The organism is Exiguobacterium sp. s145 (assembly GCF_018618835.1).
In the GTDB taxonomy this organism is placed as follows: Bacteria; Bacillota; Bacilli; order Exiguobacteriales; family Exiguobacteriaceae; genus Exiguobacterium_A; species Exiguobacterium_A artemiae.
Genome location: NZ_JACSMV010000006.1, coordinates 1 through 57,671 on the forward strand (window position 1 = coordinate 1; position 57,671 = coordinate 57,671).

At 48.3% G+C, this 57,671-nt stretch carries 56 protein-coding genes, 1 tRNA gene and 1 other annotated feature (1 of these 58 running past the window's edge); of the genes, 11 read left to right on the forward strand and 46 right to left on the reverse strand.

What is annotated here, in order from left to right; all coding sequences use genetic code 11:
* Positions 1 to 827 precede the first annotated feature (827 nt).
* The 10 genes from KNQ07_RS07110 to KNQ07_RS07155 form a co-directional block, all read right to left on the reverse strand.
* Positions 828 to 1,076, reverse strand: a complete 249-nt coding sequence (locus KNQ07_RS07110; protein ID WP_214765746.1) for a hypothetical protein — start codon at positions 1,074 to 1,076, stop codon at positions 828 to 830.
* Between the two features lie 18 nt (positions 1,077 to 1,094).
* Positions 1,095 to 1,997 (reverse strand): acyl-ACP desaturase, encoded by a 903-nt coding sequence (locus tag KNQ07_RS07115; RefSeq protein ID WP_214765749.1) that lies wholly within the window; start codon positions 1,995 to 1,997, stop codon positions 1,095 to 1,097.
* Positions 1,998 to 2,320: 323 nt separating this feature from the next.
* Entirely contained in the window at positions 2,321 to 3,613 is a 1,293-nt protein-coding gene (gene eno / locus KNQ07_RS07120; protein WP_214765752.1) for a phosphopyruvate hydratase, read from the reverse strand.
* A gap of 73 nt (positions 3,614 to 3,686) precedes the next feature.
* The gene (gene gpmI / locus KNQ07_RS07125; protein ID WP_214765755.1) at positions 3,687 to 5,234 is read right to left on the reverse strand and encodes a 2,3-bisphosphoglycerate-independent phosphoglycerate mutase; all 1,548 of its coding nucleotides are present in this window, start codon (positions 5,232 to 5,234) and stop codon (positions 3,687 to 3,689) included.
* The gene (gene tpiA, locus KNQ07_RS07130) at positions 5,235 to 5,987 is read right to left on the reverse strand and encodes a triose-phosphate isomerase (RefSeq protein ID WP_026827585.1); all 753 of its coding nucleotides are present in this window, start codon (positions 5,985 to 5,987) and stop codon (positions 5,235 to 5,237) included.
* A 27-nt stretch (positions 5,988 to 6,014) separates the two neighbouring features.
* The gene (locus KNQ07_RS07135) at positions 6,015 to 7,199 is read right to left on the reverse strand and encodes a phosphoglycerate kinase (protein WP_214765758.1); all 1,185 of its coding nucleotides are present in this window, start codon (positions 7,197 to 7,199) and stop codon (positions 6,015 to 6,017) included.
* A gap of 124 nt (positions 7,200 to 7,323) precedes the next feature.
* Positions 7,324 to 8,331, reverse strand: a complete 1,008-nt coding sequence (gene gap / locus KNQ07_RS07140) for a type I glyceraldehyde-3-phosphate dehydrogenase (RefSeq protein ID WP_214765761.1) — start codon at positions 8,329 to 8,331, stop codon at positions 7,324 to 7,326.
* A gap of 53 nt (positions 8,332 to 8,384) precedes the next feature.
* Complete coding sequence (locus KNQ07_RS07145; RefSeq protein WP_041262016.1) at positions 8,385 to 9,410, reverse strand: sugar-binding transcriptional regulator; 1,026 nt, start codon at positions 9,408 to 9,410, stop codon at positions 8,385 to 8,387.
* 117 nt (positions 9,411 to 9,527) lie between these two features.
* Positions 9,528 to 9,791 (reverse strand): glutaredoxin family protein, encoded by a 264-nt coding sequence (locus KNQ07_RS07150; RefSeq protein ID WP_012371265.1) that lies wholly within the window; start codon positions 9,789 to 9,791, stop codon positions 9,528 to 9,530.
* Entirely contained in the window at positions 9,788 to 10,930 is a 1,143-nt protein-coding gene (locus KNQ07_RS07155; protein WP_214765764.1) for an RNA polymerase factor sigma-54, read from the reverse strand. The genes KNQ07_RS07150 and KNQ07_RS07155 overlap by 4 nt, the downstream gene beginning before the upstream one ends.
* A gap of 167 nt (positions 10,931 to 11,097) precedes the next feature.
* Here KNQ07_RS07155 and KNQ07_RS07160 point away from each other — a divergent pair.
* Together KNQ07_RS07160 and clpP are read left to right on the forward strand one after the other, a co-directional pair.
* Positions 11,098 to 11,173, forward strand: a tRNA-Arg gene (locus KNQ07_RS07160).
* Between the two features lie 153 nt (positions 11,174 to 11,326).
* Positions 11,327 to 11,938 (forward strand): ATP-dependent Clp endopeptidase proteolytic subunit ClpP, encoded by a 612-nt coding sequence (clpP, locus tag KNQ07_RS07165; protein WP_255412930.1) that lies wholly within the window; start codon positions 11,327 to 11,329, stop codon positions 11,936 to 11,938.
* 115 nt (positions 11,939 to 12,053) lie between these two features.
* On the opposite strand, the gene KNQ07_RS07170 is transcribed toward clpP, so the two are convergent.
* From KNQ07_RS07170 to hprK, 11 genes are all read right to left on the reverse strand, one after another.
* The gene (locus KNQ07_RS07170; protein WP_012371268.1) at positions 12,054 to 12,290 is read right to left on the reverse strand and encodes a hypothetical protein; all 237 of its coding nucleotides are present in this window, start codon (positions 12,288 to 12,290) and stop codon (positions 12,054 to 12,056) included.
* 81 nt (positions 12,291 to 12,371) lie between these two features.
* Positions 12,372 to 13,328: a DNA-binding protein WhiA gene (gene whiA, locus KNQ07_RS07175; protein WP_012371269.1), complete on the reverse strand. Its 957-nt coding sequence runs from the start codon at positions 13,326 to 13,328 to the stop codon at positions 12,372 to 12,374.
* Entirely contained in the window at positions 13,325 to 14,323 is a 999-nt protein-coding gene (locus KNQ07_RS07180; RefSeq protein WP_214765768.1) for a gluconeogenesis factor YvcK family protein, read from the reverse strand. The genes whiA and KNQ07_RS07180 overlap by 4 nt, the downstream gene beginning before the upstream one ends.
* On the reverse strand, positions 14,323 to 15,192 hold the full coding sequence (gene rapZ / locus KNQ07_RS07185; protein ID WP_012371271.1) for an RNase adapter RapZ: 870 nt from the start codon (positions 15,190 to 15,192) through the stop codon (positions 14,323 to 14,325). The genes KNQ07_RS07180 and rapZ overlap by 1 nt, the downstream gene beginning before the upstream one ends.
* Before the next feature lie 111 nt (positions 15,193 to 15,303).
* On the reverse strand, positions 15,304 to 16,266 hold the full coding sequence (gene trxB, locus KNQ07_RS07190; RefSeq protein WP_214765771.1) for a thioredoxin-disulfide reductase: 963 nt from the start codon (positions 16,264 to 16,266) through the stop codon (positions 15,304 to 15,306).
* Positions 16,267 to 16,326: 60 nt separating this feature from the next.
* The gene (locus KNQ07_RS07195; protein WP_214765774.1) at positions 16,327 to 17,811 is read right to left on the reverse strand and encodes a tetratricopeptide repeat protein; all 1,485 of its coding nucleotides are present in this window, start codon (positions 17,809 to 17,811) and stop codon (positions 16,327 to 16,329) included.
* 96 nt (positions 17,812 to 17,907) lie between these two features.
* Entirely contained in the window at positions 17,908 to 18,288 is a 381-nt protein-coding gene (kapB, locus tag KNQ07_RS07200) for a sporulation phosphorelay system protein KapB (RefSeq protein WP_214765776.1), read from the reverse strand.
* A gap of 29 nt (positions 18,289 to 18,317) precedes the next feature.
* Positions 18,318 to 18,800, reverse strand: a complete 483-nt coding sequence (locus tag KNQ07_RS07205; protein WP_012371275.1) for an acyltransferase — start codon at positions 18,798 to 18,800, stop codon at positions 18,318 to 18,320.
* Entirely contained in the window at positions 18,784 to 19,440 is a 657-nt protein-coding gene (gene ppaX, locus KNQ07_RS07210) for a pyrophosphatase PpaX (protein ID WP_214765779.1), read from the reverse strand. The genes KNQ07_RS07205 and ppaX overlap by 17 nt, the downstream gene beginning before the upstream one ends.
* Before the next feature lie 4 nt (positions 19,441 to 19,444).
* Positions 19,445 to 20,278 carry a prolipoprotein diacylglyceryl transferase gene (lgt, locus tag KNQ07_RS07215; RefSeq protein WP_214765782.1) on the reverse strand — a complete coding sequence of 278 codons (834 nt, stop codon included), beginning with the start codon at positions 20,276 to 20,278 and terminating at the stop codon, positions 19,445 to 19,447.
* Positions 20,278 to 21,213, reverse strand: a complete 936-nt coding sequence (hprK, locus tag KNQ07_RS07220) for an HPr(Ser) kinase/phosphatase (protein WP_012371278.1) — start codon at positions 21,211 to 21,213, stop codon at positions 20,278 to 20,280. The genes lgt and hprK overlap by 1 nt, the downstream gene beginning before the upstream one ends.
* Positions 21,214 to 21,333: 120 nt before the next feature.
* Here hprK and KNQ07_RS07225 point away from each other — a divergent pair, with 120 nt between their 5' ends.
* Complete coding sequence (locus KNQ07_RS07225; RefSeq protein ID WP_214765785.1) at positions 21,334 to 21,726, forward strand: hypothetical protein; 393 nt, start codon at positions 21,334 to 21,336, stop codon at positions 21,724 to 21,726.
* A gap of 105 nt (positions 21,727 to 21,831) precedes the next feature.
* Here KNQ07_RS07225 and KNQ07_RS07230 read toward each other — a convergent pair whose 3' ends face one another.
* The 15 genes from KNQ07_RS07230 to KNQ07_RS07300 form a co-directional block, all read right to left on the reverse strand.
* Positions 21,832 to 22,935: a DUF4097 family beta strand repeat-containing protein gene (locus KNQ07_RS07230; RefSeq protein ID WP_012371280.1), complete on the reverse strand. Its 1,104-nt coding sequence runs from the start codon at positions 22,933 to 22,935 to the stop codon at positions 21,832 to 21,834.
* Positions 22,936 to 23,043: 108 nt separating this feature from the next.
* Positions 23,044 to 25,899: an excinuclease ABC subunit UvrA gene (gene uvrA / locus KNQ07_RS07235; protein ID WP_214765788.1), complete on the reverse strand. Its 2,856-nt coding sequence runs from the start codon at positions 25,897 to 25,899 to the stop codon at positions 23,044 to 23,046.
* Between the two features lies 1 nt (position 25,900).
* Positions 25,901 to 27,868 carry an excinuclease ABC subunit UvrB gene (uvrB, locus tag KNQ07_RS07240; protein WP_012371282.1) on the reverse strand — a complete coding sequence of 656 codons (1,968 nt, stop codon included), beginning with the start codon at positions 27,866 to 27,868 and terminating at the stop codon, positions 25,901 to 25,903.
* 167 nt (positions 27,869 to 28,035) lie between these two features.
* Complete coding sequence (locus KNQ07_RS07245; protein ID WP_214765791.1) at positions 28,036 to 29,199, reverse strand: PDZ domain-containing protein; 1,164 nt, start codon at positions 29,197 to 29,199, stop codon at positions 28,036 to 28,038.
* A 19-nt stretch (positions 29,200 to 29,218) separates the two neighbouring features.
* Entirely contained in the window at positions 29,219 to 30,640 is a 1,422-nt protein-coding gene (locus tag KNQ07_RS07250; RefSeq protein ID WP_214765794.1) for a S41 family peptidase, read from the reverse strand.
* Between the two features lie 95 nt (positions 30,641 to 30,735).
* Positions 30,736 to 32,142, reverse strand: a complete 1,407-nt coding sequence (locus tag KNQ07_RS07255) for a M23 family metallopeptidase (protein WP_214765797.1) — start codon at positions 32,140 to 32,142, stop codon at positions 30,736 to 30,738.
* 41 nt (positions 32,143 to 32,183) lie between these two features.
* Positions 32,184 to 33,083 (reverse strand): permease-like cell division protein FtsX, encoded by a 900-nt coding sequence (gene ftsX, locus KNQ07_RS07260; protein ID WP_214765800.1) that lies wholly within the window; start codon positions 33,081 to 33,083, stop codon positions 32,184 to 32,186.
* Positions 33,073 to 33,759, reverse strand: a complete 687-nt coding sequence (gene ftsE, locus KNQ07_RS07265) for a cell division ATP-binding protein FtsE (protein WP_014971187.1) — start codon at positions 33,757 to 33,759, stop codon at positions 33,073 to 33,075. Before ftsE ends, ftsX begins: the two co-directional genes overlap by 11 nt.
* Before the next feature lie 196 nt (positions 33,760 to 33,955).
* On the reverse strand, positions 33,956 to 34,318 hold the full coding sequence (gene cccB, locus KNQ07_RS07270; RefSeq protein WP_214765803.1) for a cytochrome c551: 363 nt from the start codon (positions 34,316 to 34,318) through the stop codon (positions 33,956 to 33,958).
* 110 nt (positions 34,319 to 34,428) lie between these two features.
* Entirely contained in the window at positions 34,429 to 35,298 is an 870-nt protein-coding gene (locus tag KNQ07_RS07275; RefSeq protein ID WP_012371289.1) for a YitT family protein, read from the reverse strand.
* 101 nt (positions 35,299 to 35,399) lie between these two features.
* Positions 35,400 to 35,903 (reverse strand): GNAT family N-acetyltransferase, encoded by a 504-nt coding sequence (locus KNQ07_RS07280; protein WP_214765807.1) that lies wholly within the window; start codon positions 35,901 to 35,903, stop codon positions 35,400 to 35,402.
* 67 nt (positions 35,904 to 35,970) lie between these two features.
* On the reverse strand, positions 35,971 to 37,071 hold the full coding sequence (prfB, locus tag KNQ07_RS07285) for a peptide chain release factor 2 (protein ID WP_012371291.1): 1,101 nt from the start codon (positions 37,069 to 37,071) through the stop codon (positions 35,971 to 35,973).
* 67 nt (positions 37,072 to 37,138) lie between these two features.
* Positions 37,139 to 39,658: a preprotein translocase subunit SecA gene (secA, locus tag KNQ07_RS07290; RefSeq protein WP_214765809.1), complete on the reverse strand. Its 2,520-nt coding sequence runs from the start codon at positions 39,656 to 39,658 to the stop codon at positions 37,139 to 37,141.
* Between the two features lie 217 nt (positions 39,659 to 39,875).
* Positions 39,876 to 40,439, reverse strand: coding sequence for a ribosome hibernation-promoting factor, HPF/YfiA family (gene hpf, locus KNQ07_RS07295; RefSeq protein ID WP_012371293.1), 564 nt, complete (start codon positions 40,437 to 40,439; stop codon positions 39,876 to 39,878).
* Between the two features lie 283 nt (positions 40,440 to 40,722).
* Positions 40,723 to 40,923, reverse strand: coding sequence for a cold shock domain-containing protein (locus KNQ07_RS07300; protein WP_053454190.1), 201 nt, complete (start codon positions 40,921 to 40,923; stop codon positions 40,723 to 40,725).
* Positions 40,924 to 41,173: 250 nt separating this feature from the next.
* Between KNQ07_RS07300 and KNQ07_RS07305 the strand changes: the two genes are divergently transcribed.
* The 8 genes from KNQ07_RS07305 (at position 41,174) to KNQ07_RS07340 (ending at position 48,301) form a co-directional block, all read left to right on the forward strand.
* Complete coding sequence (locus tag KNQ07_RS07305; protein WP_214765811.1) at positions 41,174 to 41,680, forward strand: competence protein ComK; 507 nt, start codon at positions 41,174 to 41,176, stop codon at positions 41,678 to 41,680.
* A gap of 94 nt (positions 41,681 to 41,774) precedes the next feature.
* A complete protein-coding gene (locus tag KNQ07_RS07310; RefSeq protein WP_214765813.1) occupies positions 41,775 to 43,715 on the forward strand; it encodes a hypothetical protein in 1,941 nt (646 codons plus the stop codon).
* A gap of 9 nt (positions 43,716 to 43,724) precedes the next feature.
* On the forward strand, positions 43,725 to 44,015 hold the full coding sequence (locus KNQ07_RS07315; protein WP_012371297.1) for an EscU/YscU/HrcU family type III secretion system export apparatus switch protein: 291 nt from the start codon (positions 43,725 to 43,727) through the stop codon (positions 44,013 to 44,015).
* On the forward strand, positions 44,012 to 44,404 hold the full coding sequence (locus tag KNQ07_RS07320; RefSeq protein WP_214765815.1) for a flagellar export chaperone FliS: 393 nt from the start codon (positions 44,012 to 44,014) through the stop codon (positions 44,402 to 44,404). The genes KNQ07_RS07315 and KNQ07_RS07320 overlap by 4 nt, the downstream gene beginning before the upstream one ends.
* A complete protein-coding gene (locus KNQ07_RS07325; RefSeq protein ID WP_214765817.1) occupies positions 44,404 to 45,297 on the forward strand; it encodes a flagellin N-terminal helical domain-containing protein in 894 nt (297 codons plus the stop codon). Before KNQ07_RS07320 ends, KNQ07_RS07325 begins: the two co-directional genes overlap by 1 nt.
* 18 nt (positions 45,298 to 45,315) lie before the next feature.
* A complete protein-coding gene (locus KNQ07_RS07330; protein ID WP_014971201.1) occupies positions 45,316 to 45,756 on the forward strand; it encodes a YaaR family protein in 441 nt (146 codons plus the stop codon).
* A gap of 23 nt (positions 45,757 to 45,779) precedes the next feature.
* The gene (locus KNQ07_RS07335; RefSeq protein WP_214765819.1) at positions 45,780 to 46,445 is read left to right on the forward strand and encodes a DUF2225 domain-containing protein; all 666 of its coding nucleotides are present in this window, start codon (positions 45,780 to 45,782) and stop codon (positions 46,443 to 46,445) included.
* A 101-nt stretch (positions 46,446 to 46,546) separates the two neighbouring features.
* Positions 46,547 to 48,301: a GGDEF domain-containing protein gene (locus tag KNQ07_RS07340; RefSeq protein WP_214765821.1), complete on the forward strand. Its 1,755-nt coding sequence runs from the start codon at positions 46,547 to 46,549 to the stop codon at positions 48,299 to 48,301.
* A gap of 33 nt (positions 48,302 to 48,334) precedes the next feature.
* On the opposite strand, the gene KNQ07_RS07345 is transcribed toward KNQ07_RS07340, so the two are convergent.
* The 10 genes from KNQ07_RS07345 to KNQ07_RS07390 form a co-directional block, all read right to left on the reverse strand.
* Positions 48,335 to 48,514 carry a hypothetical protein gene (locus tag KNQ07_RS07345; RefSeq protein WP_214765823.1) on the reverse strand — a complete coding sequence of 60 codons (180 nt, stop codon included), beginning with the start codon at positions 48,512 to 48,514 and terminating at the stop codon, positions 48,335 to 48,337.
* A 27-nt stretch (positions 48,515 to 48,541) separates the two neighbouring features.
* Positions 48,542 to 48,928: a hypothetical protein gene (locus KNQ07_RS07350; protein WP_251139497.1), complete on the reverse strand. Its 387-nt coding sequence runs from the start codon at positions 48,926 to 48,928 to the stop codon at positions 48,542 to 48,544.
* Entirely contained in the window at positions 48,892 to 49,260 is a 369-nt protein-coding gene (gene fliS, locus KNQ07_RS07355; RefSeq protein WP_214765825.1) for a flagellar export chaperone FliS, read from the reverse strand. Before fliS ends, KNQ07_RS07350 begins: the two co-directional genes overlap by 37 nt.
* Before the next feature lie 12 nt (positions 49,261 to 49,272).
* Positions 49,273 to 50,844, reverse strand: coding sequence for a flagellar filament capping protein FliD (gene fliD, locus KNQ07_RS07360; protein ID WP_214765827.1), 1,572 nt, complete (start codon positions 50,842 to 50,844; stop codon positions 49,273 to 49,275).
* A 17-nt stretch (positions 50,845 to 50,861) separates the two neighbouring features.
* Positions 50,862 to 51,218, reverse strand: a complete 357-nt coding sequence (locus KNQ07_RS07365; protein WP_214765829.1) for a flagellar protein FlaG — start codon at positions 51,216 to 51,218, stop codon at positions 50,862 to 50,864.
* Positions 51,219 to 51,726: 508 nt separating this feature from the next.
* Positions 51,727 to 53,250 carry a flagellin N-terminal helical domain-containing protein gene (locus KNQ07_RS07370; protein ID WP_214765831.1) on the reverse strand — a complete coding sequence of 508 codons (1,524 nt, stop codon included), beginning with the start codon at positions 53,248 to 53,250 and terminating at the stop codon, positions 51,727 to 51,729.
* Positions 53,251 to 53,473: 223 nt separating this feature from the next.
* A complete protein-coding gene (locus KNQ07_RS07375) occupies positions 53,474 to 54,757 on the reverse strand; it encodes a methyl-accepting chemotaxis protein (RefSeq protein WP_214765833.1) in 1,284 nt (427 codons plus the stop codon).
* A 194-nt stretch (positions 54,758 to 54,951) separates the two neighbouring features.
* Positions 54,952 to 56,466, reverse strand: coding sequence for a peptide ABC transporter substrate-binding protein (locus KNQ07_RS07380; RefSeq protein ID WP_214765835.1), 1,515 nt, complete (start codon positions 56,464 to 56,466; stop codon positions 54,952 to 54,954).
* Between the two features lie 94 nt (positions 56,467 to 56,560).
* Positions 56,561 to 56,796: a binding site (T-box leader), on the reverse strand.
* A 62-nt stretch (positions 56,797 to 56,858) separates the two neighbouring features.
* The gene (locus tag KNQ07_RS07385; RefSeq protein ID WP_214765837.1) at positions 56,859 to 57,251 is read right to left on the reverse strand and encodes a hypothetical protein; all 393 of its coding nucleotides are present in this window, start codon (positions 57,249 to 57,251) and stop codon (positions 56,859 to 56,861) included.
* A gap of 348 nt (positions 57,252 to 57,599) precedes the next feature.
* Positions 57,600 to 57,671, reverse strand: partial view of a GNAT family N-acetyltransferase gene (locus KNQ07_RS07390; RefSeq protein ID WP_214765838.1) — the final stretch only. The gene runs 759 nt beyond the window's last position; the window shows 72 of its 831 coding nt (coding positions 760-831); the start codon falls outside the window, past its right edge — the gene reads right to left on this strand; it ends in the stop codon at positions 57,600 to 57,602.

Consider the following 57,671-nt stretch of genomic DNA (forward strand, 5'->3'; position numbering starts at 1 on the left):
TTTTGTGTGGTAACTCTATTCTACACGAGGCCGTTATGGGTTTTTTTTGTGTTTTCAGCTAGGTGTTGCACTTAATATTACAATTCGTCGTGTCTATAAAAAACATGCATTCGCTCGCTTTTCTAGGGCGGAACGCGAACCGCGGATTTCTTTCAGATCTCCGGGTCTCGCCTGTTCCTGACGGAAGCGTTGCTTCCTTCTCTCTTAGAAGTCGAGCGATGAATTTTTTTCTAGCACCTGTTATCACGCGTTTCACGCGACTTCTGCAGGAAAAAGCGCAAGGCTGCGCTGTCAGATCTTGTTTGAGGAAACCACATGAGACGCTTCAACGTTGGATTAAGAAATCTCGTTATTAATGTGCAATAGGTTTTATCATATAGGAAATAATGTTAATGTTAAATTTGAAAAAAGAGGAAGTAATTTGGATAATAACAAATATCATAAAAAACTTGTTATCGTTCGATTAGTAGCGACGTCACTGATACTTCTGTCTTTAACATTACCGCACTTTGAATTAATGGAGCATAGCACAACTCCATTCGTTATCCTTATAACACTTTTTTTGTTTTACGTTATTGAAAATAAATATGAAGAAAAGCGTAAATGAATAAGTTTGTACAGAATTTTTTTGTTAAAAATAGTTCATTTATGAATGTTGAAAATATTTTGAGGTATCAAATTTATTTTCCCTCTTTATTTTATTTGGACTAAATATAAAATAATACTTCAAAGAGCGAGCAAAAAGTGGCTCTTCTCGATTAAGAGAAAAACCACTATTTTGTCTTCAGTCTGACGATTCCAACATATATCGGAATCTAATTGAGCACTTAATTTTCAACTTCAAGAATAGCTTCGATTTCTGCCTCGACTTCTTTATTCACCATCTGCGAACGTTTTTTTCTTAATTCAAGATCCATTTCCTGATCAATGAACTCGTTCGTATGCTTATCAAAGCAGCTGTAGCAGATCGGGTAAAAGTCTTTTTCTTCTGTCTTCAACGAATTAAATTCCCACGTGTTCAGTTCCAAATAACTGACTTGGTTCTTCGTTTCTTTTCCGCATATTTCACACGTCATTTTTTAGTGCTCCCTTCTTTATACATCAATCTTTGTTTTTGCTGCTTGACGGTCCTTGATCCGTTTTAAACGCCCGTGATATTTCATAATGTTTGCTTGTGACTGTTTCGCCTCTTCGGTCGTCGGTTGCAGGTTCTCAATATCCCAGTATTTCACGACGACATCTAATACTTGGTCAAAGTACTGGAGGGGTCCGTAATTTGTATCAATCGCAATCGTCTTCATACGCTCGGTAAAGTCCGGCATGATCGCACCCGGCATCGAGAAATTGATGATGACATCTTCAAAGAACACGATAAAGTTCGGATCGAGCTCAAGGTGCGCTTTTACCGTATCGCGATAGAACGCATAGTGAAGGGCTTCATCTTTTGCCAAGCGGCGGAGCAGTGTCGCCAGGTCTTTATCGTGTGCTCCGGCTACTCGCGCTACGTTGTTATAGAAAACGAGTGTCGCAAGCTCCTGGAGCGACGTATACGCCATCGTCGCCAATGGATTCGTAAAGTCCGGGAACCAGCCGCTTTCCACGACGCGTCTTCTTAACTGATGCAACCGTGTCGGATTGACGTTTCGTGTTACGAGTAAATACGTTTCCAGTAAGCTCGAGTGCTGGTCTTCTTCCGCCGTCCATGTGCGGACGAAATCATTGATGACTTCCATCGAGTTTTTAAACGTATAATCCAAGTGCGATGTATACCAAGGTAAGTTGACTTCTGTCAGCAAGGCCGTTTCCACGGCAACGATGACACCTTCCGGAAGCGTAACTTGGCTCTCTTCCCAAGGAACCCGTTTAAACGACATCGCCTTGTCCCATGGAATGAATTCGTGATAACTCCAGTCAATGTTGGCTGAGCGCTCCTTATGTAGTCGATACAACTCTTTAATGCGTGGTTCTAAACGTATATCTAAATCTGAATTTAACATGATCATTTCTCCTTTAGATGTTTTTTGAACCTTCATCCGTTCAAATGTAGTTAAGCCTTCTAATGATTGCGCTTAAACTTATTTATAACTATAACATTTTAATGACCAGGTAGTAAAAGAAAGGTCCTGTAAATTTGATTTTTTTAACGGTTAGAACTAAGTCGGCTCATTGTGATCGATCGAAACCGGCATTTTGCATTTTGGAATGAACTCATCTTTTATTACTGCATCCATCATGAATAAAAAAAACCTCCTATTCGTATGAATAGGAGGCGTCGGCTGTACAGTGAATGTACAACACACTTTAAATCATCAACCCGAAATTACTTCTTGAGGTTGTAGAATGATTTGATTCCGTCGTAGACAGCAACATCTGAAAGCATGTCTTCGATGCGGAGAAGTTGGTTGTATTTCGCGATACGGTCTGTACGTGAAAGTGAACCAGTTTTGATTTGACCAGCGTTTGTCGCAACAGCGATGTCAGCGATTGTTGAATCTTCTGTTTCACCAGAACGGTGAGAAACAACTGCTGTGTAACCAGCTTTTTTCGCCATTTCGATTGCGTCGAATGTTTCAGTCAACGTACCGATTTGGTTAACTTTGATGAGGATCGAGTTCGCGATGCCTTTTTCGATACCTTCAGCGAGTTTCTCTGTGTTTGTTACGAACAAGTCATCACCAACGAGTTGGACTTTGTGTCCGATACGATCTGTAAGAAGTTTGTGGCCATCCCAGTCGTTTTCGTCACAGCCATCTTCGATTGAGATGATTGGGTATTTGTCAACAAGTTGTGCATAGAATTCAACAAGCTCTTCTGTTGTAAGGACTTTGCCTTCGCCAGCGAGGTTGTATTTTCCAGCTGCTTTATCGTAGAACTCAGAAGAAGCGACGTCCATTGCAAGGTAAACATCTTCGCCTGCTTTGTAGCCAGCTTTTTCGATTGCTTCAAGGATAACTGTGATTGCTTCTTCGTTTGATTTCAAGTTTGGAGCGAATCCACCCTCGTCACCAACTGCTGTGTTAAGACCCATTCCGCTAAGAACTGATTTCAACGCGTGGAAGATTTCAGCACCCATACGAAGAGCTTCTTTGAATGTTGGAGCTCCAACAGGCATGATCATGAACTCTTGGAAATCAACGTTGTTGTCAGCGTGTGATCCACCGTTGATGATGTTCATCATTGGAGTTGGCAATGTTTTCGCGTTGAATCCACCGAGGTACGTGTAAAGTGGAAGACCAAGCTCATCTGCAGCAGCACGTGCAGCAGCCATTGAGATACCAAGAATTGCATTGGCGCCGAAGTTCCCTTTGTTTTTCGTACCGTCGAGGTCGATCATCTTTTTGTCGATTCCTGCTTGGTCGAAAACATCGTAACCGATGATTTCAGGTGCTAATTTTTCGTTGACGTTGTCAACTGCTTTTAAGACACCTTTACCGAGGTAACGTGATTTGTCGCCATCGCGAAGCTCAACTGCTTCGTGCTCACCAGTTGATGCGCCTGATGGGACGAGTGCGCGACCAAAGCCGCCGTCTTCTGTATATACTTCTACTTCTACTGTTGGGTTACCGCGTGAGTCAAGAATCTCGCGTGCATAAATCTCTGTAATCATTGACATTTAAATTCGCTCCTTTTTGTTTGAGAAAGATTAGTTTGTAGTAAGGCAGTAACAGGTCTGTCAATCGACGGGATTATTTCTTCAATACGATCGATTTCCCCGTCATTTCTGCCGGTTGATCTGCTCCGAGTAAATCGAGAACAGTTGGTGCCAAGTCTGCCAATACGCCAGTCAATGGCTCAAGGAGTTCGACGTCCTCGACCGTGACGATACATGGAACAGGTTCTGTCGTGTGCGCCGTCATCTTGCTACCATCGGCATTGAGGACTTTGTCCGCATTCCCGTGGTCGGCTGTGATGATGGCTGCGCCACCCTTGCTGAGAATCAAATCAACGACTTGTCCCAGACATTTATCTACCGCTTCGATCGCCTTCTTCGTCGGCTCGAGCATACCCGAGTGACCGACCATATCGGGATTGGCGAAGTTGAGGATGATCGCGTCATGTTTGTCCGAGTTGATTGCGTCAACGAGCGCTTCTGTGACTTCAAAAACACTCATTTCCGGTTTCAAGTCGTATGTCGCGACTTTTGGAGACGGGATCAGAATCCGATCTTCTCCTTCGTACGGCTCTTCACGTTGACCGTTAAAGAAAAACGTGACGTGCGGGTACTTTTCAGTTTCCGCAATCCGCAATTGTTTAAGGCCTTGTTTCGATAACGTTTCACCGAGCGTATTTTTGATGTCTTCCGGTGGGAAGACGATGTCCGTATCAATCGCATCCGAGTACTTCGTCATGGAGACGAGCAGCAGGTTCTTCGGTGCGTTGTCCGGCAATTCAAAACCATTGAAGCCTGTTTTTTCTTTATACGTCTTGGCGAGCTGAATCGCACGGTCCGGACGATAGTTGAAGAACATGATCGCATCATTATCGTGGATCGGTGCTACTGGAGTACCGTCTTCCTGCACGACTACCGTTGGTTCAATGAACTCATCTGTCACGTCTGTTTTGTACGAAGCTTCGACCATCGCGATTGGGTCTTTTGTTGTCGGACCGTCTGCGAACGTGATGACGTCATAAACTTTCTTGACGCGTTCCCAGCGGTTGTCGCGGTCCATCGCATAATAACGACCAGAGACACTTGCGAATTGACCGACGTTTAACTCGTCCATCTTCGCTTGTGCATCACGAAGGAAGCCGGCTCCTGATTGTGGATCACAATCGCGGCCATCCGTGAAGGCATGGAGATAGACTTTTTCGATTTCGTGAAGTTTGGCGAATTCAAGCACCGCATACAAGTGGTTGATGTGACTGTGGATTCCACCGTCAGAGACCAGACCGAAGATATGAAGGGCTGAACCGTATTTCTTCACGTGACCTGCCGCATCGTTCATCGCTTGACGCGAGAAGAACGAGCGATCCTTAATGGCATTGTTGATTCGGGATAGCGATTGGTAGACGACGCGACCTGCACCGATGTTCAAATGACCCACTTCTGAGTTCCCCATTTGACCTTCAGGCAAACCGACGTATTCTCCTTGCGCATTCAACAACGTATGCGGGTACTGTTCCCAGTACCGGTCGAAGTTCGGTTTGTTTGCTGCCGTGACAGCATTTCCGAACTCCTCGTCACGCATACCGAAACCATCAAGGATGATCAGTGCGACTGGACGTTTTTTCATTTAAATCGCCTCCAACAGTTTGAGGAACGATCCTGTCTCAAGACTTGCGCCACCAACTAAAGCACCGTCGATGTCAGGCTGAGCCATATATTCTTTGATGTTGTCCGGTTTAACACTGCCGCCGTACTGGATGCGGACTGCTTCTGCAGCTTCCGTACCGAATTCAGCTGCGATGACATCGCGAACGAATTTACAAGAATCTTGTGCATCTTGTTCTGTTGCTGATTTTCCTGTTCCGATTGCCCAGACAGGCTCATATGCGACAACAAGGTTTTTGACTTGATCGACTGTTAAGCCTTTCAAGCTGTTCGTTGTTTGTTCACGGATAACTGATTCGAATTTTCCGCCTTCGCGTTCTTCGAGTGTTTCACCGACACAAACGATTGGCACGATGCCATGCTCGAATGCTTTTTTCGTTTTGCTGTTGATGAACGCATCCGTTTCTCCGAAATACTCACGACGTTCTGAGTGACCGAGGACGACGTATGTTACGCCAAGTTCTTTGAGCATCACTGGGCTGATTTCACCTGTGAATGCGCCGCTCTCTTGGTCATACATGTTTTGAGCGCCGATTTTCAGGTCCGTTCCAGCTGTCGCTTCTGTCAAGTGTGCAAGGAATACAGACGGTGCACAGACAGCCGCGTCGACTTTCGAAGAAGCGGGTACAGTTCCTTTGACTTCCTCAGCGAATGCCACAGCATCCTTGAGGGTAAGATTCATTTTCCAGTTACCTGCGATAATTGGTTTACGCATTGAAAACACTCCCTTGTGAACTTTAGATTACTTGTCGTTAAGCGCTTCGACACCTGGAAGAGCTTTACCTTCCATGAACTCGAGGCTTGCGCCGCCACCTGTAGAAATGTGACTCATTTTATCTGCAAGACCGAATTTCTCAGCCGCTGCAGCAGAATCTCCACCACCGATGATCGAGTATGCATCACTGTCCGCTAATGCTTGAGCGACACCTTTTGTTCCGTTTGCATATTTATCAAGTTCGAACACACCCATTGGTCCGTTCCAGACAACGAGTTTCGAAGACTTGATTGCTTCTGCATACAGTTCGATTGTTTTCGGACCGATATCGAGTGACATGTGATCCGCTGGGATGCTGTCGATGTCGCGTGGTCCGACATATGTTTCTTCGCCGAATTCCTTCGTGATGACACAGTCAACCGGCATCAAGAACTTCACGCCTTTGTCTTCTGCTTTTTTCATGAATTCCTTCGCCTGTTCGATTTTGTCGACTTCAAGAAGTGACGTACCGACTTCATAACCTTGAGCTTTGAGGAATGTATAAGATAATCCTCCGCCGATGATCAACGTGTCGACGATATCAAGCAAGTGATCGATGACGCCGATTTTGTCCGCGACTTTCGAACCACCGATGATCGCTGTAAACGGACGATCCGGGTTTGAGAGAGCTTTACCGAGAACCTGAAGTTCTTTTTCGATCAACAATCCTGCTACAGCTGTCTCGACATGGTGTGCGATTCCTTCTGTAGAAGCGTGCGCACGGTGCGCTGCACCAAATGCGTCGTTGACGAAAACGTCTGCAAGTTTCGCAAAACCTTCTGCGAGTTCAGGATCGTTTTTCGTTTCGCCTGGGTAGAAACGAACATTTTCAAGAACGATGACATCGCCTTCTTCAAGCTTGCTGACCGCTTCTTCAGCGACCGGACCGTATGCTTCTTCAACGAGCTTGATGTCTTTACCAAGCAGTTCGCTGAGGCGTGCTACGACTGGTGCAAGTGAGAACTCAGGGTTTTTCTCGCCTTTTGGACGTCCCATATGGCTTGCGAGGATGACTTTCGCTCCACCGTCAACCAAGTGTTTGATTGTCGGAAGGGCAGCACGGATCCGTGTGTCATCTGTGATCTTGCCGTCTTCTAGCGGTACGTTGAAGTCCACACGTGTAAACACGCGTTTTCCTTTTACATCGATATCGCGAATTGATTTCTTATTCATACATTCGTCCTCCGTCTCATACGTATAGTGAGGGGCTCATGCGCCCCTCCAGACTTTTTTCCGCAATAAGAGCGGAGACTGGTATCGTTTCCGCTCTTATTCAATTGCTATTTAATTGCTCGAATTACTTAGCGATTTCTGCGAAGTGTTTGAGTGTACGAACGAGTTGGCTAGTGTAAGACATTTCGTTGTCATACCAAGCAACTGTTTTAACGAGTTGTTTGTCGCCGACTGTAACGACTTTCGTTTGTGTTGCATCGAAGAGTGATCCGTAAGAGATACCAACGATGTCAGAAGAAACGATTTCGTCTTCAGTGTAACCGTAAGATTCGTTAGCAGCTGCTTTCATTGCTGCGTTAACTTCTTCAACTGTTACTTTCTTCTCGAGAACTGTTGTGAGCTCAGTGAGTGAACCTGTAGCAACTGGTACACGTTGTGCTGCACCGTCAAGTTTACCTTGAAGTTCTGGAAGAACAAGACCGATTGCTTTAGCAGCACCAGTTGAGTTAGGAACGATGTTAGCTGCCGCTGCACGTGCACGACGGAAGTCACCTTTAGGGTGTGGAGCGTCGAGTGTGTTTTGGTCGCCAGTGTAAGCGTGGATCGTTGTCATGAGACCTTGAACGATTCCGTACTGATCTTGAAGAACTTTAGCCATAGGCGCGAGACAGTTCGTAGTACATGAAGCACCAGAGATAACTGTTTCAGTTCCGTCAAGAATTTCGTGGTTCGTGTTGAAGACAACTGTTTTCATGTCGCCAGTAGCAGGTGCTGAGATAACGACTTTCTTAGCTCCAGCTTTCAAGTGAAGCTCAGCTTTTTCTTTGTCTGTGAAGAAACCAGTACATTCGAGAACGATGTCAACACCGAGCTCGCCCCATGGGAGTTCTTCTGGGTTGCGGTTAGCAAGTGTTTTGATTTCTTTACCGTTGACGAGGAAGTAACCGTCGTGTACTTCAACTTCTCCGTCGAAACGACCTTGAGTCGTATCATATTTCAAGAGGTGTGCAAGCATTTTAGTGTCTGTAAGGTCATTGATTGCGACTACTTCGATTCCGTCAAACTGAAGAATTTGACGAAGTGCCAAACGTCCGATACGTCCAAATCCATTAATACCAACTTTTACTGCCATGATAATTTTCCTCCTTTTAATGTAAAGCGAGTTATCTATTATTCAAAAGGGGGCTACCCTTTCAAAATCGTTGTTGCTGCCCCTTCATCCGTAATCAGGATGATGTCCGGGGACTGTTTGACATACGCGTTGATGGCTTCCGCTTTGGAATGTCCTCCGGCGACGACGATGACGTGTTCGACTTGTTTTAAGTCGTCCAGTTGAAGACCAACCGTCTTCACCCGATGCACGATCTTTCCGTCCCGATCGAAGTAATACCCAAATGCTTCTGCTACCGCATGTTCTTGTTCAAGCTGTTCCAGTAACTCGGCTGAAGCGCGACGACGTTTTGCCATCGTTTTTGCCTCACCAATTCCATGTACCACGATTGAGGCATCTTTAATCATTTGTAACACATTTTTAATGCTTGGCTCTTCCACCATCTTCACAAACGTTTCCTTGCTGACCATGTCTGGAATGTGCAATAAGTGATAATCACTTTGTGCACGGGATGCCATCCGTGAACAGACCGTATTCGCTTGTAATTCAAGGGTTTCACCTAAGCCCCCACGTGCCGGCACGAATGTCATCGGACGGTTTTCCTTATCAGGCGACATCATCGCCGCGACGGAAGCCATCGTCGTACCTCCTGTGACTGCAATCGTGTTGTGTACAGATGAAGAAAGTTCTCGTTTCAAACGTGCGACCGTCGCACGTCCCATATCGCGTTGCACCCAGAAGGTTTGATCCGAATCTCCTGGTACGATGACGACATCCCGGACGCCCAGTTTTTCCTTTAAGGCTTTCGCCATATCAGAAATTCCGGCCAGTTCTGCCATCACGCTGTGCATACTTCGTAAGACGATCCGCCCTTCATCTGTCAAAGACATTCCTTGTGTCGCCACTTCGAGCAATCCTTGCTCTTTCAGGAAGTCCACTTCCCGACGTAACACCCGTTCCGTCAAGCCAAGGCTTGTCGCCAGTGTCCGTCGACCAATCGGCTGCATGAGCCGGACATAATGAAGTATGTCGTAACGTGTCTGCATTTCTTCGATCAGATCAGGCACGATTCGTTTTTGGATCTGTACTAACTGCCGAATCATGTATTCCCGCTCCTCTCAAGTTGCTGGACACTTTACGTCCCGCGTGTCATATCTTGTCCCACTTGGTACATCCTTATCATAACAGCCCTCGTACAAGGATTCAAGCCTCGCCCTTTAACTTTTTTCAAGTAAGCGGTTTCTTATCGTCTCTGTCTCAAATTTGCCATAACTCCAAATTTCAGACTGATGCATGACGACAGGAATTTCATATAAAAACCGGAGACTGAGCGCAGCATCTTCTTCAATGTTCACTTCTTCGAATGTCCAATCCGGAAATTCATCGAGCACGAAATCAAGTAAGAAGGCGGCTTCCTCACATAGCGTACATCCGGGACGTGAATACAGTGTTAAGGTCGTGTGTTCTTTTGATGGCATCATTCATTCGCCTCTCGTCGTTTCGTCATGTCGGACCGGGTCAAGTACAGACCCGCCCGATACTTCGCGACTGTCCGTCTTGCGACCCGGATGCCTTCCAGGTCGAGACGGTTGACGATCTGTTGATCCGACAGCGGCGAGGTCGCTTCCTGAATCAATTGTGCGATTCGGGCTTTGATTAAAAAGCTCGATGTGCCGCTTTGCGTCTTCGAGATGAAAAAATTTTCAAGCTCGAGCGTTCCATGGATCGTCCGAATCGTTTTGTGGACGATTGCCCGACCAACCGTCGACGGATGGTATCCCGTTTGTTCGGCGACCTCTTTTTTCGTCAACGGTTCTAAATGGAGTTCCCCTTTGAACCAACGGATTTGCCGTTCCACGATGACATCGAGGATTGCACGCAACGTGTTACGCCGTCGTTCATAAGCGCTGAGAAACGGTTTTGCTTCCGCGAGATCCGTCCAGGACGCATCAATCGGCAAGGAAGACCACTGGATTTGCACCTGATCGTCCGACCAACTGATATCGGCTTCCGGTATCGTCATGGTGGTGGATACTGGTAAGACCGGTGTCTTCGGCAACCGTTCCATCTTTTGCTTCATCTGTCGCCGCTCTGTTTCATCATCCAGTACGGCTTTTAACGGCTGTCCGTCCGACAGTGCAGTAAGCAAATCCATCAAACGGTCATCTTCGAGCTCGATGGCATGCAACAAGCGACACTCCGCTTCCGAGCGTGCCGCAATTCCGGTAGGTTCACATTGCTGGAGCAGTTGTCGTGCTTGCCTGATCATCGGCTCCTCACTATCAAGCAAGACCGCTAATCGTTCGTCTGTCGTTCTGAGTAATCCATCCGCGTCTAAGTACATGATGAGTTGTTCCGCCATATATCTTATTTCCTGTCTGACCGATTCTAAACGTATTTGCTGAAGAAGTTCCGCTTCAAACGAATCAATCCGGTCTGCAACCTGCTCTAAATCCGGCGGAATCATTTTTCTTCCATTATGTTCGCTGCGTCCGGCACGACGGATGATCCGGTACAGCCGCTCCTCGAGTTCCGCCTGCGTTTCTTCCAAAACCGTCAATTGATACAACTGGGCTGCCGACATCACAAGACGTTGCGCTTGTTCCTGTCTCTGTTCCATCCGCTCACCTCCCGTTTCCTCGTTTAATTTGATTCCACTTTCATTATATAGGAAGGATACGTCTTCCATCGTCTCTTACGTTTTGACAAAAAATCAACAAACTCGCAAATCTAGTATTGCTTTTCTGAAAAAATGTCGGTATACTATTAATTGTTCAGTACAAACATGCACCCGTAGCTCAGGGGATAGAGCACTGGTTTCCGGTACCAGGTGTCGGGAGTTCAAATCTCTCCGGGTGTACCATACTTGAATCTTCAGGCAATGCCGTTATCGGTGTTGCCTTTTTTCTATATTGATATGTTTAAGAGGAACTGTTTCAGGAAAAATACATTAAACCTACAGCGTATCTTTTGACCAATATTGACCAAAGGATTATGATAAGGACAAGTCGAATATGTGCTACATACCAACCATAAGGAGGCAAAGACTATGTTAATTCCAACAGTCATCGAACAAACCAACCGCGGGGAACGTGCTTACGATATCTATTCACGTTTGCTCAAAGACCGAATCATCCTTCTCGGGAGCGCGATTGACGACAACGTCGCCAACTCAGTCGTTGCCCAGTTACTTTTCCTAGCAGCAGAAGATCCAGATAAAGAAATCTCGCTTTACATCAACAGCCCGGGTGGCTCAATCACAGCAGGTATGGCGATTTACGATACAATGAACTTCATCAAACCACAAGTTTCAACGATTTGTATCGGAATGGCTGCTTCAATGGGTGCATTCTTGCTCCAAGCCGGCGCTAAAGGAAAACGTTTTGCTCTTCCTAACGCTGAAATCATGATTCACCAACCACTCGGTGGTACACAAGGTCAAGCATCGGACATCAAAATCCATGCGGAACGCATCATCAAAATGCGTGAGCACCTCAACAAAATCATGGCTGAAAACACAGGACAACCACTTGAAGTCATCGAGCGTGATACAGAGCGCGATAACTTCATGTCTGCTCAAGCAGCAGCTGACTACGGTTTAATCGACCGCGTCATGGAACGTGCTTAATCTTCACCTGACCGTCTTCGCAATTTGCGAGGACGGTTTTTTTGTGTGTACAAAAAAAGACCACTGTCCTTTGCGTCACTCTTCTCAGAACAGACGCGGACAGAGGTCCTATTTTTTAGTCGATCAAATCTGTGATATCAGACACGATATCGTGGTTTTCGCGAATCAATGTGTAGATTCCGTTCGCATGTGGTGAAAGTTCTTCTTCCGCCTGCAATTGCTTCAGGAACAACGATGTCGCAAAGGCGACGAGCGTACTTTTTGGTACACCGATCGTTTTCGCTTTTTTCGTAAGCACTTCATCAAACTTCGCATCAACTGTCAGCGAAATACGTTTTTTCTCATTAGCCATTTCAAAAACTCCTTAATTCGAACATTTAGTTGCATCGACTATATATTATAGTAGACTATGGTTCATCTCGCAAGTTACTCCCTAAAGAGCCCCGGTCATCGACTCCCCGTTTCGGATTTTATCCGCGATTTGATCAATCTTGCGCAATCGATGATTGATCCCGGATTTCGAGATGGAACCGCTCTCGACCATCTCACCGAGCTCCTGTAATGTCACGTCTTGATGTGTGACCCGCAAGATGGCGATTTCTTTTAATTTATCCGGCAAAACGTCGAGTCCGACCGTCCGTTCCAGAAACTTGATGTTCTCGACCTGGCGCAGTGCCGCCCCAACCGTCTTGTTGAGGTTTGCCGTCTCACAGTTGACGAGCCGGTTGACTGAATTCCGCATATCTTTTAAAATCCGGACATCCTCAAACCGTAACATCGAATACGTCGCTCCGACGAGCTTCAGAAAATCAGAAATCTTCTCACTTTCCTTGATGTAGAGAATATGTCCTTTTTTCCGTTCGATGGCTTTTGCATTCAAATCAAACTGATTTGTCAGGCTGCGCAAGGCGGCATTATGTTCTTCGTACAGACTGAAGATTTCCAGATGGTACGAAGACGTCGCCGGATTGTTTAACGATCCGCCGGCTAAAAAGGCGCCGCGCAGGTACGCCCGGGCACGGCGTTCATCCTTGAGAATCGAATCGCTGATTGAACGGATCATCGTAAATCCTTCCCCTAAAATCCCGAGGTCCTGTAAAATCTTATCCGCTTGTTGTTTAACGCGGACGATGTAGACATTATTTTTCTTCAAGCGCATTTTTTTCCGGACCAGTAAATCCAGATGGACGGCATACGCCCGTTTGAGCAAGGAATAAATACGGCGGGCAATCGATGCGTTTTCCGTCGAGATATCCAGTGTCAGACCACGTCCGAGTCCGAATGAGATGGCTCCGTTCATCCGGGCCAAAGCGGCGAGTTCCGCCTTCATTTCGTGATCGGTGATGGCGATTTGCGTTAATTCTTTTTTGACTTCTGATGCAAAACTCACGTCAATTCCTCCTCCCCTTCGAATTGACGCACACGTCGGATGGATAGGACTTTCCGCATGACCAGGCTTGCCACGGCGTCTGAGTCATGACGGATGAAGTGGTGGTTATAATCCACAATATCGTCCGCGAGTACTTCAATTCCAGCTTCTTCAAAACTCGATTCATCGTAGGTCACGATGTCGGCATGATCTTTTTGATACTTCCGCAGGTAACTGACATCAATCGATTCGTTGTTGACGATGATCGTATCGATGACCCCTTTGCCGAGGAACTTTTCCAGGACATTCAGGTGATCGTTTGCCGTAAAGGCTGTCGTCTCACCCGGCTGCGTCATGACGTTACAAATATAGACGACCGGTGCGAGTGACTGTTTGATCGCGTCCCGGATTTCTTCGATCAGGACGTTCGGAATGACACTCGTATAGAGACTGCCGGGACCGAGAACGATGACATCGGCATCGAGAATCGCCTGAATCGCTTCCGGAACCGGACGGACATTTTCTTCCTCGAGGAAAATTCGTTCGATGACTTTGCCAACTTTCGGAATCAAGGATTCGCCTTTGACGATCGTTCCGTCCTCGAACTCAGCACATAACGTAATCGTCCGCTCCGTTGCCGGATAGACTTTTCCTTCGGCATTCAAGAGTTGCCCCATGACACCGATCGCTTCGACGAATGACCCGTTACAGAGTTGCGTCGCTGCCGTCAGCATTAAATTCCCGAGCGAATGTCCGTGCAGCCCTTCCCCCGTCTCAAACCGGTATTGCATGATCCGGTCCATCAATGTCTCGGACTTCGAGAGCGAAACGATGACGTTTCGGATATCGCCCGGCGGCAACATATTAAATTCCGTCCGCAGACGGCCCGAGCTTCCGCCGTCGTCGGCGACGGTGACGATGGCCGTGATATCAAGCGGGTAATGTTTTAGTCCGCGCAAAAGAGTCGATAGGCCCGTTCCTCCGCCGACAGCGACGACTTTTCGTTCCCATTTCATTACTTCTCCTCCTTCGCGTGCACGTAATCCCGATGATTCGTCACGATATGGTATTGATTCTTGAACTCTTTGCTGATTGCTTCGGCAAACGTGATTGACCGGTGTTTGCCGCCGGTACAACCGAGTGCCACGACGAGCTGCGATTTCCCTTCCCGTTCGTACTGGGGAATCAGGAATTCGAGCATATCGACGAGCTTTTTATAAAACAGCTTCGCTTCCGGCCACTGCATGACGTACGACGAGACTTCGAGATCGAGACCCGTTTTCGGACGGAGTTCCGGAATATAAAACGGGTTCGGCAGGAACCGTAAATCGAAGACGAGATCGGCGTCGAGCGGCAGACCGTGCTTGAATCCGAACGACATGACATTGACGGTGAACGGAATCCGTTCCCCTTCCGTAAACTCTTTTAAGATCCGTTCCTTTAAGGCAAGCGGTTTGATGTCACTCGTATCCATCAGCAACTGGGCTTTATCACGGAATCCTTCGAGCAGCGTCCGTTCCCGCTCGATACCGATCAACGGCGACGCAGTCGGTGCGAGCGGATGCGACCGGCGTGATTCTTTATACCGGCGGACGAGTACGTCGTTGCGGGCATCGAGGTACAACATCCGGATTTGCAGATTCGTTTTTTTCAAATCTTCATAAACGACAAAGAAGCTGTCAATGAAATCACGAGCCCGTGTATCGATGGCAACGGCGATTTTCGGACGCACCTGCCCAATGACTTCGATCAATTGCGGCAGTAACGTCGGCGGTAAATTGTCGACACAAAAATAGCCCAAGTCTTCAAAGCTGTTCATTGCGACCGTTTTGCCGGCGCCGCTCATTCCTGTAATGATGACCAGTTGCGGTTGATTCTGTTCCATCTCTTCGCCCTCCAGACAACAGTTCCGTGTGTATTTTTACTCTCATGTCAGTATAACATAAAAAAAGAGCCAGCTTGATGGAAGAGCCTCCCAACCAAGCTGGATCTTGAATTAGACTTGTGATGATTCCTGTAATTCTTCAAGCAAGGCTTCGATATAGTGTTGCGCGTTTTGCGCGGCAATCGAACCGTCGTTTGTCGCTGTGACGACTTGGCGAAGTGTTTTTTCACGGACGTCGCCGGCTGCAAAAATACCTTTGATGTTCGTTTCCATTCCTTCGTTCGTCACGACATAGCCTTGGTCGTTTAAGATACCAAGATCCTGGACATAGCCTGTGATCGGGTTCATCCCAATGTAGATGAAGACGCCATCAATCGGATATGTCGTCGTTTCTGCCGTTTTCGTATTGATCAGTTCAATGCCGCCGACTTTTCCGTTATCTTCGTTGATCTGTTTGACCGTATGGTTCCAGATGAAATCGATTTTCGGATTGTCGAATGCCCGTTTTTGAAGAATTTTTTGAGCACGTAATTCTTCACGACGGTGAACGATCGTGACTTTTTTCGCGAAGCGCGTCAGGTAGACACCTTCTTCGACGGCAGAGTCACCGCCACCGATGACGAACAGTTCTTTTTCTTTAAAGAACGCGCCGTCACAGACTGCACAGTAAGATACACCGCGTCCGCCGAGTTCTTCCTCACCCGGAACACCGATTTTCTTATACTGTGCTCCTGAAGCGATGATGATCGCCCGGGCATGGTAATCCTTGTTGTGAGCATGGACGGTCTTGAATGCCGGACCGTCTTCGATGCTGCGGACATCGCCGTAAGCATATTCTGCGCCGAACGCTTTTGAGTGGTCGAACATTTTTTGCGAAAGATCCGGTCCTAAGATACTGTCATAACCGGGATAGTTTTCGATATCTTCCGTATTGGCCATCTGTCCGCCCGGAATACCGCGTTCGATCATCAGTGTTGAAAGGTTCGCACGTGATGCGTAAAGTGCTGCTGTCATTCCGGCAGGACCGGCACCAATAATGATGACGTCATAAATTTTCTGTTCAGTTTCTGTCATGATTCCACCCCATCTGTATTTTCGTTGTAACTTGAGTATAGGTGAGAATCGTACAAACGTCTAACACTTTGCACGGGCCGGGTTTAAAAGTCGTTGATAGGCACGGATCGCCGTTGCCGTATCCTCAAAGGAAACGTGGACGAGTGCCGCACAGTCTTCAATCAACATACCGTCGCGGACATCGTGGAATAAATAAATCAGAGCCGCAGCCGACTGTTCGACCGAATCAAACGTCTCACCGCTCAAGACGAGTCGCGCAAACCGTTCGTAAAAATCACCTTCAAGGCTCATCCGTTCTTCATCCGAGACAAATCGTTCCGCAAGGCGGATCGTCATCAAGGCACGGTGAATCCGGGCATCGCCGACGTCGTGCTCCCCGTTCATCTCATGAATGATTTGTTCCGTCAGCAAGAGGACGTCCGGATGATCCGTTACTTCCGGCATCATCGATAACGCGAGTTTCGCTTCTTCATCATTCAGCTTGCCGAGTAACAACGCTGTAAAAATCCGTGAGACATCATCTTCCGTCTTCAAGGCTTGAATCAAAGCCGAGCGGAACTGGAGGTTATGACGGATGTCGTAAGCTTCCTGTTCTTCCCGCATACTTTGCGCTTCTTCTGATTGAAGGAACGCAGCTGCTTCTTCGACGTGTCCCGTTTTGAAAGCTGAGATCGACAGCCAGTGTCCGAACAGCGGATCTCCACGGTAGCCGCGTCGTTCCAGTAACTTCAGTTCTTCGTAAGCCAAATCGTGACGACCGATGATCGCAAGCGTCGAAGCGACCTTGTAGCGTGTTTCAAGATTCACAGAGCGGACATGCTCGAGCTTGTTCGATAAACGATGCGCTTCTTCATCCTGTCCCATCTCGTGCAACAGCACAAGCGTGTTACAGAGAGCATGCAGGTTTCCCGGATTTCCATCGAGGACCTGTTCCAGTGAAGCAAACGCCCGGTCGTTTTCACCAAGGTAAAACTCGACGATGGCAAGATTGTTGTATGCCGGCCAGAAGGTCGGATACTGGACGATCAGGGATTCGAGTGTTTCCTGCGCCGCAAAGAGCATCCCTTTGTCGATTTGACGTTGTGCCTGAGCATGTAAACGAATCAATTCATCCTCATCGTCATCTTCCATCTCTTGTTCGAGATCGATTAATTCCACGAGCGCGGCCGATGCCTCTGCGTGTTTCCCGTTTGGTGCACTGGATAAATATTCAAGCGCGTAATTTTTCGCCTCTTCATATAAAGAGACATGCGCGTAGTTATTCGCTAAATAAAACAAAGATTCCGTATTTGACTGGTCGAGCGTCCGCACTTGTTTCAAGACATCATTGGCATGATTGATTTCGCCTGTCTCGAACAAAACACGAGCGTAACGTAAAAGATAACGGACATCACTCGGCTGAAGCGTCGTTGCTTCATCAAGGTGATAAACCGCCTCTTCCAGTCGCCCTTCCCGGTGCGCCTTCCGTCCGCGGAAATAAAAAAGTTCCGCTTGGCGCGTTGTAATCGCAAAGGGGTCTGCTTTGTATTCAGTTAATTCCATCATGATTCAAGCCCCCATAGATCTAAATCTGGTTTCGTAGTTGCAGAGACAAGAATAACCTATCTCGGAAACCGTTGCAACAGAAAAAAACGCCGGGGTTTATCCCCAACGTTTCGCATAAATCGATTCCAGTTCCTTGTAATTCTCTAAGCATTTTTGTACGAAAGCATCCGCTTGCGGGTTTTGTCCATTCAACCGTTCGACTTCTTTGTCGAACGCTTGGCGTAAGCTTTCGGCGTAGCTCGGAATCTCACCTTCATAGGCATAAACGACACCGGGAGCAACCGTTACTTTTTCGTGCGGGTGTAAGGCAGTACGGACATGGAAGAGGGGCACGTTGACCTGATTCGGATTGTGCAGATCACCTTGAATCGGGTGTTTCTCGACGGCCAGTACCTCGACGACCAACCCTTGCGGACGTTCGGCAAATAATCTTCCGAAATACTTTCCTGTTTTATACGTAAAGCGGATATGACTCATCTTGTCCTCTCCTTCCTCTCACATTTTCGTCACATTTCGTGCCGGCGGAGCGGCTGACTCGACACGCGTTCCCCGGGCAGAATATCCCGATGGACGACGGAACCGGCTCCGACCATCGCACCGTCCCCAATCGTCACGCCGGGTAAAATCGTCACGTTTGCGCCAATCAACACGTCATTTCCGATCGTCACGTTGCCGATCCGGTATTCCGTCGTCAAATATTCGTGGCAGAGAATCGTCGTATTGAAGCCGATGACCGTATTGGAGCCGATCGTAATCCGTTCCGGGAACATCGTATCCGGCATGACCATCAACGCCAGTGCCGTCCGGTCGCCGATCTTCATCCGCAAACACGTCCGGTAGAGACTGTTCTTGAAGCGGAGCGACGGCGAGAACCGGCCAATCGTAATGATGATGAAACACCACATGACTTTAAAGAACGATACCGTCCGATACATGTGCCAGAGCGGATTTGTCGCTCCGACGTGATACCGGTCAGTCCGCCGTGGCATTTTCGGCCTCGATCCAGTCACCCAACTGTTCCATCGAATCAATGATCAAATCCGGTTCGAGCGCTTCGAGATACGGAAGTCCTTTGATTGCCCAGCCGACGGCAACGGTTTTCAGACCGGCATTTTTCCCGCCGTGGATGTCCGTATCGTTGTCACCGACCATGATCGTTTCTTCCCGTGTTGAACCGAGCAAGGCCATCGCCTTCTCAAACGGTTCGACGGCCGGTTTTTCTTCCGTCACGTCGTCTGCCGCAATGACCGCGTCAAACAGATGCGAAAGTCCAAACAGTTCGATTCCTTTTAACGCCACGCGCCGGCTTTTTGAAGTGACGATTGCCATCTTGTAGCCTTGTTCCTTTAAGCGGCGTAATCCGTCGAGCACACCCGGATACTCAAGAACAAGTGCATCATGCATCGCGATGTTGTAACTCCGGTAAAACGCGACCATCTCTTTCCATTGGTCCGCATTTAATTCCGAGAATGACTTTTCAAGCGTCGGTCCGATGAACGGAAGCAGTTCTGCTTCCGTAAAGGTCCGGTCCGGATAATAATAATCGAGCGTATGAGCAAAACTTTTTAAAATGAGGGGATTCGTATCAATCAACGTCCCGTCGAGATCAAAGAGAATCGTTTGAATCATCGGTTCATTTCGCCTCCCGTTTTGTTCCGTCCAAATAACGGACAGCATTTTTTCGGATAAACAGCATGATGACGCCGAAGATGATCAGACAGATCGAGACGATTTGCGCCGTCCGAAGACCGCCGCCCATCATTAAACTGTCCGTCCGTAAGCCTTCGATGTAAAAACGTCCGATCGAGTACCAGATCAGGTAACCGAGGAAGACGTAACCGCGTCGCGGATTAAACTTCATCCGCCAGACAATCAACAGAATGACACCAATGATGTTCCAAATACTTTCATATAAGAACGTCGGAATGTAATAAACCCCGTCGATGTACATCTGGTTGACGATCCAGTCCGGTAAGTGCAACGTATCCTGTAGGAAAGTCCAGGTCGTTTCGCCGCCGTGCGCTTCCTGGTTAAAGAAGTTGCCCCAGCGTCCGACCGCTTGTCCGAACAAGAGTGACGGTGCCAGAATATCGGCAATTTGCCAAAACGAGATGTTTTTCTTGCGCGTATAAATCAGGACGGTCAAAATCGCACCGATGATGGCACCATGAATTGCAATGCCGCCCTGGCGGATGTTGATGATTTGATCAAGATTCTGACCATAATAATCCCATTCGAACGCCACGTAGTAAATCCGGGCACAGATGATACTGATCGGAATCGACCAGATGACGACATCGACGGCATATTCTTCGTTAAAGCCGATCCGTTTGGATTCAAAGATTGCAATCATCAGACCAACGACCGCGCCAAGCGCGATGACGATCCCGTACCAATAAATCGGAATCGGGCCCAGTTCGATGGCTACCCGGTCAAACGTCGGTTGGACACTCGCTAATGTTCCCATCAAAGACCACCGTTCCCATCTTCAATCGCTTGCGCGAGACGCCCTGCAAATTCTTCTGCTGTATTGATGCCCATGTTTTTCAGACGATAGTTCATGGCAGCCACCTCGATGATGACAGCCAGGTTTCGTCCGGGACGAACCGGAATCGTCAAGAACGGGATTTCCGTATCGATGATTTGTAAGGTTTCCTGGTCCAGTCCTACGCGGTCGTAGACTTTCGCCTGATCCCAGATTTCCAAATTACAGACGAGGCTGATTTTCTTGTGCGAACGAACGGCACCGGCACCGAATAACGTCATCACATCGATGATACCGATTCCGCGAATCTCAAGCAGATGCTGAATCAATTTCGGAGCGGTCCCGACAAGGATGCCGTCGCCGGTCTGACGAATCTCGACCGAATCATCGGCGACTAAACGGTGTCCCCGTTTGACGAGTTCAAGAGCTGTCTCGGATTTCCCGACGCCGCTTGCCCCTTTGATGAAAACACCGACGCCGTAGATATCGACGAGCACGCCGTGCATTGCCGTTGTCGGTGCGAGCTCCGCTTCGAGGAAGTTCGTAATTTGTGATTCGACCGATGTCGTATGTCCCTTCGTCGTCAAAAGAGGGACGTTCGTTTCGTCCGCCGCCTTGACGATTGCTTCCGGTACATCAAAACCACGTGTAATCAAAATTCCCGGTGTCTCATCCGTACAGAGAACGTTTGCCCGCTCGAGCTGTTCCTCATATGTCAGGTTGTTGAAAAACGTCAATTCCGTTTTCCCGAGAATCTGCAGACGTTCTGCCGGGTAATAGGCATAATAGCCGGCGAGGACAAGACCCGGTCGACAAAGATCAGCCGTCAGAATCGGACGATGCAGTCCTTCTTCTCCGGTGACGATTTTTAAATTGAATTGCTTTACGATTTCAGCTGTTCGCACTTTTGGTTGCACGCTCAATCAGCCCCTTTCACTTGAAGTATTGTACCATATTTTTCTCAAAATCAAGGATTTCGATTAGAAGTGGACAATCTTGGGAATGGAGTACAGATAGGAAAAAAAGGAGGTTTTATTATGATGGAATCAACAGGCAGCGGAATCGGCATTATTATCATCATGATTTTATTCGCAATTCTCGCCATCGTCGGCTTTGTTTACCTGATCATCGCCTTGATCGATATGTGGAAAGCCTATTCGCGCAATCAGGACCAAACGGCATTATTATTCTTCATTATCTCGATTATCGGAATCTTCATCAGCGGTTCGTTTATCTCGTACATTTTAGCTATCATTTTCTATTGGAACCGCTCACGCCGCAAGAGCTGGATGGGAATCGGCTTGATCATTCTCTCGATCGTTCTTGCCATTGTCGGTGTCATCACACTTTTATCGTTTGGATATGACATGAATAACTTCGAAAACATGAATTTTGACGATCCGATGATGGATCAAGACTACAATTATTAATTCTTACCGGCATTTCATCCGGCGACTCCCTATCTTCTGATAGCGGGTCGTCTTTTTTTCGGCAAAAAAATCCTGCCCCTTATGAATCAAGGGACAGGACTCGGATTATAAAGCTTGCGGACTTAAGTGAACACCGTGCGTGACGGAAATCGTGCCCGTCTTCGTATCAGCGGCGACTTCAATCTTCGGAGTCCGACCACGACCTGACAGGAAGTGGAGTTTCCGGTTGACGACTTCTTTTTGATCGCGAATCAATTCCATTTCGTCGAGGTTACAGTTCAGACCGCCGAAGTTCGTTTCCAGTTCACCGTAGACTTCTGCACCGTGCGGCAACATCAAGGCGATGCTTCCGGCAAGCGACGACGCTTGGATCTTCGCATCCTGGACTGTCTTCAGTTCACACCGGACGTTACCGTTCGCCGTCTTCAGATCAGACCGCTCAAACACGCCGGTCGCAATGACTTGACCGTTGGCCGTTTTCGCTCTTAACGACTTGATTTCCGATTCTTCGATTTCGATCGAACCGTTGGCGGTTGACGTCTTCACTTCTTCACTGAACAGGTCACGGACATGAATTCGTCCGTTCGCTGTCATCAGTTGCACTGACGTCGCATCAAGCGACGATAACGTGACTTCACCGTTTAACGTCTGCAAGACGAGTGATTCATAGTGACGGCGCGGAATCTTCAAGTGAACCGTCGCGCGAACGCGTTTATCTTTTAAACGAATCGATAACGTGTTCGCAGAAACAGAGTGCTGAAGTGCTGCCTGCAGTTGCTCCAGCGCTTGTTCTTCGTTCACTTGACGGAGCGGGCGACCGGTAACGGTCAACTCACACTCTTCCAAGTCACCCGGTTCGACGATGGCATTGGCATTAAATAAATCCAAATGAATCGTCTCACCGCTGAACGGGAATTGTTTGACGTACGTGACGTTCGGTCCGGACGTTTGATTGAGTGACAAGTCACTTTCTTTGATCCGGTTGACGAGGCCGTCAAAAGCTGACATGACTTTTGATGTCAAGGAGTCGACCGTATAATGGTCGACCCGGTCGTATTGTTCCGGTTCGTCCACGTATTTATGCTCACTTGACGACGACGGTTTCTGATCGATCGCTTCAAGGCGTTCGAGTTTATCAAGCGCTTCGTCAATCGTCAGCTTTCCTTCTTTCACTTGTTCAAGTATCAGTTGGCGCATATCCTGCTTCATCAATAGTTCCCTCCTCTGATCTGGTACACGTTAATCGATGGGACTTGCTTATTTACTTCGTTCTACTTTCCTTACTTCCCTTTTTACGATTCCTGAATCAAAAAAGTTTCATGATTTGATTCGGGCCGTGTCTCGTTCGAGAACAGGAGCCAGGTAATGACCGGTATAGGATTCCTTGACGGCTGCGATTTCTTCCGGTGTTCCGGTCGCGACAATCTTCCCGCCGCCGTCGCCGCCCTCCGGTCCGAGATCAATCAAATAGTCAGCTGTTTTGATGACATCAAGATTGTGTTCGATGACGAGCACCGTGTCCCCGTTGTCGACGAGTCGTTGCAAGACTTTCAGCAATCGGGCGATATCGTGGACGTGTAACCCGGTCGTCGGCTCATCGAGAATATAAATCGTTTTCCCGGTCGAACGTTTATGCAGCTCGGATGCCAACTTGACCCGTTGTGCTTCTCCGCCGGACAGTTCCGTCGCTGGTTGTCCGAGACGCATATAGGTCAGACCAACGTCGGCAATCGTCTGCAGTTTCCGACTGATTTTCGGAATCTTTTCAAAGAATTCCAACGCATCTTCAACCGTCATCTCGAGCACATCGGCAATCGTCTTGCCTTTATATTTTACTTCCAGCGTTTCGCGGTTGTAGCGTTTGCCGTGACAGATTTCACACGGCACATACACATCCGGCAGGAAGTGCATCTCAATCTTGATGATGCCGTCGCCGCGGCAGGCCTCGCAACGTCCGCCTTTGATGTTGAAGCTGAAGCGGCCTTTTTTATACCCGCGGAGTTTTGCTTCGTTCGTCGAGGCAAAGACGTCGCGGATATCGTCAAAGACGCCGGTATACGTCGCCGGGTTCGAACGTGGTGTCCGACCGATCGGCGACTGATCGATATCGATGACTTTATCGATTTGGTCGAGTCCTGAAATCCCTTTATGGGCCCCCGGTTTTTCCTTCGCCCGATTCATCTCATGGGCAATCGTCTTGTAGAGAATCTCATTGATCAATGTCGATTTCCCGGAACCGGATACACCGGTCACGGCGACGAACAAACCAAGCGGAATGTCGACATCGACGTTTTTCAAATTGTTTTCCGACGCTTTGTGAATCCGTAACGCCCGACCGTCCGGTTGTTTCCGTTCAGACGGGACGGGAATGAATTTCTTGCCGGACAAGTATTGTCCCGTCAAAGAATTCGGATCCTGCATCAGTTCTTCCGGACGTCCCGCTGCCGTGACGAATCCGCCGTGGTCACCGGCTCCCGGTCCGATATCAATCAGGTAGTCCGCTGCCATCATCGTATCCTCATCATGTTCGACGACAATCAACGTGTTTCCGAGATCGCGCATCGTCTTGAGGGTATTGATCAGCCGGTCGTTATCACGCTGGTGGAGTCCGATTGACGGTTCATCAAGGACGTACAAAACACCAGTCAGCCGTGACCCGATTTGCGTCGCGAGACGAATCCGTTGTGCTTCTCCGCCGGACAATGTACCGGCAGCCCGCGAGATCGTCAGATAATCGAGTCCGACGTTCTCGAGGAACGACGACCGTTCATGAATTTCGCGGACAATCATCCGCGAAATCGTCTGATCCTTCTCCGATAGTTTGCTTGGTAACTCTTCAAACCAGACGACAGCTTGTTTGACGGACATCTTCGTCACATCACCGATGTGGATTCCTGACACTTTGACTGCCAATGATTCGCGTTTCAAGCGGTGTCCTTTACACGTCGGACACGCTTTTTTCGCCATGTACCCTTCCATCTGTTCCCGGATGTAGTCGGACGATGTCTCTTTGAAGCGTCGTTGTAAATTGTTCAGAACACCTTCAAAGAACAATGACGTATTGCGGACCATCCCAAAGTCATTTTCATAACGGAACTGGATTTCTTCCTTCGTGCTACCGTTCAACAGAATATCGCGGTGTTCGTCCGACAGCTGTTCGAACGGTGTATCCATGTCGATGTTGAAGTGGCTGCAGACAGCCGCAAGCAACTGCGGATAATATTGTGAACTGGTTGGTTCCCAGGCGATGATCGCCCCTTCGTTCAACGATTTATCCGGATGCGGTACAACGAGATCAACGTCGACTTCGAGTTTCGTCCCGAGTCCGTCACACGATGTACAAGCTCCGAACGGCGAGTTAAACGAAAACATCCGTGGTTCGAGTTCTCCGATTGAAAAACCGCAGATCGGGCAGGCATGATGTTCGCTGAACAACAGTTCGTTTCCATCCATCGTATCGACGATGACACGACCGTCCGCAAGACGAAGCGCCGTCTCGAGCGAATCCGCGAGGCGGGCTTCCACATCCGGACGGACAACGACCCGGTCGACGACAACTTCGATCGAGTGTTTTTTATTTTTCTCGAGTTCGATGTCATCTGTCAAATCGATCGTTTCGCCATCAACGCGAACACGGACGAACCCTTCTTTTTTCAGGTCTTCGAAGACTTTGACATGGGCGCCTTTGCGGCCGGAAATGATCGGTGCGAGAATCTGCAGACGGCTGCGCTCCGGCAGTTCCATCACCTGGTCGACCATCTGACTGATCGTCTGGCTTGAGATTTCAATCCCGTGATTCGGACAAATCGGTTTTCCGATCCGGGCATAGAGCAGACGGAGATAGTCATAGATTTCCGTAACCGTCCCGACCGTCGAACGCGGGTTTTTACTGGTCGTCTTTTGGTCAATCGAAATGGCCGGACTGAGTCCTTCGATCGCATCGACGTCCGGTTTGTCCATCTGTCCTAAAAACTGGCGGGCATAGGCGGACAGACTTTCGACATACCGCCGTTGTCCTTCCGCATAAATCGTATCAAATGCGAGAGACGATTTCCCGGACCCGGATAAGCCTGTCAGGACGACAAGCTGATCGCGCGGGATTTCGACATCGATGTTTTGTAAGTTATTGACGCGAGCGCCCTTGATGATGATCTTGTTCTTTTTTTCTGCCAACTTAGGCACCTGCTTTCAATTCTAAGATAAGGTCACGCAATTCAGCTGCCCGTTCAAACTGCATGTCTTTCGCCGCTTGACGCATCTCTTGATCGAGTTGTTCGAGCAACGTTTCGCGTTCCGGTTTTTTCAGTTTGTTGAACTTTTCGAGTTTTTCGACTGTATCGTCGCTCTCGATCGTCGTACTGATGACACCACGGACATCCTTTTGAATCGTTTTCGGCGTGATACCGTGTTCTTTATTAAAGGCGAGCTGAATGTTGCGCCGCCGTTCCGTTTCATCAATCGCTCGCTGCATCGAGTCGGTCATCTTATCGGCAAACAGAATGACGTGCCCTTCCGAGTTTCGGGCTGCCCGACCGATCGTCTGAATCAGTGACCGTTCCGAACGCAGGAATCCTTCCTTGTCGGCATCAAGTATCGTCACGAGTGAGACTTCCGGAATATCCAGTCCTTCCCGCAACAGGTTGATCCCGACGAGGACATCGTATTTCCCGAGCCGTAAATCGCGGATGATTTCAATCCGCTCAAGCGTCTTGATTTCCGAGTGCATGTAGTTGACCTTAACGCCATGCTCCTTCAGATAATCCGTCAAATCCTCCGACATTTTTTTCGTCAATGTCGTCACGAGCACTCGTTCATTTTTCGCGACACGTTCGCGGATGTTATCCATCAAGTAGTCGATTTGACCGGTAATCGGATGAATCTCGATCGTCGGATCAACGAGTCCGGTCGGACGGATGATTTGTTCGACCATCTCTTTTGTATGTTCGATTTCGTAAGGACCGGGTGTCGCCGAGATATAAATCGCTTGGCTGACCTTTTCCTCAAATTCCTCGAACCGGAGCGGCCGGTTGTCCTTCGCTGACGGCAGACGGAAGCCGTGGTCGACGAGGACTTGTTTCCGGGCCTGGTCCCCGTTGTACATCCCGCGGATTTGCGGCAACGTCACGTGCGACTCATCGGCGACCAGTAAAAAGTCTTTCGGGAAGTAATCGATCAACGTGTACGGTGTCGAGCCCGGGGGCATTAAGTTCAAGTGACGGGAATAGTTTTCGATCCCCGAGCAGTAACCCATCTCGCGCATCATCTCAAGGTCATAATTCGTCCGCTGTTCGAGCCGCTGGGCTTCGAGCAGCATACCGTCTTCCCGCATCTTCGCGAGTTGCGTTTCGAGCTCAGCCTCAATGTTCGTAATCGCTTTTTGCAGACGGGTATCCCCCGTCACGAAGTGGGATGCCGGGAAAATCGATATGTGTTCCCGGTCGGCAATGATTTCCCCTGTCAATGGGTCCATATCACGAATTCGTTCAATCTCATCTCCGAAAAATTCGATCCGGACACACTGTTCATCGCGGGACGCCGGGAAGATTTCAACGACATCCCCCCGAACACGGAACCGCCCGCGCTGGAAATCGATATCATTTCGTTCATATTGAATGTCGATCAGACGACGCAACATCTCGTTTCGTCCCATCTCGTTTCCGACACGCAACGACAGCACGTGGTTGTTGTACTCTTCCGGATTACCGAGACCATAGATACACGACACCGACGCGACAATCAGGACGTCTTCCCGTTCGAACAGGGAAGCTGTCGCCGAGTGACGCAGCTTGTCAATCTCATCGTTGATTGATGAGTCTTTTTCGATGAACGTATCTGTCGACGGTACATAGGCTTCCGGTTGGTAATAATCATAAAAGCTGACGAAATATTCGACCGCGTTATTTGGGAAGAACTCTTTGAACTCCGAATACAGCTGACCGGCAAGCGTCTTATTGTGTGCCAAGACCAGCGTCGGCTTCTTAATCTCTTTGATGACGTTCGAGACGGTAAAGGTTTTCCCTGTCCCTGTCGCGCCGAGCAACGTCTGATGGCGTTCACCGTTCTTGACGCCTGCAATCAATTTTTTAATCGCTTCCGGCTGATCGCCACCCGGTTCAAATGGTGATACTAACTCAAAATCCATCGTATTCTTCCCCCTCATCCAGTTCACAAAATCTATTTTTATTGTACCACTTTACGAACAAATATTCGACTTTGAAGTGCTCCTCTTAGAAGTTACCCGTTTTTCGCCAAAAGAAAAAGTCCAGCCCGTAGGCTGAACTGTTTTTTGAGCTGGATTTTGATTTTGACTCACTGAAGCGTCCGGATTTTCGTCCGTTTGTTACCGGGCTCACTGACGAACAAAATCCCGAGATCGTGATGATCCTGTTCATAAAAGGCCCGCTGTGCGAACCGGACGTCTCCGTTATGATTCATGACTTCGAGACGCAGGTACGGTTTATGTTTTTGAATCGCTTCATAAAACGATTTCTCCGACTCGACGAACTCTCCGTTGACTTTATAGATTGCTTCACCCGGAACAAGCCCCATCTCGGAAGCCGGTTTCTCCGGTAACGTTCCGAGAATGACGACGCCACGTTTACCGTTCAGGAACAACGGGGTCTGGGACCGATTAAGTCGTTTCGTCCGCTGATGCAGAATCAGGTGAATCATGAGCAGGACCGGCAACCCGTACAACCAGATGTCCTGTCCGGTCAGGAAGGCGCCTGCCGCGAGCACGACAGACAACAGGAACGTGATCAGCCGCCCTTGGATCAGGGGACGGATCAGCTGGTCCGGCAACTGGCCGGTAAAGAGGAAACTGAAGCCGATCGGCAGGAACAAGACAATCGGAACGAATTCCGGAAACGACCATTGCGGAATCAAGACTTCGAGACTGCTTCCCGGCACGAAGACGATGAGTGGAATCAGCCACAGTTTGTTGGACGACAGCCCGCCGATGTAACGTCCCCGTTTCGATAAGACGAGCGACGGCGATAAATTCTTTTTCCCCCGCCAGATCAGCAACAGCAATTCGGCACTTAACGACAGGGTCGCAAGCAGCATCCAATCGCTGACGCTGACATCGCGGAGACCTTCAATCCGGTCACTCGTCATGAACCAGGTGAGACCTACCAGGATGACAAGCGGTCCGAGCGGTAAATTGAAGCGGATGATACCTGTCAACAAAATCAGGAACGTCAACACCATGAAGGCAATCAGAAACTCTGACGAGACCGTCAATGTCAGACTCACACTGATGACGGATAAGACAAGACCAACCACGAAGCCCGGAACAAGCGTTTCGAAGAGATCGGTCCGTTTGCTACGCGTGCGTGACCGGAACAGATTCCGTTCGCGTTTGACACGTCGCATACTGAGTAAAAAACTGACTAGAACTGCTAACCACAAGATTGGACTAGCGAAGAGACTAATCACTGTCCAACCGATTCCATCGAGTAATTCCACGCCCATTCAGACCTCTTTCTGTAAGTTATTGTGCAGCGACTTCCAACGCCTTGATGCGCTGGACATCATTTTTTTCGTCTTCCAGTTTCTTCAGGAGACGTGTTTCCATCTCGGACGCCGTCACCTGATCGATTTTTCCGGTCACCTCGAGCTTCGCGTCTTTCTGGAGACGCTCGACCGCCTGCTTCATCGTATCGCCGAAGTAACCGTCCTGTCCTTTCGGATCAAAACCGATCGCTTCAAGAACCAGGTGCGCGTTTTCGACAGGTTTGCCGTAATCGCCGCTCGCAAGCGTCTTGTTGTCCGTCAGAATCTTCGTGACGTTAAAGTAATCCGGCTGTTTGACTTCGACCGTCGGCTTGACACCTTTTTTATGAATCCAGTTGCCGTCCGGCGTCAGCCATTTATTTGTCGTCAGCTTCAAATCACTGCCGTCTTTTAAATCATAGGCGCTTTGGACAATTCCTTTTCCGAACGATTTCGTTCCGACCACTTCGGCACCGGCACCTTCTTTTAATCCGGCGGCCAGAATTTCCGAAGCCGAGGCCGATCCGCTGTCTTCGAGGACAACGAGCTTATAAGGTTTCTTCTCTTCCGCTTTCCCGAATTCCTGCGTCCGCTCCCCTTTGTTGTCTTCCACCTGGAAAATCGGTGTGTCTTTCGGGATGAACGGCGCAATCATTTGTGAAACGGCCGTCAGCAAGCCGCCCGGATTTCCACGGACATCGATGACAAGACCATCAATGTTTTTCTCCTCGAGGGCTGCGAGTTGTTTCTCGAACTCTTTTGCCGTCGGGTCCGAGAATTGCGTCACCTGAAGGACACCAATCGTCTTGCCGTTGACTTTTTCCGTCTTCGAATAGACGGTTTCAATCGGAATCGTATCGCGGACGATTGAAATCTTCATCGGATCCTGTCCGCCGCGTTGAATCGTCAAGACGACTTTCGTCCCTTTTTCGCCGCGGATTTTCTTGACCGCTTGATCCGTTTTCTGTCCTTTTGTTGATTTACCGTCAATTTCTAAAATAATATCCCCCGGTTTGATGCCGGCTTTTTCAGCGGGCGATCCCTTGATTGGTGAGACGATGACAATCGATTCGCCTTTTTGTTCGAGGGTCGCACCGATTCCTTCGAATGAAGACGACAAATTCGTGTTGAACGATGCCGTTTCCGATTCGTCCATGTAGACGGAATACGGATCGTCGAGGACTTCCGTCATTCCCGTCAGTGCCCCTTCGAGCAACTCCTGATCCGTCACGTCCTCGAGATAATTTTGGGAAATCATCTGTCTGACCTGATCAATTTTTTTCCAATCTCCCGTTGCGTTAGACGAAGAACTCGTCGCCACTGAATCCGTTCCACCTGCCGCTAACATCCCGACAGCCCCTGCTCCAAGACCCAAACCAAACGTACTGACCGCTATGACGGCCGTTGTCGATTTTTTCACGCGTAATTCCTCGTTTCTGGTGTAAACCTGCTATTTTTTTCAGTATAGCAAAAAAAGATAGGTTACCCTATCTTTTCGTCAGTCGCTCGTTGAAGTTATAAGATGTACGGTGCCGGATCGACCGCATTTGGTTGTCCGACGGCCCACTCACCGCGATGGATCTCAAAGTGGAGATGCGGCCCTGTCGACCAGCCGGTTGAACCGAGTTTGCCGACGATATCCCCCGGCATGACCGTTTGTCCCGCCTTGACCGAAACCGAATCGAGATGACCGTAAACCGTCGTCCAGACTCTCCCGTCAATCAGGTGTGTAATCATGACGACATTTCCATAGCCGGTCGCACTGCCGGCCCGGAGGACAATCCCGCCGGCCGCTGCTTTAATCGGGGTTCCTTTGGCATTAACGAGATCCAGTCCGGTATGCCGTTCCGACTTCCCGGTCAACGGGTTGTTGCGGGGACCGAAGGGTGACGAGACGTAGCCGGTCACAGGCAACAGGAACGGTTTGACCGACGTGCTGGGACTAGATGTCGCCGGTTGGGACGGGGCTTCCGTCACCGGTTCCGAAGCTGTCGGTGGACGGATCGTTGGCTGCTTTTGTTCTTGCTGTTCTTTGTCTGCTTTTTCTTTTGCTTCCTGCTCCGCCTGACGCTGTGCGGCTGCCTCTGCTTCCCGGGCAGCAGCTTCTGCAGCTCTCTGTGCCGCTTCCGCCCGTTCTTTCGCTTCCTGCTGGGCCTGGAGTTCGGCTGCCCGCAACTCTTCCAATTGACGGCTGATCAGACGTTTTTGATCTTCAAGAATCGAGGCTTCTTCTGCTTTCGTAAACTGTTCCTGTTGCAACTGTTCGACCTGACTGTTCAACCGGACGACCAACGTCCGTTTGACTTCTGATTCCGCGATGATCCGGGTCTGCAAAATCAACAGCTTCCGCTGCTCTTTTTTTAATTGTCCGAGTACGAGTTCCTGCTCGGACCGTTGTTCGGTTAACTGTTTGACGTTCGCCTGGTACGTCTGCAGGACACCGTCGTCCTGCTTGATGATTTCGCTGACAGTACTGAAACGCGAAATCAAATCTCCGAAATCCTTGGCATCGAGCAATACTTCGATGTATTTGACATCCCCATCCCGTTGGACGGACCGCAACCGGTCCCCGATCAATTTTTCCTGTGTCCGGAGTTTCGATTCCGTTTGACTGACGGCCCGGGTGACGATCGCCAGTTCTTCTTTGGCAACAGAAACAGCCGCCTGTTGATCCGCAATTTTACTCGCTAAATCTTCCAGACGGCTGTTGACTTCATCCAGGCGCGCTTTTGCTTCCTTGCGCTCCTGTTTCGTCAAGACTAACTTCTCCGATGTCTGATTCTGCGATTGTTCCGTCTCTTGCAGACGGGACTCGACCTCCTGTTGTTCCTTCAACAAATCTTCCTTGGACGTTGCCTGAACGGATACACTTGAACCAATTAATGCCAAGCTTAGGACGGTAGAACAGAATCGGACCTTCATGAGAAGCATCTCTCCTCTATCTTTTATTTGATTTTCAGAATTTAAATCTTCAAGAAACGGCCAAGTGACGTCGTTGATCCCCAGACACCGATGAAGGCACCGAGTGCGAGCAGAATGACAGACACTTGAATCGACAGTTCACCCGGTGGAATCAAGGTGAAAATTGAGGCATTCAATGATACGAGTTGTGGTTGCAATGCATTGTACGTCACTTCGTATCCGAAGTAGACGACAGCAATCGGAATCAGTGCCCCGAGTACCCCCATCAGCAGTCCTTCGATGAAGAACGGTGCACGGATGAAGCCGTTTTTTGCACCAACGAGTCGCATGATTTCAATCTCACGGCGACGTGAGAAAATCGTGACCTTGATCGTATTCGAAATGAGGAACATCGCCATGAATGTCAAACCGACAATCAGGATGATTCCGCCGATCCGAACCCCTTCAAGGAAGTTGAACATCTTCTCAACATAATCTTCGCCATATTCGACACTATCTATATTTTCCATTTTTTTGACGGTATTTGCAATAGTTTCTGTCTCATTTGGTGAAGTTGCCTTGACGATATACCGGTCGTGGAGCGGATTATCCTTCTCAACCGACTGGTAGGCCTGTGATCCTGCGCCAAGCTGTTCCTTGAAGCGGTCCAGTTCTTCTTCTTTTGAGCTGTAACGAACAGATTCAACACCCGGCATCTGTTCTAGTTTTTTTCCAACTGCATCGATTTTTGCCTGATCGGACTCTCGTTCGACGAACACTTGAATTTCGACGTCTTTTTCGACGTTATCGGAAATCTTGTTGACGTTGAACATGACCATCGCAAAAATCCCGACGAGTAATAAGGTCACGGTAACGGCACTGACGGAAGCGAATGTCATCCAGCCGTTTCGGACGAGACCTTTTGCCCCTTCCCGTAAATGACGGAATCCATTAAACTTCATAGCCGTACATTCCTTTCTCTTCGTCTCGGACGATTTTTCCACCGTCAATTGCGAGGACGCGATGACGCATCTTATTGACGATATCTCGGTTGTGGGTCGCCATTACGACCGTTGTCCCACGGCGATAAATCTCTTCAAATACTTCCATGATCTCCCATGCTGTATCCGGGTCAAGGTTTCCTGTCGGCTCATCGGCGATGACAAGTGACGGACGATTGACAATGGCTCTCGCAATCGAGATCCGTTGCTGTTCTCCACCGGATAATTCATCAGGATAGTTCCGTTCCTTGTGCTTCAACTTCACGAGATCGAGTACTTCAAGCACTTTCTTACGGATTTGCGAGCGGTCTTCCCCGACAACTTCAAGGGCGAACGCGACGTTTTCATAAACCGTCAAGGACGGGAGTAGTTTAAAGTCTTGGAAGATGACGCCGATTTGGCGACGAAGTTCGGGGATTTGGCGGTTTTTCAACTTACCTACTTCAATTCCTTTAAATAAAAACGAACCGCTTGTCGGACGTTCTTCGCGATACATCATTTTCATGAATGTCGATTTCCCGGCTCCGGATGGACCAACGATATAGACGAATTCGCCTTGGTTGATCGTCAAATTGACTTCACGAAGTGCCGTGACACCATTCGGATAGATTTTGCTGACTTGTTGCATCTTGATCACTTACTTCACATCCTTACTTGATTACTGGTTGGTGATCAGATAGGTCTTAACGCCTACCGAATCCCATTATAACAGGCAAAAAAAACGGTGCACATTACAATCAAATGTCATTTCCGGCGGTTTTAAAGGAAAAAAGGGACCAGAGATGACGAACACTTGTCATGTCCGTCATCTCTAGCCCCATATTATCACATAATTATTTTTTGTCAGCTAACCAATCCGCGACGGCAACGATTTCTTTGTCGTCTTTCAGGATACCGGCTGGCATTTGCCCTTTACCGTTTTTGATGATTTTTTGAATTTCTTCCGAAGAATAATTCGCTCCGACTTTCGTCAAATTCGGTCCGACATTTCCCTCGAGATTATTCCCGTGACACGAAGCACAGTTGTTGGCGAAGATTTTTTCAGCGTCAACTGCTGTTTCTGTTTTTGACGAATCATCGCTCATCGTCGATTCGTCCTTCGATGTATCCGATGAACTCGAATCATCATTGCCACATGCACCGAGTACAAGTGTCGCACCGAGTCCGGCTGCGAGTAAAAGGTTTTTCAATTTCATTCTTATTCCCCCTTAGTTAAGTACAAAACGACATCGTTATCTACTAGAGTATAACCGTTATCAGTACTTTCTAAGCGTGATTTCACAAAAATTTCACTCTTTCCAAACGTTTACGGCACATTCCGGTAACGTTTGTCGTCCGAGAAACCGAGCCCGAGCACTTCGTGGGCCTCGCTGACGACCAGAAAAGCGTTCGGATCGATATGTTTGACGATTTCTTTAAGCGTCGTGATTTCCCCCTGACGGACGACGACCATCAGCATCGGTTTGCGCGTCCGGGTAAACGCACCGGCGGCTTCAATTTCTGTCGCTCCCCGGTCGAGCGTCTGGAAAATCTCTTTGACGAGCGCTTCCCGTTGATCGGAGATGATGTAGGCCAGCTTATCGTTCGTGATACCAAGTTGCACGACATCAATCATCTTGATCGTAATGAACAAGGCGACGAGGGCATACAACCCAATCTCAAGCGAAAAGATGATGGCGGCACTGATGACGATCGTCCCGTCGAGCAAGGCGATACAGAAATGGAGCGGGATTTTCGTGAAGCGATGCAGAATCTGGGCAATCAGATCCATCCCGCCGGTCGAGGCACGGGCTTTAAAAATCAAACCGAGACCAATCCCGACGCCGGCTCCGCCGAAAATCGCAGCCAGCATCGGATTCATCGTCGCTGCCGGCACCTCGAACCGTTCATAGACTAAGATGACGACCGGTAAAAAGATCGAGCCGACAAGCGATTTGACACCGAAGCCCATCCCGAGAATCATCCAGCCGATGGCAAGCAGCACGATATTGGCAATCAGCTGAAACAGGCCCGGTGAAATTCCGAACAGATCGTTCAAGACGATCGACAGACCGCTGACGCCTCCGGAGGCCAACTGGTTCGGTGCCAAAAATAAACTGAAGGCACTGGCGACAAAGACGGAGCCGAGTAATAAATAAACATAGTCGCGGACGACTTCCTGACGTGTTGATGTCATAACGTTACATTTCCCCTTATATAAGTTCTACAACCCGTTTTTCATTTTAGCGGAAAAACAGAGGAGCGACTAGAAGGGCTGAGCAACTCGCAGTGGTTCTCTTATACCGCACTAAAGGGTTTCGAGTACCGGACTATCCCGGTGACTCCTTTTAACGCCTGCCGTTCAAGCGGCATGACCAAAAAGACATCTGTCGGGACCGGAAACGGGGCTTCGATGCCATAATCGACAGCCCGCTCGAATCCGAACTGCGGATAATAACTGTCATGCCCAAGGACGACGATATGTGACTCGCCGGCTTCCCGGGCATCTTCAATCACTTGGCGGATCAGTTCCGAGCCGATGCCTTTGCGTTGCCAGTGTGGTTTGACACCGACCGGCGCGAGTGCGAGCGACGGAATGTCTTCGATGTAAATCCGGCTGAGTAAGACATGCCCAACAATCTCGCCCTTGTCCGTTACAGCGACGCGGCTGTAATGCGGGAGCGACGCCTCATCTTCCCGTAACGCTTCGACCAGATCGGCTTCCGTCCGCTGTCCAAACGCGGCTTGATGGACGAGCCGAATTCCGGCCGCGTCTTTGAATATTTCTGTACGAATCTGCATCTGTTTCGCTCCTTCAATCGAATTGGTAGAAAAAAACCGCCGACACAAAGGCCGGCGGGATATCCACTTACATATTCATTAAACGCAGGTACGCATCGATGAAGCCCATGATATCACCATCCATTGCCCCTTGCGTATTCCCGACTTCGTAGTTCGTCCGGTGATCCTTAACCATGCTGTATGGGTGGAAGACGTATGAACGAATCTGACTGCCCCAGGCGATATCTGATTTTTCACCACGGATTTCGTCGAGTTTCTTTTGTTTTTCTTCGATTTCACGTTGATAAAGTTTTGCTTTCAACATCTTCATTGCCGCTTCACGGTTCTTGATTTGCGACCGTTCCTGCTGACATGAAACGACGACACCTGTCGGAACGTGCGTAATCCGAACAGCAGAGTCCGTCGTATTGATGTGCTGTCCACCGGCACCGGACGCCCGGTACGTATCGACACGCAAGTCTTCTGTCCGGATCTCGATATCGATATCATCGTTGAATTCCGGCATGACGTCACACGACACGAACGACGTATGGCGACGGCCTGACGAGTCGAACGGAGAAATCCGCACGAGACGGTGAATCCCTTTTTCCGCTTTCAAATACCCATAGGCGTTGTGCCCCTGGATCCGGAGCGTGACCGATTTCACACCGGCTTCGTCACCCGGCTGATAGTCCATCGTTTCAACTTTCCAGCCCTGCTTGTCGCAGAAACGTTGATACATCCGTAACAACATCGACGCCCAGTCCTGTGACTCGGTTCCGCCGGCGCCCGGGTGCAATTCGAGAATCGCGTTGTTGGCATCGTATTCGCCGTTCAATAAGATTTGAAGTTCGAACTCATCAAATTTCTTTTTGATGTCGCCGAGTTCCGACTCCAGTTCTTCCTGAAGTTCAACGTCCGGCTCTTCTTTAATCAATTCGTACGTTAAGACGATGTTTTCGTGACCGTCCGCGAGGTGCTGGTATTTATCGACCATCGCTTTCAGACCGTTTGATTCGTCGATGACTTTTTGAGCCGACTCCTGATTGTTCCAGAAGTCCGGGTACGTCATCTCGTTTTCAAGCTCCTCGATGCGTGAGATCTTCGTCTCGAGATCGAGTGATGCTTTGTATTCATCGAGTTTCTTTTCCATCCACTCGGCGGTATTGCGTATTTCTGCTAATTCCATTGTGTTCCACCTTCTCTTTCCGTCAAAAGAGGCAGGAATCTCCCGCCTCTTTCAGCCGCTTCGTCACTTATGCCTGACGGCCGTGACAGTTCTTATATTTTTTACCGGATCCGCACCAACATGGGTCGTTACGTCCGATTTGTTCATTTGGATTTTTTCGGACCGGTGCTTTCTTGACGACCTTGTCCTCTTTACCGGAAACGGCGACTTCGTCTTTAACGACTTTTTCGCGTTTCAGATTCGGATCAAGATCCGCCCGGAGAACGAACTGCGTCACTTCTTCCGCAATCGCTGCGTTCATCGTATCAAACATCATCGAACCTTCCGATTGATACTCACGAAGTGGATCGTTTTGACCGTAAGCGCGTAAGTGAATCCCTTCACGCAATTGATCCATCTGATCGATATGGTTCATCCAGTGCTGGTCGACGGCGCGGAGAACGATGACTTTCTCGAACTCGTCAAACGCTTCAGCCGGCACTTCCGAGCGTTTGTGCTCGTAATGGGCAAAAGTCCGTTCTTTTAACAGTTCGATGATTTCTTCGCGTTCCTTGCCGAACAGATCCTGCTCGGAGACTTTTTCTTCGAGCGCAAGTGTCTGGTTGGCCCACTCCGCTAATGCAGCGATGCTCCACTCTTCCGGAACGAACTCGATTGGCGTGTACTGATGGACACCCGCTTCAATCGTCTGTTCGACCATCGGACGGACGATGTCAGAAACCGACTGGGCATCAAGAATCGCAGCCCGGTCCGCGTACATGACTTTCCGTTGATCGGCCATGACGTTATCGTATCCGAGAACCTGTTTCCGCGCATCGAAGTTATTTCCTTCGACCCGCTTTTGAGCCGATTCAACGGCACGTGAAACCATCCGGCTTTCGATTGGTTGCGAATCATCCATTCCGAGACGATCCATCATCGATTGCAGCGAATCCGATCCGAAACGACGCATCAATTCATCTTCAAGTGACAGATAGAACTGGGATGCCCCCGGATCTCCCTGACGTCCGGCACGACCACGGAGCTGGTTATCGATCCGGCGGGATTCGTGACGTTCCGTCCCGAGGATGTAAAGACCACCTTTTTCGATGACACCTTGTCCGAGCTTGATGTCGGTACCACGACCGGCCATGTTCGTTGCGATCGTGACCGCGTTCGGTTGTCCCGCATTCTCGATAATTTCCGCTTCCCGCGCATGGTTTTTCGCGTTCAAGACTTCATGGCGGATACCACGTTTCTTGAGGATGCTGCTGAGCAACTCTGACGTCTCGACGGCAACCGTACCGACGAGGACCGGTTGTCCTTCGCGGTGGGCACGTTCGATTTCGTCTGCGACTGCAGCAAACTTCCCGTTCATCGTCTTGAAGATCAAGTCAGCCCGATCATCCCGGACGATCGGTTTGTTCGTCGGAACCGGTACGACGTGCATGTTATAAATGTTACGGAATTCCTCTTCCTCGGTTTTCGCTGTCCCGGTCATACCGGCAAGCTTCGTGTACATCCGGAAGAAGTTTTGGTACGTAATCGTCGCAAGTGTCATCGATTCGCGTTGAATCTCGACGCCTTCCTTCGCTTCAATCGCCTGGTGCAGCCCTTCCGAGTAACGGCGGCCTTCCATGACACGACCCGTGAACTGGTCAATGATCATGACTTCGTCTTCACGAATCATGTAATCGACGTCCCGGTGCATGACCGAGTTGGCACGGAGCGCCAGGCTCAAGTGATGGTTCAAGGCAATGTGATCGAGCGCAAACAGGTTATCGATGCCGAAGTATTTTTCAGCGCGGTCGATTCCTTGTTCCGTCAGCAATACACTTTTCGTCTTGATGTCGACCGTATAGTCTTCATCCGCTTTCATCATTTTCGCAAACATATCGGCTTGCGAATAAAGCGCTGTTGATTTTTCGGCAGAACCGGAGATGATCAACGGTGTCCGTGCTTCATCAACAAGAATCGAGTCGACTTCGTCGACGACAGCAAAGTAAAGCGGACGCTGGACACGGTCTTCTTTATAGAGGACCATGTTGTCACGCAAGTAATCAAAACCGAACTCATTGTTCGTTCCGTATGTGATGTCACAGCTGTACGCCGCTTGTTTTTCCTGGCGTGACATGCTCGACAAGTTCAGACCAACCGATAAGCCGAGTGCTGCGTAAAGAGGTTCCATGATGTCCCGGTCACGTTTCGCCAAGTATTCGTTGACGGTGATGACGTGAACGCCGTTGCCGGCGAGGGCATTCAAATAGACGGGAAGTGTCGCGACAAGCGTTTTCCCTTCCCCGGTTTTCATTTCGGCGATATCGCCGTTATGCAGGACGTATCCGCCGATCAATTGGACACGGTAATGACGCATCCCGAGGACACGTGTTGAAACTTCGCGACAGACCGCAAAAGCTTCCGGTAAAATATCATCGAGGTCTTCCCCGTTCTCAAGACGAGTCCGGAATTCGACCGCTTTTCCTTCTAATTCCTGATCCGATAAGGCAGCGACTTGTGCCTCAAATGATTCCACGGCATCCGCCGCTTTTTCTGCTTTTTTCAGAACACGTTTCGTCGGTGCGAATAACTCTTTTAGAAAATTAGCCATGCCTTACAGTCCCCTTACTTCGAACGATTCTTTAAACGAACAGAATTCCGAGATTTTTCCTTTATTCAGTGTACCGAATACGCCGTCAAATTTCAACAAGCGGAGCGACTGCGTCTTATGAAATCCAACTTTAGTCTGAGACATGTTCTATTCATAAATAGTTTTTTATCATACCAAAAGAGGACTTACTCCGGAGAGTAAGTCCTCTGTAGATTCATTATTCTGGTTCAATCAAGCCGTAACGGCCATCTTTCCGACGGTAGACGACGTTCGTGTTACCCGTTTCAGCATCTGAGAAGACGAAGAACGTGTGACCGAGCATATCCATTTGAAGAATCGCTTCTTCCGTGTCCATCGGTTTGAGTGTGAAACGTTTTGTCCGAACGAGTTCGAGTTCCGCTTCATCCTCTTCATAGACAGGTGCTTCTGCCTCCGGTCCTTCGAGCGTTTTGAAGTACTCTCCAATACCGCCGTCTTTGGCACGGCCTCTCCGGTTGATTTTCGTTTTATGTTTCCGGATTTGACGTTCGAGCTTATCGACGACGAGGTCGATTGCTGCGTACATGTCGCCATTGACATCCTCTGCCCGTAGCAAGAGGTTTGGCATTGGAATCGTCACTTCGACTTTCTGTTTCTCATTGTTGACTTTGAGATTGACATAAGCCGTTTGCGCTTCCGTAGGAGTTGTAAAATAACGAGTTAACTTTTCAAGCTTTTTCTCGACGTAGTCCTTGAGAGCATCTGTGACGTCCAAGTTTTCACCGCGAATGTTGTAGATCATGTAAACTCCTCCTTAAGTAACCGGTTGAACCTATGAATTCGTCATCGTTTCAGTCGTTTCCTTCTGAAGATTCAAAATTCTTTTGGTTCGTAATTATTATATCACGATAAGCCCTGCAAGGAAATGAAAACGGTGACATTCTGTTGAACATCTCCTGCTAAACCTAGCGTACTATAATAGTTGTTGCCTGTTGATATTAGCGTATATACCCTTAACAAATTGAGATGAAACAAAAAAACCGCTTTTAGGAGATTCCTAAAAACGGTGGTGGCTGCTAACGGAATTACAGTTTCGAGACGTTTGCCGCTTGCGGGCCGCGATCGCCTTCGACGATTTCGAATTCTACTTCTTCGCCTTCTTCAAGTGATTTGTAGCCATCTGCTTGAATTGCCGAGAAGTGCACGAAGACGTCTTTTGCATCCGATGTCTCGATGAAGCCGTAACCTTTTTCAGCATTAAACCATTTTACTTTACCTTGTTCCATTCGAATTCACGTTCCCTTCGCAAACTGGATTGCGAGAGCAAGCTCTCTACCGAGTATACTATCAAAAGAAGCAATTATTGACAATTAAAAATTCTGATTAATTTGAATTCATTATTAATATTATGATATTGATTCTACTCATTGCTATATATTTAAAAAAACCACATTGTCATTACAGGTGTAGTATTGTATTATATCGTTAGTAATTACCTGTTTTATCCATTGTCCTATTTAAGGAGGATGCAGTCGAATGCGACCATTCTATAATGACGAAAAGTATCGAATCACGAAACGGACCGTCGCGATTTTACCCTGCTATGACATGATGAAACAATCCATCATCGTCCTGGAAGACGGGTCAACGATCATGACACCGCTTCGTCCGTATCAACTTTTACAGTTATCGTGTAGACAGTACAACAGTTCCATCGAAGAACGGATTGTCACGGCAAAACGTGTCGCTTCCGTAAAAGGAAAAGTTCCAGTTGTCATTGAACCGACACTCGGCCTCGTCTTTTTCCCTACCAAATCACCAAAGCGTGATGATTGCGAGTGGTACGCCTGGAGCCACATGTCCGAAGTCATCGAGGAAGACGGACAGACCAAACTCAAAACTCGTAACGGCATGATCCTTCCCGTAAACGCCTCTCCTTACATCGTCCGCAACCAAATGAAAGCAACCGGCGAGCTGATGGCTCGTTACCAGCAATTGAACGCGATGACATTAGAGGACCGCTTTAATGCAATTAAATCGTAAAAAAAATGGGTTGGGCGATGATTTCGCTCAATCCTTTTTTGTTTGTGCCGATATATAATAAGATGAATAATTTTTCAAGAAAGGAGGTTCATCGATGAATATCCAGATGAATCTAACGAGTCCGACCCGTTCCGTCCCCACGACCACCTTATCGGAGACCAAAACATACAGCGGGACCGTCCTCGAAAAGACGGGTCCGAATACGGCCCTCGTCCAGGTCGGCCGCGAGAAGGTCGAGATGACCTTCACCGGTGATGTTCCGGAAGGCACGTTTCAATTCCAGGTCAAAGGTCAAACGACAGAAGGTTATCTGATCGAGCAGGTAACGGAACAGACCGAGCCTGATGTCCCGGTGACCGGACCGGCTAAAGCGGATTCGTCTGGTGTCGATGCCACCTTACTCGACAATCTCCCGCCGGAATTAAAACAGGCTGTCGCCCGGCTGCTTGCGACCGGTCAACTGCCGCAGACACCGGAAACGGTCGCCCGGCTCGTCGCCGCCCTGCAAGGGACTTACAAGGACCTGGTCCTCCAGCTTGTCACACGTCCGTCCGACAGTGCACTGCCGGCTGATGCCAACGTCCTGATCGGCCAGTTGCTCGGCTCAACCGATTCGTTGGTCGACGTCTTACCGGAACGGCAGGCGGTGATCGAGAAACCGACGCTCAGCAATGTCATCGCACTCGATGTCGCCCGCGCGACACTTCCGACACACCATGACATCGATCAGGCAACACCGGTCGCCCTCCGGCAAATCGCAACGCATATTCCGGCAGACGTCCGGCCGGACATCCTCGCTCAGATCGACCGCGGTGACCTGCCAGCAGTGCGGGAACAACTCCGGTCTTATTTCCCGAGCGAACGACCGGTACTTGCAGAACGTCCGGCACCAAGTAAACTCGAACAATTGACGGCTGTCATCGCTCAGGCACATGCAGTGCCAACAGAAAAAACCGCTCCGGCTCCGTTCGTCGCTCCCGTCCGGTCGAATTTAACGGTCATTGCTGAAGTAACACCACGGTTGGCCGAAGTGACGAATGATTTCCGCAGCCAACAGCGGACGATTGTTTCACAACTGCGGCAAATCGAACCGCTCGTCGAGGAACGACCGCTCCAGATGGCGCAAGTGATTGAAAGTACGGCGAACCGGCTGCGGCAAACGTTCCAGCAGACCGATGCGATGTTACATACGAGCATGCGTGACGAAAAACAATTGATTCAACTGTTGTCGAAACTCGAACGCGGAACGGAACTGGCCCTGCTCGGACGCGGGACGGAAGCGAAAGCCGTCGTCCAGGAAGTCCGGCTGGCGCTGGAAGCCTTCCGCTATGCTCCGGCAAACGTCCGCACCGCCTACTTACCGGAACTGAATCCGGGCTCACGTCCGGCTGTTGCTAATCCGCAGCAAACGTTGCTCCCACAGACAAGTCAGCCCGTTTCACCAAACCAACCGGCTCCGACGGCACAACGACCGATTCCGTACGAACCGGGACAAAACAGTCCGCGTGTCCTGCAGGAGACAGTCCAAAAAACGCTCCAGTTGCAGACGGCGGAATTAAAGCTCGCGACACCGGCCGCAAATCCGGAAGCAGCGAAACTGCAGACGTTCCTGAACACGCAGCAACAGGTCAATAAACCGGACAACAACCAGCAGTTGCAACAACTGTTGCTCGCCCTGCCCGTCCAGCTCGTCGAAGGGACCGCCGGACTCCACGTCCACTTACAAAATAAACGACCGGATGAAGTGATCGACTGGGAAAACAACACGTTATATGTCCAACTTGAGACACCACGGCTCGGCGACATCGGCGTTCGTGTCGAGACCGTCAATCGGAAGATGCAGATTACGATCGAAAATGATTTCCCACTGCTCGAGCGTCTGGCAACACCGTTCCTCGAACGGACGACGGAAGCTCTGCAAGCGACCGGTTACCAGGACGTCCGGATCCGCTTCGATGCCTTTACGAAAGATCAGACAACAGCGGAGACCGTCAAACCGGACGAGACACCAACCGGTTACGATTACCGGATTTAAGGAGGCCCTATGTATCAGAAAATTGATTTAAAACACCGTAAATCAGCGGCCGTCCTCCGGTACGATGAAGCGTCCGGCAATGCCCCGATCGTCGTCGCCCGGGCAACGGGTGCCGCAGCCGACCGGATTTTACAGGAAGCCCGTGCCAGCGGCGTCGCGATCGAACAGGATACGTCGTTGCTCGGTCATCTGCTCGACCTGGATCTTGGAACGGCGATCCCGCCGCAACTGTATGATGTAATGGCCGAATTGTTATTATTGATTGAAGAACTTGATCACGCGAAAGGACGGAACTCATGACCGAACAAGAACTGTATCAAATGACTCCGCAACAATTGACGGAGACGATGTTAAAAGGCTTGGTCTTTCAATATGATCAGGCGATCATCGGTCGCGACGAGCGCCGGTTCGATCGCGTCAACGTCCGTCTGCAAAAAGCTTACCAGTTGCTAGAAAAATTGCAGACCGGTCTGAACGACGAAGGCGGCATCATCACGGCCCAGCTGGATCAACTGTATTACTACTTGGCCGAACAGACGTTACAGGCGTATCTTAAGCCGACATGCCTCGAAGAACTGTTGCAACTGACGGAAGAACTGCTCGTTACCTGGCAGGCAGCCAGCCTGAAGAATGACCGCCCCCTCGTTCGGGCGGCACATCATGAGCGTTACGAAGGGATGAACTACTAATGCGGATTTCAAACAATGTACAGGCTCTAAAAGCCTACCGAAACTTAAGTGCCAATCAGATGAACGTCAAGACGACGATGGACAAACTGTCGAGCGGTCAAAAGATCAACCGTGGTGCCGACGATGCAGCCGGTCTCGCCATCTCGGAAAAAATGCGGAACCGCCTCAAAGCACTCGATAAAGCGGAACAAAACGTCCTCGACGGCATCTCGATGGTTCAAACGGTCGAAGGTGGACTCAGTGAAACGCATAACCTGTTACAACGAATGCGGGAACTGGCGGTGCAAGCCGGAAACGGGACACTTGCAACAGAAGACCGGACGGCGATTCAGGAAGAAATCAACCAGTTGACGAATGAAATCTCACGGATTGCCGAGACAACAGAATTTAATGGTAAAAAATTACTGACAGGCGGTTATGGAAAAGAAAGTAACGCTCTATTCATTCAAACAAATGCCGGTGCTAACGAAGGAATCGCTTTGACTATTAGTGACATGCGCGCACTAAACATTGGAATCAGTACAAACACTAAACCAAATACCACAGCTAAAGCACTTGATTATCCAACCGTCAAAACTAAACCGGAGTATGCGCTCAGTGTCATGACAAGCAAAGACGCTGATACAGCTCTTAGTCGTTACACAACAGCCATCGATACGATTTCCCAACAACGTGCAAAACTTGGAGCCATCCAAAATCGTTTCGAAGCAACATCGTCTGTACTAAGCGTCAGTAAAGAAAATTTGACAGCGTCCGAGTCACGGATCCGCGATACAGATATGGCGCGAGAAATGATGGAGTATGCTAAATACAATATTCTCAACCAATCTGGTATGGCGATGATTGCTCAAGCCAACGCCTTACCGCAAGGCGTTTTACAATTACTCAACTAATCGAAGGAGGAATCACTGATGGACATCCGGCGCATCCAAGAAACAAGCCGCCTGCAGACACCGAAGACCGGACCACGTGAGGTCGAAGCCTCGACGACGTTTTCGGCTTTGATGCAGGATAAACGCGAACATAAAGGGTACGAACGCCTGCAACAAAAACTGATGCTCGTCGAAGAGCACGGTCAGTTGCTCGCGGAAAGCCAGACGATCGAACATCTCGAAGCCTATAAAGAAAAAATCAAGGACTTCTTAAAAGATGCTCTCGACCAATCGCAACAGCTGGAAGAAAAGCGTGGTTTCAACCGCCGCGGTCGCACGAAAATCTACAAGGTCGTCGAACAGGTTGATGCTAAGTTACTGCAGTTAACTGACAATGTCATTTCCGGAGAATCACGCCGTCTTGAGATCCTTGATCAAATCGGTGAAATTAAAGGAATGCTCGTCAACGTTTTTGTTTAAATTTATCTTGAGGAGCACGCATCATGCCTGATCTTTATCTTAAAAAATGTCGTTGCCCTTATTGTCTCAAAGAAACAGAGACACAACGCGTTTTAAGCCGCCATATTCGGACTGAACGGACCGACTTTGATGGTTTTATTCATTATCAAGGTCCAAACGTCTATTATTACGAACCTGTTCAATGTAAACAGTGCCACTTCATTTTTCACGAGTCCTTTGAAAAGCTACGTCCTGATGTCCGGGAAACATTGACTGAAATTTTGCCTTCACTTCCAGTTTTACCGTTCGCAGTGACCAAACGCTCGACCAAACAAGCACTTTATCTATATAAACTGTCTTTATATATGGCACAAGTCACACTTCAAAAAGATAGTATCCAAGCAATGCTCGGCGTCCGCATTTCTTGGATGTACCGGCTATTAGAAAATAACGAGCAGGAACTGATCTGGATCGGACGATCCGTCAAAAAATATGAAACACTTTATTTGGAATATACAGATGCAATCCGGACAGGTATTCCGCATGATGTCCTGCTATTACGGATTGGTGATCTTTATGCTGTTTTGGACGATACAGAAAATGCAAAACAATGGTACAGCGTTATCTTCCAAAGTAAGACAGTATCTGATCGGATTAAAAAAGATGCCCGGGACCACTGGGAACTGTACCGCGAAAATCATGTGATTTGACTTCCACCCTGTTCGTCTTTGATTTACTGGACGAAACAGGGGTTTTCTTTCTTAATGACGAAACAAAACAGCAGAATATCTTTTGGAAAGGAGACGAACGTATGGTCAGGACTTCTATCCTCAATCTGTATGTACTGACGGTTTATACCGTCTTATTTTTGACATTCACTTCGACTGTAACGCCCATACTTGCTGGGGTCAGTACATTGATCGGCTTAAGTTACTGTGCTCGCTTCGCGTATGTTCAATTTCTTAAGCCCCGACCACATCATCCGTACCGGTTGATCGGTCAGGCCGTGCTGCTGTTTTGGCTTGGTCTTGTCATCAACTTCGTGTTGGCTGTATTGCCGAGCCGGTTTCATCCCGTCTGGTCGGATGCACTGGCGAACGTCACGTTGACGCTCTTTTTATTCATGACGGCGCTTGTCCTGTTCCGGCTGATTGACTGGTCGTCGTTCCAGCAAAATCGTTTGCTGTATCTCGATGGCTTCATCTTGTTCGGGATGTCGCTTGCCTTAGGTTACGTACTGATTCTGCAAAATCTACCAGCATTTGCTCGGACATCTCTTGAACTGTTGGCAATGACAATCTATGCCTTCTGTTTTTTGGCGCTTTTATTCGCTTTTTTAATCCTTTATACGACTAGACTGCGGGATACGATACGGCATCGTTTATTGCTTCAGGCGGTCTTCCTGTTTTGTGTTACGAACTTTGGCTACTATACGTTTCTTGTCCGTGATCAACTCGAAATCGCCGTCTTCTTTTTACCGCTTTATCCAATCGGTTTAGCTGGCTTGATCGAGTATTTTCGGAACGTACCATCCGTCGAATCCAGTCAACGGACGTTGTCCCGTCCCTATCTTTCCTATATCAGTCTTGCCCTCTTGCTGATCTGGATTACCTTTTTCGAAGTACCCGATATCGTTTATCTTTTAGCGGTTACAGTTCTTTTTTCATTATTTTTGATTCGTCAATTCTTCTCTGAACACCTCAATCAGCAATTGTTTCAGGAACACGCGATTGTCGAACTGGACCTTGCCCAGCATGTCAAAGAACAAACGTCACTACTCGAATTACGAAAAGAAGAATACCGACGATTGTTCCTCGACCACCCGGAGATGATTCTTCAAATTAATCGTTCAGGTACACTGCACGCGATGAATCCGGAAGCCACAGCACGCTTCGGACAAGACTTACCGAATCAGTTGTTAAATCAGCTACGGCTTGAAGTGGCAGGTCTCACGTCCAGCCGTAAACTACTTTTACAAGAAGATAAACTGACTTACGATACAACGTTGATTCCCGTTCCTGGTCACTCTTACGTTTACGTCTTACTGTCCGATATCACGGAGACGATTGAACAGGAAAAATGGCTCGAGAGCCTCGGCTACCACGATGCTTTGACGCGACTGCCGAACCGACGTTACTTCGAAGAACAACTGGAAAAAAAATTGACGCGACTAGATGACGGTTCTTTGCTATTCATCGATTTGGATGGTTTCAAACAGGTCAACGATCAATATGGACATGATGCGGGGGATTACGTCCTCCAAGAGACCGCCAATCGACTTCGACTTCGTCTTCAGAACGACGAAGTCGCAGCACGGCTCGGTGGTGACGAATTCATTGTCTTCTTACTTCGGTCCAAAACAGAGACAATTCGCTATACAGAAAATTTGATTGATCGGCTCAACCAACCATTTTGGTTTCAAGGAATTGAGATGTCGATTACACCGTCGATCGGGATTGCTCGTTATCCGGAGGATGGAGCGACGACGAGCCTGCTATTAATCCTGGCCGACGAAGCGATGTATAATGTCAAACAGCATGAGAAAAATGCTTATCGCTTTAAATGAAAAAGGACTTCCCGTGATGGAAAGTCCTTTTCGTTACAACGACTCGCGCCGATATTTTTCTTCTTCATACGCATCCGGTAAATCAGAAATCGGCCGTTCCACCTCTTCCCAGGATTCTGACTCAACATCCGGTTCGATGAACTGATCGTACGAGCCGTCGGAGCGATAAAATGGTTTAACGACCTTTCGTTTCTTATCTTCACGTTTTGTCACGCGCGATCCCTCCCTAAGCATAGAAAGTTACTGACGAGAATCAAAATACGGTGAAAAACTGCCTTCGACTTCTTCATAAGGATCGATATACGATTTACGACTTGTTTTCGTCTGACGCAATTGATTGATTTGTACCCCTAATTTAGCGGTTTCTGACGATAATTTCAAGTCGATTTTTCGACTGTCGGCGACAAGCTCCTGAATGACGGCTTGATTGGCACCGGCCAGCAAGTTCGAATGGGCGGCAATGAACGCTTCCCGTTCATTCAATAGGTTCTGAACCTTCACTAGCCACTCGTCATAGACGTCTTCCTCCGGAGTTTGCTCCAACAACTCCATCAGATGTTTCGTCTTCAGACGGAGCGGATCAAGCGGACTCATCGTTGACGCGCGAGCTTCATCGCTTCTTTCCATGTTTCCCGGAATTCTTCCGCAAAACCGATCACTTCGTCAATCGCGACAACATCGTTTTTTACGTTGGCATCAATCAGACGGCCCTGCATGTAGTCATAGAGATTATTTAAGTCTTTTGACAAAGCAATCGACTGGTTAAGCGTCAGTTGGAGTTCCATGACAATTGCCTGTGCCTTTTGAATATTCGTATTTTTTTCCTGAATTAATCCGCTCTCAATGTTACGTTTCGCAAGCATCGTAAACTTGATTAGTCCTTCGTAGAGCATCAGCGTCAAATCCTGTGGTAGAGCGGTCGTGACTGAGTTCGTTTGGTAAGTAGCGTATGGATTCATAACTGATCCTCCTTATCCTTGAGTAAGATAGTTCGAGAGCGTAGCTGATTGACTATTCGCCTGGCTCATCGCTTTTTCCATCGCTGCGAATCGGCGATAATAACTGTCTTCTTTTGTTTTAAGTTTATCATTCCATGTCAACATGCTTTTATCGAGATCCGCCAACGTTTTTCCAAGACGATACGTCGTCGCAACAGCACCGTCGAGTCCGGCAACTTTCGAAATTTTATCACGCATCGTTGTAGCGAAGCTTTGAATTTGACGAACGAATCCATCGAGTCCCGTGTTTTTCGTAACAGAACCATAGGGATTAGTTACTGTTTCCGGAGCATCCGCAGTAAACAACTTATAGACGCCTTCAGGCTGTTCTTCAAGCATTTTCTTGAGCTTCGCTTCGTCCAACTTCAATTTCCCACCATCACGGAAGTCGCTGGTGGAAGTAATACCGATTTGCGACATGTATTGTAACTGAATCGTATCTGTTCCTGATGTATACGAATAGCCGGTATCAATTTTCGCCGAGATGGCACTACGGAATGAGTTTATCCCGTCACGCAGAAAACTGTCGTTTTTCAAGACTCCGCTTATCGCCTTCTCTTCCCACTTCTTGACTTCGTCTTCACTTAGATCTTTGCGCTGAGCATCTGTCAACGGCTGAAAATCACGATATTTTTCTTCCCGGACTTTTTTGTTCATTTTATCAACCATCTCATTATACTTATCGACGAATTTTTTAATCGAATCAAAATTCGCTTGCGTATCGAGTTTTGTATTAAGGGTAGTCGCTATTGTGGACGTTGCGTTCAACGTAATCGCCAGACCGTTTTGTGCAAAAGTATTCGTTTTTTGTTCCAGCGCGGTTCCACCGATGCTGTAGATGGCGTTCTTACCTTCGACTGCTGTCTTGACAGGTTCTGTACCAGCAACCGGTGTATTTTTATCGGTCCATGAAATTTCGTTGGATGCAGCGAGTTTTCCCGTACTTTGACGTGTCAGAACCAATTTTCCGGTAATATCATTGAAGACGGCACTTAAACCAAGTGATTTATCACTGTTAATTTTCGATACAAGGTCACCGATCGTTGCCGTTCCATCAAACTCCATCGTCACCGGCGTTCCAGCCGTTCCGTCCACCTGATAGGTTGCTAACTCCAGTTTCATGTTCCCGGAACCGTCTTTTGCGACTAAACCACTCGCATCCAGTTTCGTCTGACTGGAAATTGCTCCTGTCGCGGAAGCATGGCGTGAAATGACAAGCGAAGAGGCCGATGCGAGTTGCGTCACGCTGTCAATGGTGACGCTCCCTGCTGTCGCTGCCGGATTCGCTGTCACCGAAACTTTTGAAGCATCCGAGCTTGTCGCTGTCTTCGACGTATAATTTTTTGATAAAAGCATATCACTTGCTGCCGTTCGTAAATCAAGAAGCCCCCGGTTCATTTCACGGTAGGCATCGCGTTGCCATGTTAAGGTTTGTTTCTTTTGCGAAAGCCGATCGACCGGCGCGCGTTCTGCCTGCATCAATTGTTTGATCATCGTTTCCGTATCAATTCCACTCGCGAGACCACTAAGACGTATCCCTGCCATCCAATCAGTCCTTTCCTTTAAATCCGTTTATCGATTAATTGATTAAATTCCATAAAAGCGGCAAAAAAATCGAGTTCTTTTTTACTTGGTATTTCTTGAACGACGTGGTTCTCCGCATCGACGACCTGAATATAAAATTCATTCAATTTTTCATGTTTGACAAACTTTAGTCCTGTTCGTTGTGCTTCGAGCTGAACATTCGCTTTTTCGATGGCCGTTTCAAGTTTCGTGATATGTTGTGGCGTCGGCAAAATGACAATGCCATCCTGTGCCAAATCCTGTTGATTCGCTTCGACGAAGACATTGCGGGTCGCTTCGTACGGTAAGACATTTTCAGGCAGGTGAAGCCGGATTTCCGTATTGATGGAATTCATGGACAAACACTCCTTTTTCTTCTCTATGTAGTATATCGGCATAATCGGATAACTTGTAATACCTGTTTTAAAATTCAATAGAAAAAGGCCATGGAACGAGTCCATGACCTTTAAATAAGCTATACGACCAATTACGATTAACGGAGTAATTGGAGAACGCCTTGCGGCTGTTGGTTCGCTTGCTACGCGCATTAGCTTTCGCTAATGATAAGACTATATCTTCATCCTAGGTTTACTAGGAGCTGGGCACTTCCCCCGCCGTTTACGGAGTACGGATTTCATAACCATCAGACATGTCCATTAGGTCGTCTATCCTAGTCGTTGAACCTTCACCAAGGTTTCCCTACAGGTGCTTGGCTGCTGATTGTCCAATCCTTGACGTTTTTCAGAACGGTCACGCTCGCCGTTTCCAGCCACGTTGTCGTACATCAAGGCTCTAAAGGAGTTCCAGCAATTCACCCAGTCATGCTCTGATCAGTTACCCGATCAGACGCCCGGTGGAATCAAATTACCGAAGGAGTTGAAGCACGCCTTGGGGTGTTTGATTCGATTGAGCCAACATTGCTTGTGCAGCTTGCGCAAGAATCGAGTTCTTTGTTTGGTTCATCATTTCTTTAGCCATGTCAACGTCACGGATACGTGATTCCGCAGCTGTTAGGTTTTCAGAAGATGTTTTAAGGTTGTTGATTGTGTGCTCGAGACGGTTTTGTGAAGCACCTAATTTTGAGCGTTCTGCTGAAACTGTTTCAATTGCAGTATTAATCTTTTCAACAGCAGCGTTAGCTGTAGATTGAGAAGAAATATCAATTCCACCAGCTACTTCAGCTTTATTACTCAAAGCACTATTTGCAAAAGCTGCACTAGTAGAAGAATTTTTATCAATAGCAATCGTGGCAGCAGTAGAGGTAGTTGCCGTACCTGTACCTGAGCTTAAGTTTCCGTTAAGTTGAAGCTCAACACCGTTAAATTTACTTACGTCAGTAAACTTAGCTGATTTAGCATTTCCTTTAACATCTACAGTTTCAACTGTCGCACCACTTGTTGCTGTTAATCGTACAGTATCTTGAGTTCCTCCAGTTAACGTACCTGTACCAGTTCCTGACCCAGTTGTTGCACTTCCTGTTGCTGCAAATCGTACATCAGTAATTCCCGCTGTCGTTAGAGCAGCATTTAATGCAGTATTTACAGTAGCAGCTGTTGTTTCAGTAGTAGAAGTATCATTTACTTGTAGTGCAATAGTTTTATTAGTTTTATCAACTGTTGCAGTTGCCGCTGAAGCTGAAGCTGTATTGCTAACTGTTATCGTATAACCATTCAATGAATCTGAGTTATCAGCAGTGTTAAATGTAAAACCAGCTGCGGTTGTAGTAGCAATTGATCCTTGAGCTTGAACAGCTGCAGTAACTGCAATTGATGCTCCGTCAACAACTCCAGTCCCTAAATTACCAGAAAACTTAGCGCCAGTAACGTTTGTCGCAGAAGATACAGTTCCTACTGCTACATCTCTTGTTACGCCAAGCGTTTTTGCATCCATTGCATTGATTTCAACAGATAGATTTTGATCTTTATTAGCTCCGATATGGAACTTTACATCACTAATGTTTCCAGATTTAATCCCGCCATCAAGAAGTTTTTTTGTATTGAATTCTGTATTGTTAGAGATACGTGTAATTTCAGAAGCCAATTGGTCAACTTCTTTTTGTAGTTCACCACGATCTGAGTCAGTGTTTGTATCGTTTCCTGATTGAACTGCTAATTCACGCATCCGTTGAAGGATGTCATGTGTTTCGTTTAATGCACCTTCAGCTGTTTGAATCATTGAAATACCATCTTGTGAGTTTTTTGATGCTTGATCAAGTCCACGAACTTGTCCGCGCATTTTCTCGGAAATTGCAAGACCAGCTGCATCATCGCCCGCTTTATTGATGCGAAGACCTGAAGCGAGTTTCTCCATTGATTTACTTTGAGCTGCAGAAGCGCTCGAAAGTTTGTTGTGTGTGTTAAGAGCTGTAATGTTGTGATTGATAATCATTTTAAGTTTCCCTCCATAGGAATATTTTTTTTGTCTCTTTGAAGATCCGTCTTCGCCGAGATGCGCCCCCTGGCCGGCCCAAGAGTAGCGCGGTGGTTGTAGTCGATGACTGCTTCCACTCTATATATCGTCGCCGTACCGAAATGTTTAACAATTTCTCTCAAAAAAAATAAAAAAGTTCAAACAAAAATCGCAGACGCTACTTCCGTCTACGATTTCTGATTTACAGACGCGTCGCGCCTGTCTCTTCCTGTAGTTGTTCCGCGACTGCAACCAACTCTTCCATCGCGCCATTGACCTCACCAAGTGAAGCCGCTTGATGGCTTGATGCCTGCAAGACCTGTTCCGCATGTTTCGATGCTTCTTCGACCATCGCGAGGATATTCGCAGTCGTTAAACCAACCTGATCGATTTCTTTATCTGACTTGATGACGAGTTGATCGACCGACTGAACACGCGAATAAACACTTTCTGTCGACTGGTGAATCTCTTCGAATGAAGAACCGGCTTGTTCGACGAGACCGACACCGGTTGCCACTTCTTTTTGAACGTCCGTCATCGCGTTCGCTGTATCATTGACGAGACGTTTGACACCGGAAATTAAATCCGTGATTTCTTTTGCCGACGTTGCGGTCTGTTCAGCGAGTTTTTTGACTTCCGCTGCGACGACAGCAAATCCACGTCCAGCATCACCAGCCCGCGCCGCTTCAATCGAGGCATTCAGACTGAGTAAGTTCGTTTGGGCCGAGATATCACTGATGACATCGGTAATCCGCGAGATTTCACCTGTCATGCCGGTCAGTCGACTGTTCAATGTCGCTGATTGTTCCATCTTACTTGAAATCATATGCATCGCTTCGACAGAATCTGTCGCCAGCGTCTTCCCGTTCTCCGCTTCCGTCTGCATGACCGTCGCCGATTTCAACGCTTCGTTCATCTCTTTTGCCACTTCATCCATCGTCCGTTTGACGGCGCCGAGCGCGTCCATCGATAAGTAAGCTTGATCAACGTTCTCATTCATCTTTGTTGACAATTCTGCCATCGCTGAACGGATGCTTTCACCTGATGCATTGCCTTCTTGGACAGCCGCTGCAATCTCTTGCGCTGACGCGGTCAATTTGTCACTTGAACTGCCCATCTGTGTCGCTTGTTTGCGGATATGTAAGACCATGACTTCAAGTTCATGCATCAGTTGATCGACTTCGTCGCCGCGTTTCGCTTCTTCAAAATCAACGTTAAAGTTACCGTTTGCGACTTCACGCGCCGTTTCCGTCGCCTTTTCAATCGCTTTGATTGGTTGACGGAGAATCAATTGGATCAATGCCGAACCGATGACGGATAAAACTAACCCAATCCCGGCGCCTAACCAAATCGACGGTCCGTCAGCGACATTAAGTCCCCGGTTTAAGAACAACGTCAACTGTGCTGAAATCCCACCCGTAATGACTGAAATCGCCAAGACCCAAACAAACAAACGCATCTTTAAATTTTTCCGTAGCTTACTCATCTTCGAAACTCCCTTTCCTGTTTCAAATCTCATCACCTTCTTTATCGGTCAATTCTGAGAACGCTTTAATAGGATTGACCTGATTTTACAGTTCTTCCTTCTCGTGCTTTTGTCACAAATGCAACTACGCAAAAAATACCCAAGCAACATTTCTATAGAAAGAAGGTTACTTGGGTATCTGTAAGGTCAATTCGTTACTTGCGGTCAATCTCGACATATTTATACGAGATATCTGTTCCAACATTGTGACGGGTCAGGTTTTTGACTTCCGTATTTTGGAGGAAGGCATTTTTCCGTTGGTAAACTGGTGAAATCGCTTGATCGTCAAGCAACATCGTTTCTGCTTTGCTTAACAGTTCTAAACGTTTATCTTGATCAAGTTCGTTTTCCGCCTGTTTCAAGAGACCATCGTACTTCTTGTTCGAGTAGTCCATCATGTTAAACGGATTCCCTGTCATGAAGAGGTTCAAGTACGTTGTTGCATCTTGATAATCCGGAGCCCAGCTCGCGAGTGACAAGTCGTAATCCCCTCGTCCTTCACGTGCCAACCGTTCTTTTTTCGGGAGGGACAACAGTTTCACATCGACGTTTTGTTGCTTCAGCGAACCTTGGATGTACTCACCGATTTTCTTCGAGACATCGTCATCTTCAATGATCATCGTCAACTCAAGGTTTTGATCAGCGAGGACTTGTTTCGCTTGTGCCGCATCAAACGAAGATTCAATCTGACGGGTCTTGTCATAGTTCGGATCGAGTTCTTGTGGGACGATGTAATCCGCCGGCAATGAACCGTTACCAAGTAACGTTTCCGTCAGTGCTTTTTTATCGTATGCCGCGTCAATCGCCTGACGCGTCTTCTGATCTTTCAGCGCATCCGTTTTTTGATTCATCCGGATGAAGAACATCCGTGAGTCACTGAACGCGTTGTACTCTTTTTTATTTTTGTACGTGACGACGTTTTCCGAGTTGAGTGGTGCGACATCAAGCTCGCCTGTCTCAAACAGGTTGATCGCAAGCATTGGATCCTTGATGATTTTGACGTCGACTTCGTCAATCTTAACGTTTTTTCGGTCCGCGTAGTCCGCATTTTTCGCGAGCGTATAGCCTTGCTCAGCCTGATATTTTTTGAACGTAAACGGTCCGTTGTAGACGTTTGTCTTCGGATCGGTTCCGAACTTCTCACCTTGTGCTTTGACGATATCTTCCCGGACTGGCATGTACGTGCCAAACGTCGTCATGCTGAGGAAGTACGGTGTCGGGCGTTTCAGTTCAATCTGTAACGTCTGATCGTCAATGACCTTTGTTTCCTTAACCGGCTCAAGCAGGTACGCGAACGGTGAGTTCGTCTCGATGACACGCTCATACGCATACCGGAAGTTTTCCGCTGTGACCGGCTTGCCGTCCGACCATTTGGCGTTCGGGTCGAGCTTAAACGTATAAACTTTTCCGTCTTCCGACACGCTATGCGACTTCGCCGCTGCCGGTACGAGTTCGTTCTTGGCATCAAAGCGGTAGAGTCCTTCGTAAATTTGGTTGAAGATGTTTGACGTGATGGCATCTGCCGGGTCGACCGACAGAAGGTCATAACTTTCCATCGTGTGCAAAACTTTCTTTTCGTTTTTATTAGGTGCTGCTTTTTCCGTATCCGTTGTGGAGCATCCTGCAAGCAGGAACGCCGTACTTGCCGCCGCGATCAATGTCTTTTTCATCAAAAATTCCTCCTAAAGATAATGTGCGTTGGATGATTCGGCGTTCCTTGACGTAAAACAAAAGACGCCCTCTATGCATAGCAAAAGCTGATGCATAGAGGACGCCTGTATCCGCGCGGTGCCACCTCTAGTTGAGATTAAAAATCTCCTCTTGTCGCTGGTCCAACAACCAGCTAGCCCGGTAACGGGGGCAACCGTCCTGTCTACTGAATCGTTCAACAGGCTCTCAGCGGTCCATTCCCTGATCAGCTTACCGCGTCAGGCTCTCACCTTTCCTGACTCGCTTTGTCGGCAGTGTTGACGGTACTTACTCCGCGTCGTTGATTTGTTTGATATGGCTTAACTTGTTGTTTACTTTACACGGCTTGTTTTGTCCTGTCAACGAAAAAAACTTAGAACGGATGGTCTTCTTTGCGTTCCTGTTCTTTTCGGACCGGACGCGGACGGATCGGTTCGACGCGTTCCACATGTGTCCGCGTGAGAACCCGGCTTCCGAATGCCGCATCCAGTAAAATCGTGATTGCGGCTGCCATATGCAACAGCATCCCGACGAACGGAATGACGCCGACCGTCGATGCGACGATTCCGACGATGTTCCCTTTTGAGACCCGACCGGCACGCGCCGTCAAAACGACGACGACGATATGAAACGCGAGCATCAACCAAAGTGCATTGTAACCTGTTCCAAAAACAATCAATCCACCTAAAATCGGAATTCCAAGCACTGCCTCTAAACCGCCCGATACCCACTTCAACGTCCGCAATGATTCTTTCTGACATGCCATAACGTCGCCTCCTCTTTTTTTCCATATGTGTAGTATACGACAAAATGGAGAGAAGGTTTCAGATTTCTTTTAGAATGTGAACTTGTTTTTTATGTTATCGTTTCACCGTATCTCAACAAATTTTTCATGTAAAAGTTTCCGGCGTCCGGGCGCGACTCCTGCGGGAAAAGGAAGGGCTTATCGCTTCCGTCAGGAACAGGCCGAAGAGGACAATCGCGGCTTGCGTTCCGCCCGAGGAAAGCAAGCCAACGGACGAACGGAAACTTTTAGCATGAGAAGAACTGAGGTCTAATTTTTTAATACGATTCCACAAAAAAAGCCCACTCGCGTGGACTTTCTGCAAAACAATTATAAACCGAGCACGTGGAACTGATAACCGCGTCCGACGACGAACCCGGCGTCTTTGTAGAGATCAAGCGC

Coding starts and splice junctions, on each gene's coding strand:
- KNQ07_RS07110 (WP_214765746.1), bottom strand. CDS start 1,076: ATGACGTGTGAAATATGCGGAAAAGAAACGAAGAACCAAGTCAGTTAT.
- KNQ07_RS07115 (WP_214765749.1), bottom strand. CDS start 1,997: ATGTTAAATTCAGATTTAGATATACGTTTAGAACCACGCATTAAAGAG.
- eno (WP_214765752.1), bottom strand. CDS start 3,613: ATGTCAATGATTACAGAGATTTATGCACGCGAGATTCTTGACTCACGC.
- gpmI (WP_214765755.1), bottom strand. CDS start 5,234: ATGAAAAAACGTCCAGTCGCACTGATCATCCTTGATGGTTTCGGTATG.
- tpiA (WP_026827585.1), bottom strand. CDS start 5,987: ATGCGTAAACCAATTATCGCAGGTAACTGGAAAATGAATCTTACCCTC.
- KNQ07_RS07135 (WP_214765758.1), bottom strand. CDS start 7,199: ATGAATAAGAAATCAATTCGCGATATCGATGTAAAAGGAAAACGCGTG.
- gap (WP_214765761.1), bottom strand. CDS start 8,331: ATGGCAGTAAAAGTTGGTATTAATGGATTTGGACGTATCGGACGTTTG.
- KNQ07_RS07150 (WP_012371265.1), bottom strand. CDS start 9,791: ATGATGCCATCAAAAGAACACACGACCTTAACACTGTATTCACGTCCC.
- KNQ07_RS07155 (WP_214765764.1), bottom strand. CDS start 10,930: ATGGAACAGAGACAGGAACAAGCGCAACGTCTTGTGATGTCGGCAGCC.
- KNQ07_RS07170 (WP_012371268.1), bottom strand. CDS start 12,290: ATGGCTAATGAGAAAAAACGTATTTCGCTGACAGTTGATGCGAAGTTT.
- KNQ07_RS07180 (WP_214765768.1), bottom strand. CDS start 14,323: ATGAAATGGGAACGAAAAGTCGTCGCTGTCGGCGGAGGAACGGGCCTA.
- rapZ (WP_012371271.1), bottom strand. CDS start 15,192: ATGGAACAGAATCAACCGCAACTGGTCATCATTACAGGAATGAGCGGC.
- trxB (WP_214765771.1), bottom strand. CDS start 16,266: ATGACAGAAACTGAACAGAAAATTTATGACGTCATCATTATTGGTGCC.
- KNQ07_RS07195 (WP_214765774.1), bottom strand. CDS start 17,811: ATGATGGAATTAACTGAATACAAAGCAGACCCCTTTGCGATTACAACG.
- kapB (WP_214765776.1), bottom strand. CDS start 18,288: ATGAGTCATATCCGCTTTACGTATAAAACAGGAAAGTATTTCGGAAGA.
- KNQ07_RS07205 (WP_012371275.1), bottom strand. CDS start 18,800: ATGCCACGGCGGACTGACCGGTATCACGTCGGAGCGACAAATCCGCTC.
- ppaX (WP_214765779.1), bottom strand. CDS start 19,440: ATGATTCAAACGATTCTCTTTGATCTCGACGGGACGTTGATTGATACG.
- lgt (WP_214765782.1), bottom strand. CDS start 20,278: ATGGGAACATTAGCGAGTGTCCAACCGACGTTTGACCGGGTAGCCATC.
- KNQ07_RS07225 (WP_214765785.1), top strand. CDS start 21,334: ATGATGGAATCAACAGGCAGCGGAATCGGCATTATTATCATCATGATT.
- KNQ07_RS07230 (WP_012371280.1), bottom strand. CDS start 22,935: ATGAAGCAGGATATGCGCCAACTGATACTTGAACAAGTGAAAGAAGGA.
- uvrB (WP_012371282.1), bottom strand. CDS start 27,868: ATGGATTTTGAGTTAGTATCACCATTTGAACCGGGTGGCGATCAGCCG.
- KNQ07_RS07245 (WP_214765791.1), bottom strand. CDS start 29,199: ATGGGCGTGGAATTACTCGATGGAATCGGTTGGACAGTGATTAGTCTC.
- KNQ07_RS07255 (WP_214765797.1), bottom strand. CDS start 32,142: ATGAAGGTCCGATTCTGTTCTACCGTCCTAAGCTTGGCATTAATTGGT.
- ftsX (WP_214765800.1), bottom strand. CDS start 33,083: ATGAAGTTTAATGGATTCCGTCATTTACGGGAAGGGGCAAAAGGTCTC.
- cccB (WP_214765803.1), bottom strand. CDS start 34,318: ATGAAATTGAAAAACCTTTTACTCGCAGCCGGACTCGGTGCGACACTT.
- KNQ07_RS07275 (WP_012371289.1), bottom strand. CDS start 35,298: ATGACATCAACACGTCAGGAAGTCGTCCGCGACTATGTTTATTTATTA.
- KNQ07_RS07280 (WP_214765807.1), bottom strand. CDS start 35,903: ATGCAGATTCGTACAGAAATATTCAAAGACGCGGCCGGAATTCGGCTC.
- prfB (WP_012371291.1), bottom strand. CDS start 37,071: ATGGAATTAGCAGAAATACGCAATACCGCCGAGTGGATGGAAAAGAAA.
- secA (WP_214765809.1), bottom strand. CDS start 39,658: ATGGCTAATTTTCTAAAAGAGTTATTCGCACCGACGAAACGTGTTCTG.
- hpf (WP_012371293.1), bottom strand. CDS start 40,439: ATGATCTACAACATTCGCGGTGAAAACTTGGACGTCACAGATGCTCTC.
- KNQ07_RS07300 (WP_053454190.1), bottom strand. CDS start 40,923: ATGGAACAAGGTAAAGTAAAATGGTTTAATGCTGAAAAAGGTTACGGC.
- KNQ07_RS07305 (WP_214765811.1), top strand. CDS start 41,174: ATGCGACCATTCTATAATGACGAAAAGTATCGAATCACGAAACGGACC.
- KNQ07_RS07310 (WP_214765813.1), top strand. CDS start 41,775: ATGAATATCCAGATGAATCTAACGAGTCCGACCCGTTCCGTCCCCACG.
- KNQ07_RS07315 (WP_012371297.1), top strand. CDS start 43,725: ATGTATCAGAAAATTGATTTAAAACACCGTAAATCAGCGGCCGTCCTC.
- KNQ07_RS07320 (WP_214765815.1), top strand. CDS start 44,012: ATGACCGAACAAGAACTGTATCAAATGACTCCGCAACAATTGACGGAG.
- KNQ07_RS07325 (WP_214765817.1), top strand. CDS start 44,404: ATGCGGATTTCAAACAATGTACAGGCTCTAAAAGCCTACCGAAACTTA.
- KNQ07_RS07330 (WP_014971201.1), top strand. CDS start 45,316: ATGGACATCCGGCGCATCCAAGAAACAAGCCGCCTGCAGACACCGAAG.
- KNQ07_RS07335 (WP_214765819.1), top strand. CDS start 45,780: ATGCCTGATCTTTATCTTAAAAAATGTCGTTGCCCTTATTGTCTCAAA.
- KNQ07_RS07340 (WP_214765821.1), top strand. CDS start 46,547: ATGGTCAGGACTTCTATCCTCAATCTGTATGTACTGACGGTTTATACC.
- KNQ07_RS07350 (WP_251139497.1), bottom strand. CDS start 48,928: ATGGAAAGAAGCGATGAAGCTCGCGCGTCAACGATGAGTCCGCTTGAT.
- fliS (WP_214765825.1), bottom strand. CDS start 49,260: ATGAATCCATACGCTACTTACCAAACGAACTCAGTCACGACCGCTCTA.
- fliD (WP_214765827.1), bottom strand. CDS start 50,844: ATGGCAGGGATACGTCTTAGTGGTCTCGCGAGTGGAATTGATACGGAA.
- KNQ07_RS07365 (WP_214765829.1), bottom strand. CDS start 51,218: ATGAATTCCATCAATACGGAAATCCGGCTTCACCTGCCTGAAAATGTC.
- KNQ07_RS07370 (WP_214765831.1), bottom strand. CDS start 53,250: ATGATTATCAATCACAACATTACAGCTCTTAACACACACAACAAACTT.
- KNQ07_RS07375 (WP_214765833.1), bottom strand. CDS start 54,757: ATGAGTAAGCTACGGAAAAATTTAAAGATGCGTTTGTTTGTTTGGGTC.
- KNQ07_RS07380 (WP_214765835.1), bottom strand. CDS start 56,466: ATGAAAAAGACATTGATCGCGGCGGCAAGTACGGCGTTCCTGCTTGCA.
- KNQ07_RS07385 (WP_214765837.1), bottom strand. CDS start 57,251: ATGGCATGTCAGAAAGAATCATTGCGGACGTTGAAGTGGGTATCGGGC.